Source organism: Phocaeicola sp. RTP21359st1_B8_RTP21360_211022 (assembly GCF_040911965.1).
GTDB classification, from domain to species: domain Bacteria; phylum Bacteroidota; class Bacteroidia; order Bacteroidales; family Bacteroidaceae; genus Phocaeicola; species Phocaeicola vulgatus.
In genome coordinates this window covers 57672-114069 of sequence record NZ_JBDFXP010000015.1, presented here as the reverse complement: position 1 = coordinate 114069, position 56398 = coordinate 57672, and the positions used below count along the sequence as shown (strand labels likewise).

The window sequence follows — 56398 nt, the reverse complement described above, 5'->3', positions numbered from 1 at the left end:
CGGGTATAACGGGATGGAGCCAGGTTACGGGTTTCCGTGGGGAAACGAAGGAACTAAAAGACATGGAGGGCCGTATCTGTGGTGATATCTGGTATTTGGAGCACTGGAGCTTCGGTCTGGACCTTTACATCATGTACAGGACGGTGGCGAATGTCTTCCGTGGCGAGAAGAATGCCTATTAGTAAAACGGGCTGTTCTTAACGATCCTTCTCGATGAGGGTCCTTAGTAATTTAGCAGTTAAAAAACTTTGTTTTTGCAGCCTGTTATTTCCGTCTGCCGGCCGGAAATGGAACATAGCCGGCACTAATGTTAGATCAGAACCCTTGTCCTTTGTGAAAAGTGCAGGGGGAGCTCCGGGAACGAGAGCGCTTGTTCCCGGAGCTTTAATAATAAAGAAGATTATCCGATTAGGATTTATTCAGCTTTAAAAATAAACGCGGATTATACAATAACCCGTAACAGGAAGGATTTTTATCTATATGATAGTCTGTTTCGGTGTGTCGGTACCGGCCGGATGATCTTAGTAAAAAATTCCCTCTGCCAGTAGTATCACTCTCTACTTGAGAGCAGAAACGAACACTGGCAAAGGGAAACCTTGGAAAAAGAAATTACCTTTCCAAATATCCGAACACCCCTTCCGCGTCAAAACAAGGACAAGCCTTCGGGATGCTTCCGCTCATATCCCTATGTCCCCTTATCCGGGCACCGGGAAAAAGCTTTGCCAGACGCATCAGCAACAAGGTAAGCTGTTCTGTCTGCTCTGCGGTCCGGGTGTCTGCCGGATGTCCGTCCGCATCCAGACCGCCCTCGTAGCAGATGCCGATGCTGCAACGGTTCCAGGGACGGCAGTGTGCCCCCACTTCCAGCAGTTTGCGGTGCTGGGTGATGGTGCCGTCGCGACGGATATAGAAGTGGTAACCTACAGTCCGGAAACCACGGGTCTTATGGTCACGAAGTAATTGCTCGGCAGTATAGTCTTTGTCACAACGTGTGGCGCTACAGTGGAGGATGAGGTATCGCACTGATTCGCGTCCTTGCATCAGCGGTCCGTCCTCTACGGTGAGGAGTTGGCGTTCGTTTTTCATTTCTTCCTCACCGATTATCATTGGGAATGTTTCTTGTATCATAATAAATTGAGAATTGGAAAATGTTGTGTTTGTTCTTTAGATGAGGGATGCGCAACTGGTAATGCCCAAAGCGGTGAGTGCCGCGATGGCTGCCTGGATAACTGCCCGGAGGATTTGTGTCCAGGTGATTTTCTTGGATTCGTGGTTGGATTCATTCATGGAAATATCTGTTTTTTGTCAGTTTAAAATGCGAATGGAACAAAAGGAGGTTACGGAACTGGCGGACGGACACGGGGGAGTGAAAGAAGAGTCCGTGTCGCCCGTGTTCCATAATCACATCATGCTATCTCTGTGGAGCGGAACAAGCCGGTCAGCTATTTTCGTCTGCCGGTTCGCCGGAGGCGGCTGGAATGCGGGAGGCGTCAGCGTCGTCAGCGGCAATGCCGGCGGCAGAAGAATTGCCCGTCAGGTCTACCGTAGTCTTTCCGGCCTTCAATGCCTTCACTACTTCGGCGGCTGCCTTGCGCGTGGGAACCAGTTGGAATTCGGCATCTTGGCGCAGGTTGTTGAAACGGACGCCCGGAGCCCACAGTACGTTCACCTCGGTGATGTTCTCCACAGTGAACTCTGCCATCGAATGGGCGCCGAGGCTTCGGATACTGTTCGAAAATACGCCCAGATCGCCCATCTGTATCTGCTGTCCGTTCAACAACTGCTCGCGCAGGCAGTCCACGGCAAGAATAAGGATGGCTTGGATATCGGCGCGCGAGTATACACATCCGTGGCTGGCAATGTGGTAACAGAACTTGTCCAGTGTCATTACTTGTGAGTACTGGGCGTTGGCATACGCCTTCTTGGCCGCGTCTTTGTCGGTGGGGTTACCACGCATGCAGGTGCTGTAGTTGATCATGATAAATAGGGTTTTAAGAGATGAAAAATAAAAAATGAATTTCGTCAGTGAAGAGGGAGAATACTTTACTTTTCTTGCGGATTGCACGTAGGTAACGTGTAAGGCTGAAGGTTAGTAACGTATGGGGTTACATGTTAGTAACATGCTAGGCCGAAGGTTAGTAACGTATCGGCTCCCTCATTGTTGACATTGCAAAGATAGGTACTGTGAAATGCGTGCTGACGCTTTATGACACCTTGTGGCACTTTATGGCTTTCATCCTGTTCCAAAGAGCTTGCAGGGCTATCCGGGGCTGCCCAGATGCCGGTTGATCAGTGTCACTTGGCGGCTCGTGAAGACTTTTTGCGAGGTATGGTAACCCGTTGCGGATAACTCTTCCATCAAAGGGGGACAGCCGTTTATCCACCTCATCAGATGCCGGGTGGCTATCCGGGGATTTGAACCGGGAAAATAGAGCAGAGCCAGGCTACCTTTTGTCATGGATGGGAAATAAAGGAAATCTTTCATATTTATACATTTTAAATTCAGGAATCTTGCAAACTTGCAGAACTTGCACTCTCTCTCACACCCACACACGTACGTGTGTGCATGCGCGCGTTGAATTCGTATTCGCCACGCCCCACTTTGACCAGCTGTCCGCGTTCGGTCATACGTTTCAGCAGCGAGTCCACCGAGCCTGCCGGAACTCCTACCTGTTCTCCTTTGTCGATGGCTTCGTTGCGGGTGAAGCGCAGGGGAAGGCAGTCGAACAGGGTTTCGGGAGTCATGTTCGCCGATGGTGCGGTGGGGGTTCCTGCGGGCAGGAGCGAGAGAATGTGGCATGCATGGCGGTACAGAGGTTCCACCAGGGCCAGCACGGCATAAAAGTCGTCGGTGCGGATGGAGAGGTTGAATTGCGGTACGATTCCGTCTGCTATGTTTTCTTGTGGAATATGGGCCGACGGGGTCAGTCCGGGACAGTTCAGCAGGGTACGCACGATGTTTTCCTGTGGTTCACCGCTCCTTTCGCCTCCCGGCAGCAGGGATTCCAGAGAGCGCAGCAGGGCGATAATGCTTATGATGCGGAAGATATTGATGGCAATACGGGTTACGGCGCTTTTCATCTGGTTACCGTGAATGGCGGAGGCTCGTCCGAATACACGGGCAAAGTGGAAGTTGAATATCTCTTTTTGCTCGTGGGTGAGCTTCATGTTGATGTTGCTCACCGAAGCGGTGATGGCGTCCAGCACTTCTTTCCATTGTGCCCCCCATTCCAGGAAACGGGAGTCATAGTCTGTATCCGCTTCGTTGAACTGGTCTTCCCATTCTTCAATGGCAGGCATATAGTAGAACAGCTGGCGAGAGAACAATCCGTTTTCGGCCGATGGGATAAGGGGCTTGATTTGTGCAGGCGTGCCGCTGAGAAGTACGCAGAGGAACGTGACGTTACATTCGCGGTATTCGTGATTGGTGCGCCGGTTGTAGGCCAGCCGGTCATGGTCGAAACATTTCCGGAGGAGGTCGCTCCAGTGTCCGTGGTCGCCTCCAATGGCGGTGCTCACGGTGTCGGCCTCGGTTTCGCATATCAGTCCTACGCCTCCGGAGTCCATCAGGTTTTCCTGTATGCCTGTACCGGTATTGTCACCGGCTATGAGGAGCATTTTCAGCTGGGGCTGTTCGGGTTCGGGGGTATTTGCCTTTTCCTTCCCCAAAGTGTCCCATTTGGTCTTTTCCATGCGGTAGGTCTTTATTTTTTCCCGGTAGGTGTCCAGCAGCGCGTTGTGTATGGGTTCTGCCAAACGGCGTACCCAGGTCAGTGCACCTTTGCCGGAAGCGGGAGGCGCGGTGACGAATACTTGCAGACAGGGATATTTGTGCTTTCGTCCGTACACAAAACTTACCAGTTTGTTGAGGGTGCTTCCCAGCACGGTTGCCGCACCCAGCAGCAGGATATCCCGTTGGGCGGGAGAGTTACCGCAGTCTATGATTCCTTGCAGGAAGGCGGGCCAGCGGTAGTCGGGGAAAGAGGGAAGTCGGGCAGGGAGGATGGTTTTGGACACGACGTCGGACAGGGGGGAGGCTGGGTCCGTGAAAACGGCATCGGGCGGAGTCCCGTCGGAAGCATCCGGATGGGCATTATAGGATACGCGCGCACGTGTGTGGGTGTGGAGAGACTGCAAGTTCTGCAAGTTTGCAAGTTTCGGGTCCATTTTCACCCCGGCCACCTCTGCCAGATGGAAGACGGTTCCCAGGGAATTTCTGCCTGTTCCTTTGGTCAGGGCATGTCCGTACAGTTTGTCTGCTTCATCGTGGTGGTACTTTTCGGATATGCGGCAGATGCGGTGGAACCGGGTGCGTCCTTCTTCTCCGCAACTGTTGGCTATGGCAAAGGCCAGCGGCATATATTCCTGATAGGTGGGGGCCACATTGACTCCCGCTTGTTCGATGGCTGTTACCAGCTGTTCCAAGATAGAAATAGAATCGTTCATTTTTTAATATTTATGGTTATTGATTTTCGCTTCTCCGTCGTGCGACAGAAAACAGGCTCTGGACAAGTCGGCATTGGCCCTGTCCACTTTCAGCTCGTATTTCCATTCCAGATACTCCCATGCGGTGTGCAGGGCATTGTCGAAGGATTCTTCCACGCTCAGGAAAGGGTTTATGCGGTAAGGGATAAACAGTTTTACTCCCTGGTTTCCGGGGCTGACAAAGGAAAGTACGGGGTGCAGCACTTCATCGGCAAAGAGGCGGTCGCGCCACATTGCCGCTTCTTCGGTGGAAGCCAGTTCGTCAATATCTATGACAAAGAGGCCCGAAGGAACTTGCATGCATTGCTCTTTGCAGTAAGAGAAGATACCTGCCGGAGTGACATACGGTAAAAGGGTCTGTTTATTCTTTCGGAACACTTGCTTGTCTCCGAGTCCGGCTCTGACTTTACGCGTCAGTTCTTCCAGTTGCGGATTGGTACTGATGTAGGTATGAAGCCCTGCCACACTGCATATACATGTGGGTATTTTATTGGTGACGGGTGCATTGAAAAATGACATGATGTATTCTTTCATAAAAGAAATTGATTTTGATTTATCTGCACAAATATACGGGTAGGGAATGACGTATGGAAATCGGTTCATAACCGTTTACTATCTGTTTACTATTGGTGCATGCTATTGATTATATATTGATAAAATATGGATTTTGATTAACGATCTGTTGATAATAATTAAAGAATAGAGAAAAGAAATAGTATATGAATGAAAAACCTGATATGATGATAAATATTTATGGCGGAAACAATCTGATTGCCCCTGTGGCGTCTTCCGCCATTCAGAACTTTTATGGCGACCGGGGTGATGAGGCCGCCGACCAACCGGAAGGTTCTGAGAAAACGGAGAGTACAGAAAGTGTGATGGATGAGAAGCCGGCACAGGAGCCGGCGGAACTGTCGGATGATGAATTTTACGTATCGGTCTATATACCCGATATAAAGGTGATGAGGGCTTACAAGATACTTTTGGGAGAGTGTACCACGGCACGCGAACTGGCGGTGGTGGTAGGAAAGATGCTGGCCGATGAGAACTGTAGGAATGTAGACAAACACACGGTGGTGAAAGCGGCTTTCATCAAGTCGTTGCTACCTTTTGCCAAACGGCTTGTGTCGGGCGGTACGATAGCCAATATACGGGCGCAGATTAATAATATGCTGGCTAGTAAATAATTTTTTCAGTTATCCTCTTACTCCATTGGCACGTTAGCAAATCGGCAAATTATTTATGTTGCGGGATTATCAGATAGAGATGAAAACACGTCTGATGGAAGCGTGGAAAGCTCACCGGAGTGTGATGGTGCAGATGCCTACCGGTACGGGCAAGACACATTTGCTGGCATCTGTGGTCAGTGAGTTCGTGTCTTCTGCCGGCAGCGGGGTATGGCTTATTGCCCATCGTAGGGAACTGGTGGCGCAAATGGAGGAAACGCTGGCTAAATATGGTATCCGGAGGGAGGATACTCCGGTCAGGGTGATGTCTGTCCAATGGCTGTCCCGGCACTGGAATGAGGCGGGTGATGCTCCGGGACTGATTGTGATAGACGAGGCTCATCATGCCTTGGCCGCTTCTTACACGGAGATGTGGAAGCGTTATCCTGCCGCAAAGAAACTGGGTGTGACTGCCACACCTTGCCGCCTGAACCGTAGGGGGTTCACGGAACTGTTCGAGGTACTGGTTACTTCGTGGAGTATTGCCGAGTTTATTGAAAAAGGCGTGTTGTCTGTGTTCGATTATGTATCCATCCGTCCCGGCAGCGAGGAGCAGCGGCTCATTGACGGTCTGGAGAAACGGGGGGCCGATGGGGATTATCAGGTGAAAGAGATGGATGCGGTACTGAACAGGCGTCCCGGTATCGAGCGCCTGTACCGCAGTGTCAGGCAGTTTGCTTCCGGCAAGAAGGGGATGGTGTATGCCATCAGCATTGAACATGCCCGGCGGATAGCGGAGTATTACAGCAGGCGGGGAGTGAATGCGGTGGCTGTGGACAGCAAGACTCCTGCTATGGAGCGTAAGCGGATGGTGGAGGAGTTCAGACATGGAAAAATCGAGGTGCTGGTGAATGTGGATGTATTCAGCGAGGGGTTCGACTGTCCCGATGTGGAGTTTGTACAACTGGCCCGTCCTACTTTGTCACTGGCTAAATATTTGCAGCAGGTAGGGCGCGGATTGCGGAGATCGGAGGGCAAGGAGGCGTGTATGCTGATAGACAATGTGGGGCTGTACCGCATTTTCGGGCTTCCTACACAGCGATGGAACTGGGATGCTATGTTCCGGGGACGGATGGCGGGAAAGGGGAGTTTGCCCGGACGGATGAACTGTGATGCTTCCGTTACCGCTTTTCCGGTGGTGGAAAGGCCGGCTGAAGCCGGTGGGGACTTGGTGGTGGTTATGGAGCACGGGCGTTTGCTTTCTTCCATCAGAGAGCAGGCTTTGCCGGATGAGAAGGAGCAGTCACCGTCATGCAGTCTGAGGGCATTTGTAGATAAGGAAACAGGTCTTTGGGGATTGGAAAAGGGAGATGGGATGCTGCCGGACGCTTCGTTTAAAGAGATTTTGAGTATCAAAGGACGTTTTGCCGTGGGGAGGCTTCGGAACGGGTGTGTCCGGGTACTGGATGATACGGGGGCTTTGGTGGCCGAACCGGGGCATTGCCGTGAGGTGAGGTTTCTGAAAGATGACTTGTTGCAAGTCCGTCATGCCGGGAATTCGGTGTCTTATGTGGATTTACGGAACGGCCGGTGTTATTCTGTCCGCCCGCGTGTCCTCAGATACGGGAGCATAGAATTGTTACAGGTGAACCGTACTTATTACAGCAGGACGAGGCAGGTGTATGCCAATACATGCGGGTTGCCTTCTTCGTCCATCGTGTGGATGGGGTTTTATGTGAAGATGTACGATGGCAGAGTGCCTTCCCGATGCCGCCGCATGGAAGATGGAGGCTTTTGTTGTGAACCGCAGGTTTGTCTGTTGGAGGGGGATGAGGAGCGTGCTTATTACCTGAGCGGATGGTTGCCGGATCAAAGTATTGTGGTGATGGATGAGGAGGGACGGTATTATCATGTGGAGAAAGGGCATGGAAAGCGTTATGTGGCCTGTAACCGTCCGTCGGACCGGAGTGAGGATTTTGATGAGGCGGTGGCATTGCTCCGAAGACAGGCGGACGAGCGTGTGGAGAAACGCTTGCGTGAGGAGAAGTGCGAGTATGAACGGAAACGGCAGCGTATAATCAGCAGGAGTGTGGAGGCCGTACCTTTTCAAATAGGAGTGAAATGGGGGCTGAGGACAGCGGAGCGGATTTTGATTCCACCTGTCTATCGGAGGATATTGCATCCGGTGGGTGGTTATTGCGCCTATCAGGACAGTTCCTGCCAGTGGGGGGTACTGGCTGTAGATGGAAGGATCATTATCCGGGCCCGGTATATGGAAGTGGAGATAGACAGGGATGGAACGGCGCGTCTTACTTTGGTTCCGGGGAAGATGGAAACGGTGAAGCTGACGGACTGATAGGATAAAAAGCAGGGGATAACTTTTTGTCAAACCGATATTTGGCGATGGAATACGTATCATTATGAAAAGTTTTGTAACTTTGCATCCGATTTTTAAAAAGGAGATATTGATATGGAATTACCTGATGACCCGATGATGCTTTTCAGCATGGTGAATATGAAACTTCGTGACTGCTATCATTCGCTGGACGAGCTTTGTGATGATATGAATGTAGACAAGGAGCTGTTGGTGAAAAAACTGAAGGCGGCCGGATTTGAGTATAGTAAGGAAAACAACAAGTTTTGGTAGATAGAGGGATCAGCCCGTTCCGGAAGAATGTGTGGAACGGGCTGATTTTTTTATTGAGGTACCTATTGATTATTTTTGTATAAGTCCTGTTTCCGGTATTGCAACAGGGATGTTCCGGTATGTCGCTTGAAGAAACGTCTTAAGGTGGCAAGATTGGCAAACCGGGTTCTTTGAACGATTTCCTGTATGCTGATGGATGGATTCTCCAATAGTGCGTAAATCTCTTGCAGGGTATAATGTATAATCCATTCTTTGGGGGATTTTCCGCTTACCAGGGTCAAGGCTTCAGTCAGGTATTTGGAGGAAACATGCAACTTTTCGGCATAGAACGCCACTTCTTTGTTTTCTTTGTAATGCTTTAACAGCAAATCCAGAAAGAAGTATCCGATTTCTTCTTTATGCAAGGTGGTGACTTTATGTTCTTTTACCGTGCTGTAATAGTCTGCATAAAGTTCCAGAAAAGGTAATTTCAGCAGATTGGTAATAGATTCTTTTGTAAATAAATAAGTTGGCGAAGTGGCTCTGTTGTATAATAACCGGAAATAGATGGAGAACTGTTCCGCTTTCTCTTGGGATAGCGAATAGACGCAGTGGGTCTGGGTGTAGGTATGAAAACCGGTCGGAAAACGTTTGATACTTCCATTGATCACGTCATAAAAAAGGACATTTGAAAAAGTACAATAGTCGATGGTGAAAGTCGGGCTGGATTTTATAAATGAAACCAGGAATCCCGGCATGAAAATAAGAATGTCGTTTGCGCAAATAACATATTTCCGGAGGCCAACCTGGATCTCGGCATTTCCTTCGGTACATATACCCAAAACTCCTGCCGGCATATAAGAGGGGTATTTGCTGAAAGGCACTGTGTGCGCATCCATATAAATACTGAAATCTTGGTCGGACAGTCCTTCTTTGGTATCCTGTGGTTTTGGGTTATTATATAACATACTTTGTATCAAATCTAGCTTCACAAAATTAGAATTTAATGATACATTCCACCGGGAGTAGTGGACATAAGGGAAAATAAAACGGAAAAAAACTACGTGTATTTGATTTTTTTAATATACTGATAGGAAAACAATTTGAGCTTTCCGTAAGTTGTAGGAGAACACGGAAAATTATTCTTTTTTACAGAAAGAAGGGTGAATTCAAAAAGACCGTTTGATTGGTTTTTGAATTCACCCTTTATGAATGGATCGGAGTTATTTTTGCGCCAGTAATTTGGCTATGGCACGGTCGGGTTTCCCGGTTTCTGTCAGGGGAAGTTTGAATACCGGAACAAAACGTTTGGGACGCCAGTAGGGAGGTAATTGATGTGTGCAGGTCTGTTCTATGTCGTCGGGCAGTTGTCCTTCGGCAAGCAGTACAATGATTTCTCCGAATTTTTCGTCGGGGGCGGAGGTGATCAGGAAAGGAACGGACAGGTGTTCTTTCAATGCGGCCTCTACTTGTTCTATCTGCACTTTTACTCCTCCTGTATTGATCGTGTTGTCTTTTCTGCCTAGAATGCGGAATTGGTTCTGTCCGTTTATCTCGGCTATGTCATTGGTCACCAGTTCTTTTTCGCAAATTTCGGGAGCGTATATCACCAAGGTGTTTTCTTTACTCAGACGGATCTGTATGCTCTCGAAAGGGGTGTACCAGTCTGAAGCTTCAGGACCGTTCAGTCTGCGTAGGGCAATGTGTGACAAGGTTTCGGTCATGCCGTAGGTAGACCATACGGCATGGGGGAAATCTTTTAACGCAGCGTTCAGTTGGGAGTCGATAGGACCGCCTCCGATAATGAGGTGTCTGATTTGTTGCAATATCGCTTTCTCTTCGGGAACTTGCAGTGAGTTATAGACTTGCATGGGGATCATGGCGGCAAAGACGGGTGCTTTTGTCAGGTCTTTTAAAGGATGTCCGGAGGGGGTGACAGGCAGCAAGTCCAGTCCCGCTACCAAGGCACGTATTACCACCATTTTTCCGGCAATGTATTGCAAGGGCATACAAAGCAGGGCGGAATCTTCTTTTTGCAGTCCGAGGAAGGAACAGGTGAGGCAGGCGCTTTCCATCATGCGTTCTTTTTCTACATACAGTTCCTTGGGTTTGCCGGTGGAGCCTGAAGTATGTACCGGCAGGGTGTCTGCCGGGTCAAACCATTCGGAAAGAAAGGAGAAAAGTTCCTGCCGGAAACTTCGGTTGTCGGCAGGGATATTCATTCTTACCATTTCAATTTCCCAGTTGGAGTAGGGGATGCTTTCTATCAGAATGGTCTGTTTGTTTCTATTGGTGCAGAATTTTGTCATTGTTTCAGCCAGTTTAGTAAGTCGGGTTCTTGTTCTTCGGGGTGGAACCAAAGGCAGTCCCCTTCGATGTGAAGCGGATAGTCTATATTGTCGGTAAACAGCAAGCCGGTACCTAGTCCTTGGGGGAGGGCGGGCTGCAAGGTGGCACACCATTGTGCGATGGCATTCAGTCCGATATTGGACTCCAGAGCGGAAGTGACCCATGAGCCGATGCCTCTTTCAGCCGCCAGTTCCATCCATTCTTCGGAGCCGCTGATTCCTCCGTGCAGAGAAGGTTTCAGGATAATGTACTGAGGACGGATGGTTTCCAGCAATTCTATTTTCCGGTCGCGCCGGTTGATGCCTATCAGCTCTTCATCCAGTGCAATGGGAAAGGGGGTGGCGGCACAGAGCCGGGCCATTTCATTCCATTGCCCCGCACGGATGGGCTGTTCGATGGAATGGAGCTGGAATTCGGAAAGACGATGTAACTTTTCGAGGGCATCGGCAGGAGAGAAAGCACCGTTGGCATCTACACGCAGTTCGATTTGGGCTGGGGTGAAATGCCGGCGGATGTGCGCCAGCAGCTCCAGTTCCTTTTCAAAGTCGATGGCGCCTATTTTGAGTTTGATGCAGCGGAAGCCTTGCTGCATCTTTTCCCCGATGCGCCGGTACATCTCGTCAAAGTTTCCCATCCAGATGAGTCCGTTGATGGGGATGCCCTCTTTGCCTTTGCTGAACGGGGTGTGCCAGAATTGCAGGCTGCGTGCCCGGAAATGCAGCAGGGCGGTTTCCATACCGAACAGGATGGACGGATAGGGAAGCAAGGCTTCCCGGTCTATTTCCCCGTTCTTTTCCAAGTTCTTGCAGGCAGTGGCCAACACCTCGTCGTATGAGGGGATATCGTCACAACTCAGGGCAGGGAGAGGGGCACATTCACCCACGCCATAGTGGCGGCTGCCGGTGTCGGTGAGGAGGATGTACCATACATCCCGGGTGGTATATACTCCTCTGGAAGTACCTGCCGGTTGCTTGAAGTGTAATTGTTTTTTTATAATTCGGGTTTGGAACATTCTTATTAGTGATTAGTGGTTAATGGGAAGCAAGGAGGACTATTGGGTTGTCCTCCACCGGAAAAATGAACCACTGATTATGGGAACTTCGGATAATCCTGGAACCGTGGCTTGCGTTTTTCCAAAAATGCCTTTCCTCCTTCCTGTGCTTCCTCTGTCATGTAATACAGCATGGTGGCATCTCCGGCAAGTTCTTGTATGCCGGCTTGTCCGTCCAGTTCGGCATTTAGTCCGGCTTTGATCATACGAAGAGCGAGCGGGCTGTGCTCCATCATCTTTTCTGCCCATGCCACGGTTTCGTCTTCCAGGCGGTCGAAAGGAACGACTGTATTGACCAATCCCATTTCCAGTGCTTCCTGTGCGGAGTATTGACGGCAAAGGAACCATATTTCACGGGCTTTCTTCTGCCCTACGATGCGTGCCAGATAGGAAGAGCCGAATCCGGCGTCGAAGCTGCCTACCTTGGGACCTGTCTGTCCGAAAATGGCATTCTCTGAGGCAATGGTCAGATCGCATACCACATGCAGCACATGACCGCCGCCGATGGCGTAACCGTTTACCATGGCGATGACCGGTTTAGGCAGTGACCGGATTTGCTTTTGTACGTCCAGCACATTCAGACGGGGAACTCCATCCGTGCCGATATAGCCGCCATGACCTTTTACGTGCATATCTCCCCCGCTGCAGAAGGCTTTGTCGCCTGCTCCGGTCAGAACCACTACATTGATATCCTGGCACTCGCGGCAGTAATACAGGGCGTCGCTGATTTCCGAAGTGGTGGTGGGGGTGAACGCGTTGCGGTAACGCGGACGGTTGATGGTGATTTTCGCTATTCCGTTGTAAAAGTCAAACAGAATATCCTGATATTCTTTGATGGTTTTCCATTCTCTTGTTTCCATTATTCATTTTTATTTTTAAGTCCGTGATAATATTCTCTTAACAGGGTGGTGTCTTTTTCCTTGTCGGTAAACACCTCCAGCAGCATGGGTTGCATCCGTGTCTCGGGTGAGGTGAATGGCTGCATCGCTTCTTCCAGCTCTTCTTCTCCGGTCACTTTCATGTAAATAAAGCCGCGTTCTTCCGCCCAGCCTTTGGCGGTGGTGTAATGCTCGGCTGTGATAAACTCCCTGGAACGGCTTGATTTGTCCATTCCAGGCAGGGTGTGGAATATTTCTCCTCCTTCGTTATTCAGTAACAGGATGCGGATGTTGGCACCGTAATTTTGATTCCACAGTGCGTTCATGTCATAGAAGAAGCTCAAGTCGCCTATGATGATGAAATTCAGCTTGCTGGAAGCGGCGGCATAACCGATGGCGGTGGACAGGGAGCCTTCTATGCCGTTCACTCCCCGGTTGCAACAGATTTCCACCTGGGGAGGAACTGTAAATAACTGTGCATAGCGCACGGTGGAGCTGTTTGCCAGATGCAGGGCACAGGGTTCGGGCAATGCCCGGATGAGTTTTCCGATAACGGAGATTTCGGAATAAGCAAGGTCCGGCATCGGAATGGTTTTGCAATAGTTTTCCCACATCAGCGGATAATGGGTAGGTTTGTTGTCCAGCAGGAAAGCTATTTTTTCCAAGAACTCAAACGGATCCATCTCGATGACGGTGGTCAGGCAACCGTATAAATCGGCTATCTTCCCGTCGGCGGCAACATGCCAGTGTTCGCGCGGGGGATGATTGCGCAGGTATTTCTTCAATTGTTTGGATACGATGTGTCCGCCGTAGGTAATCAGTATTTCGGGGGCCATGTCTTCCTGGCGTTCCGGTGTCATGGAATAAACGGCGGCGTCGAAATTCTTGATAGGAATGCCGGGGATGGTCTGGTTGCCCAGATGTTCCGTCAGCCAGGCGAAATGTTTATAAAGCGGTTTCACATATTTTTTCTCGAACAGGTAAATCAGATTCATCTGGCCTACCACAACCATGCGCTTGTTGTACTTGTTCAGCCGTTCGATCAGTTCCTTATAGTCACGGTCGTACACGCTCAGTCCCTGATAACGGGTGATGACACGTACTTCGGGAAGTGTTTTGGCGGTGAAGCGGTAAATGGGTTCGGAAATGGGTACATTGATATGTACAGGCCCTTTGCCGTGGTGGGTGGTTTCCAGTATGGCTTCGTTGATAAGGCGGTTGCAAAACCATTCGTCTTCCTCAGTATGTACTTCGGGCAGGTTGACAGACATCTTGACTAACGTTCCGAACACATGGGGCTGGGGCAGGGTTTGTCCGTCCATTTGTCCTATCCAGGCAGCGGGGCGGTCGGCGGAAATGACAATCAGAGGTACTTGTTGGTAAAAGGCTTCGGCTACGGCAGGGTGCAGGTTCAGCAGGGCCGAACCGGAAGTGCAGCATACTGCGGCAGGGCCTCCCCCTTGTAAAGATAGGCCGATGGCAAAAAAACCGGCACTGCGTTCATCGGTTACAGAATAACAAGTGAAGTCCTCTATATTGGCCAGAGTATGTACGATGGCAGCATTACGGCTGCCGGGACAAAGCACTATTTTCCGCACACCGTGCGCTTTGAGAAGTGCCACCAACTGAAGTATGTTCTTTTTGTCTGAATACATTATTCTTCTACTTTAATTGTTTCCATTTATTTACTTATAAAGTCAGGATGAAGGATGCTCCGCATCGTATTCATCTTGTCTCCCGTTTCCATCCATTCCGATTCTACTTCCGAGGAAGCCAGTATTCCTCCTCCTGCATACAGGATGGCTTCACCCGGCTTTATTTCCATGCAGCGCAGATTGACGTAGATATCGGTATGCCCCTCTGTGTCCAGCCAGCCGGTGAATCCGGAATAATAACTGCGGTCGTACCCTTCATTGTCCGGAATAAACCGGAAAGCCTCCTCTTTGGGCAGGCCGCAGACGGCGGGAGTGGGATGGAGTTCTTGCAATAAATCGCCTATATGGTCTGTATTTTTCAACAAGAAATAAAAATCGGTCTTGAGGTGTACCAATTGTCCGGCACGGGCGGTATAAGGACCTTTTTCCGTCATCTTGTTGCCGAATCTTTTGGCGATCCGGCGGATGTAATCAGCCACATAGCCCTGCTCTTCCCGGTTCTTCTTGTCCCAGTCTGTCGGCATCACTTCGTTCTGCATCGGCATGGTACCGGCCAGGGCCACGGTGTGCCATTCTTTGCCGTGTCCGCTTAATAAGATTTCCGGTGTGCTGCCCAGCCAGGTTCCGGAAGCAGGGGTGTGGCATAGGTAAATCATCATGCGCGGATAGTTGTTGCAGGCCCGGACAAAAGCGCCGAGTGGTGAAAAATCATCTCCGATATGTCTGGCGGAAGAACGTGACAGAACCAGTTTCTGGAACCGCTTCTCTTGTAAGGGAGTGATGAAACGCCCGAATGCGCGGGTATATTGTTCTTTATCCGTTTCTTCGGAAACAAAAGGGGAGAGTTCACTCTGCCGGCTTTTGCAGGTGAGCAGGGCATCCGCACATTCCAGTGAAGACAGTGCTTCGCTGATTTCGCTCCAGTCGTATGCGGTGACATCCGGACGGATAAGTACCAAGGGATGTTCCTCCGATATCCGGAAAGGAGCCATGACAAATCCTTTCTTTCCATTCAGTTCCTGAATGTCCGCTAATTGTTCCACATCGCCTGAGGTTTGCAATACCAGGTAGCATTCGTCTGTCCAAGGTAACCGGTAGAGGGCGAAACCGAGGCGGCTGTGTGTCAGGCAATCCAATAATTTTTGCGTATGTATATCTGGTAGATTCATTTCTTTTTCAGTATGAAATTAACGACACGAACAGTAGAAACCAGTTGTCCTTGTGGAGTGGTGATATCTATATTCCATATATGCGAGGATCTGCCGCGGTGAATCAGTTTGCCGGTGGCGAATACTTTGCCTCCGACGGGCACGGCCGACAGATGATTTCCACTTACTTGTACTCCGCAGGCATATTCGCCTTCCCGGCATAGCGACATGGAGCCATGCCCTGCCACAATCTCGGCCAGAGCCAGTGACGCGCCGCCGTTCAACATACCAAAGGGTTGTGAAGTACGATGGTCTACAGGCATTTCGGCATGTACCGCATCCTCGGTGGAGGGTAGAAACCGGATACCCAGATGTTCCGCCATCGAATTCGAATAATCAGGTTTGCAGGTTGTTTCTTCCATCATTTGTATGTCTGTTCTTTTCTATAAGGCTACAAAAATACATAAATTTTAGATGAAAAGGTGTTGTATGTATGTCTTTTACTAACAAAAACATTTATTTAAATTCAATTGTTTGGGAGCTTTTTCGATACTTATAATATATGATGCCGATGACGTCCGCTATAAACCATCCGATAGGAATAGACCACCAGATTCCGATGACCCCGATGGCAGGAATGCCGGCAAGCCAATAGGAAAGGGCTACACGGGTTCCCAACGATACCACTGTGAGCACTACGGACATTCCCGGCATACGGATGGCACGATAATATCCGTATAACAGGAACAAAATCCCGATTCCGCAATAAAACGCTCCCTCGATGCGTAAATAACTGATACCGATGTTCAGAATTTCCGTTTCGTGGGGACGGACAAAAATCAGCATCAATGGTTTGGCGAATAAAAAGACCAGAATGGAAATGACCAGAGAGAAGAGAACGGTGGTAATCAAGGCACTTTTCACTCCTTTGCGGATCCGTTCCTCTTTTCTCGCTCCGAAGTTCTGGGCAATAAAGGTGGAAAAGGCATTTCCGAATTCCTGTACCGGCATATAGGCAAACGAGTCTATTTTTATTGCTGCCGCAAAGGCGGCCATGACTACAGTGCCAAAACTGTTGACCAATCCTTGTACCATGAGAATGCCCAGATTCATTACCGATTGTTGTACACAGGTCAGTGCGGAGAACGAAGTGATCTCTTTCAGGCAGTGACGGTCGAAATGCAGGTCGTTGCGGTGTAATCTCAGTTCGGGGTATTTCACGTAGGCATATCCCATAATTCCCAAAGCGGATACTCCCTGTGCGGCTACCGTGGCGATGGCTGCTCCCTTGATTCCCCAATCCAACTGCAAGATAAAGAACAAATCCAGCCCGATGTTCAGTACAACGGAAACCGCCAGAAACCAAAGAGGAGTGACGGCATCTCCTATGGCACGCAGCAATGCCGCATAGAAATTATAGATAAAGGTAAAGCCGATTCCCCAAAAGATAATCCACAAGTAATCATACATCATGCCATAAATATCTTTGGGAATCTGCAATATCCTGAGGATGGGATGAATCCAGACGAAAACCGCTATATTTAGAATCAATGTTACTGTGCCGATCAGCAGGACGGATACATAGATGCTACGGCGTAGGGAATCCGTCCGTCCGGCTCCATATTGCAAGGAAAAAACGGTTCCGCTTCCCATGGACAATCCCAGCAGGATGGAAATAAGGAAAACCATCAGCGTGTAGGCGGAACCGACGGCGGCCAATGCGCCGGAACCTATACATTGTCCTACAATCAGCGTGTCGGCTATGTTGTAACACTGTTGTAGCAGTGAGCCTATAATCATAGGTAAGGTAAAACGTAGCAGAGTGCCGGTGATGCCTCCCTGCGTCAAGTCTATTTTAGATAACATGATGTGCGTCTGTTCGATTCAATTTCTTATTTATTTTGAAATTTATTGCGAAGGTAGGGAATAAAATATCAAACAACAATAGAGATTGTCTATTTAATACTCGGAATGTTCTTTCTCCTTAAAAAGAGTTAACTTGATAATATTTTCCATAGGAAACTTTTTATTATAAGAAATATCATGTATGTTTGCATAAAGTTTCCATTGGAAAATATTAAATCAAATAAAATAGTTCGATTATGAAGTATATAGTAATAGGAGGCGTAGCAGGAGGTGCAACTGCTGCCGCACGTATCAGAAGAAACACGGAACAGGCGGAAATCATTTTGTTCGAGAAGGGAGAATACATTTCGTATGCCAATTGTGGTCTGCCTTATTATATAGGAGGTGTGATTGCGGAGCGGGAAAAATTGTTTGTACAGACTCCGGAGGCTTTCGGGAAACGTTTTAACATAGATGTGCGTACCCGGTCCGAGGTAATAGCCATCCATTCTGCCGATAAGACAGTGGATATTCGTACTTCCGACGGGAAAACTTATACGGAGAGTTATGACAAATTATTGCTTTCTCCGGGTGCGTCGCCTGTTCGTCCTCCCTTGCCGGGCATTGACAATGAAGGAATTTTTACCCTACGTAATGTGAATGATACCGATGCTATCAAGAGTTACTTGCAGCAGCATAAGGTGAAACGGGCGGTAATCATCGGGGCCGGATTCATCGGGTTGGAGATGGCGGAGAATCTGCAGGAAGCCGGTGCGGAAGTGGCGGTTGTAGAGATGGCAAATCAAGTCATGGCTCCTATTGATTTCTCTATGGCTTCTTTGGTGCACGAGCATTTGTTGCAGAAAGGAGTGCATCTCTACCTGGAAAAGGCGGTGGCTTCTTTCGAGCGCACGGTCAACGGACTGGAGGTTATTTTTAAATCGGGCGAAAGGCTGCCTGCCGATATGGTGTTGTTATCCATCGGGGTACGTCCCAATACCTCATTGGTGACAGAGGCCGGACTGGAGATAGGGGAGATGCGCGGCATTAAGGTGAACGATTACTTGCAGACTTCCGACGAGTATATTTATGCGGTGGGCGACGCTATCGAGTTCCGTCATCCGCTGACTGATAGACCGTGGTTGAATTATCTGGCTGGTCCGGCCAACCGTCAGGCGCGTATTGTGGCAGATAACATGGTTTTTGGAAATAAGGTTACATACGAAGGGGCTGTCGGTACTTCCATTGCCAAAATTTTTGATATGACTGTCGCTGCTTCAGGCCTTCCGGCAAAGCGGTTGAAACAGGCAGGCATTGATTATTTGTCGGCAACCATCCATTCCGGTTCCCATGCGGGATATTATCCCGATGCTTTACAGATGTCCATTAAAATAACCTTCTCTCCTGTGAACGGGAAATTACTTGGAGCGCAGATTGTGGGGTATAATGGAGTGGACAAACGTATTGACGAATTCTCGCAAGTGATTAAGCATAACGGAACTGTATATGACTTGATGGCTTTGGAGCAGGCATACGCTCCTCCTTTCTCTTCGGCTAAAGATCCTGTAGCAGTAGCCGGATATGTAGCCGGAAATATACTGAGCGGAAAGATGAAGCCTCTTTATTGGCGCGAGTTGCAGGCTGCCGATTTGAGTAAAGTTACGTTGGTTGATGTCCGTACTCCCGATGAATTTGCACTCGGTGCTTTGAAGGGGGCTGTCAATATTCCTTTGGATGATATGCGCGAAAGGATGAAAGAGATTCCTCAGGATAAGCCGGTCTATTTGTATTGTGGAGTGGGGTTGAGAGGGTATCTGGCTTCTAATATATTGTTACAGAATGGCTTTGGGGAAGTAAGGAATTTAATAGGAGGTTTGAAACTGTATAAAGCGGCAACGGCTCCTCTGCCCAAGCCGAAGGAGTTCTCAAATTCCGGATCTTCAAGTTCTGATTCTTCAAAAGTTGATCATTCTGAACACAGTAAAGATTCTGCTGAAGCTTATACTATTGCCTCTTCCGTCATTCCTTCTATGAAAGCAATAAAAGTGGATGCTTGTGGCATATCTTGTCCCGGTCCTATCATGAAGCTGAAGAAGAGTATGGAAGAACTGGCGGACGGCGAACGTCTGGAGATTGTCGCTACGGATGCCGGTTTCCCCCGCGATGCCGAAGCATGGTGCCAGACTACCGGGAACCGTTTTGTCTCAGTAAAGTCAGGAGCAGGAAAGTATGAGGTAATTGTTGAGAAAAGTACTCCGCAATCTTCTTCCTCGGAGGTTTGCCGGGAGGATAAAGGGAAAACTTTTATTCTGTTCAGTGACGACCTGGACAAAGTTTTAGCTACTTTTGTACTCGCAAACGGTGCGGCGGCTACGGGAAAGAAGGTAACCATCTTCTTTACTTTCTGGGGGCTGAATGCTATCAAAAGATTGGACAAGCCTGCGGTGAAGAAAGATATCTGGGGGAAGATGTTCGGCATGATGCTGCCTTCCAGTTCTTTAAAGCTGAGATTGTCTAAAATGAATATGGGTGGAATGGGAGCCAGGATGATGCGATATATCATGAATAAGAAAAACATCGACTCACTGGAATCTCTGCGTACTCAAGCCATTCAGAACGGAGTGGAATTTATTGCTTGCCAGATGTCAATGGATGTAATGGGTGTGAAACGTGAGGAATTGCTGGATCATGTGACTATTGGCGGAGTGGCAACCTATATGAACCGTGCCGAACAGGCGAATGTAAACTTGTTTATTTAAATTTGCATGGAGAAAATAAAATCAATATGTGTCATGAGAGAGCTGTTCAAGGCTCTCTCTGAACTTGAAACCCGCTTGATGGAACAATATGGAGTGTCATTGAATGAGGCAATGGCACTTTGTTGCATTGGCGGAGATACGCTGACAGCCAGTGTAATATCGGAAAACACAGGTCTGTCTGCTTCGCATACTTCTAAAGTCATCCGTTCCATTGAAGAGAAAGAATTAATCGTCCGTAATTTGGGGGATAAGGATAAACGGCAGATGCATTTTACTTTATCCGATAAAGGGCGTGAATGTTTGGAAGCGCTGAAAGCAAATGAAATAGAAATACCGGAACTATTAAAGCCATTGTTTAAATAAACCCTTCTCTTTTCCATTTGTTTATTCCGGATATGAAACTGGAGAAATGGAAAAACAAGTGGAAGGAGTGGAGCAATCTGCGCAAATGGCAAATATGGAAACTGAAGCTGATTGATGCCCGTCTGTATTTCGTGAGCATATTCGTGGGGCTGCTTACGGGACTGGTTGCTGTGCCTTATCACTATCTTCTCTGGTATTTCTTTGATGTGCGGAAAACTTTTTTCACGGCGCATTATCCGTGGTATTGGCATGTATTGTTGTTTTTTATCTTATGGGGGATTCTGATCTTTGTCGCTTCTTTGGTAAAACGTATGCCATTGATAGCCGGAGGCGGTATTCCTCAGACACGTGCGGCCAATAACGGTCGTATCCGTTATGAGCATCCTTTTAAGGAACTGGTGGCCAAATTCTGCGGAGGTGTGTTGGCTCTCAGTGCGGGGCTGTCCTTGGGACGCGAGGGGCCGTCTGTTCAGATAGGGTCTTATATAGGAACACTTATCTCCCGTTGGGGACATATCCTGAAAGGGGAACGGAAACAATTGCTGGCTGCCGGAGCCGGTGCGGGCTTGTCTGCCGCTTTTGCCGCTCCGTTGTCTTCTTCTTTGCTGGTAATAGAATCCATCGAGCGTTTTGATGCACCTAAAACCGCCATTACTACCTTGTTGGCCGGCGTGGTAGCCGGAGGAGTGGCTAGTTGGATGTTCCCCACGACTCCTTATCATCTGATTAGTGCGGTCGTTCCCGGTTTATCTTTTATCCGTCAGGCAGAGCTTTATATTATCTTTGCCGCCCTTATGGCTGTCATTGCAAAGTTTTATTCGCTCATCGTTCCTTTCTTTCAAGAAAGGATACCTGCCATGAAACTCTCCATTCCTGTCAAGATGTTGTATTTATTGATCATAGCTTATGCCATATCGTTAACAGAGACGAATCTGACAGGTGGCGGAGAGCAGTTTTTGATGATGCAGGGAATGAATGGAACTCATGATATCCGGTGGCTTACTATCATGATGCTTATTCATTTTGTTTTTACGCTGTTTTCTCTTTCTTCGGGTTTGCCGGGAGGAAGTTTCATTCCTACCTTGGTTACGGGAGGATTATTGGGACAAATCTTCGGGTTGGTATTGGTACAGCGCGGATGGATAGGGTATGAGAATGTGAGTTATATGATGCTGATCGGGATGGTGGCTTTTTTGGTGGCTGTGGTGCGTACCCCTTTGACTGCCATTGTCCTGATAACGGAGATTACCGGTCATTTCGAGGTGTTCTATCCTTCCATCGTGGTAGGTGGGTTGACTTATTATTTCACCGAATTGTTACAGATAAAACCTTACAATGTATTGCTGTATGACAGGATGTTCCGTAGCCATAATCCGGAGTCTTCCGAAGAGGCTGGTGCCCGCTATCATCTTTTTGTCGAGATAATGGATGGGTCTTATTTTGACGGAAAGGAAGTGGATACATTGGCTTTACCTAATCATTGTATCATTCGTAGTATACATCGGAATCGTAAAAACTTACTTCCTCAGGGGCAAACCCTGGTTCCCGGTGATCAAGTGGAGATAGAAATGGATGCGCAGGATATAGAAAAATTATACGAACCGTTGGTCAGTATGGCAAATATCTATTAAAAGATGAGTCTAAAAAAGCCCCCGTTAAAGGACGAGGGCAACCTAAATGTTTTCACAACGGAATAATCCTTATTGTGACTTGCTTCAAATTAGTATTGCAAAACTATGAAATAAATATGTAAAGGACAAGTGATTATTAGAATAATTTGATAACTTTGAAAAGTTTTGATAAAATAGTTGTCTTATGAAAAATATAGTGGGTCTTGATTTGGGTACCAATAGCATAGGTTGGGCAGTAGTAAATGGAAGTGTCAATGACGATGGAAGTGAACAATTGGTTAAGATACAAGCTTCAGGAAGTCGCATCATACCTATGGATGCAGCTATGATAGGAGATTTTAATAAAGGTAATTCCATATCTCAAACTGCTGAAAGAACCAGATTGCGTGGAGTTCGTCGTTTAAGCGAACGATATCTGCTTCGCAGAGAACGGTTGCATAGAATTCTTGATATTTTAGGATTTTTGCCATTTCATTTTGCTCAAGATTTAGATAGGCATGGTAAGATAGTTAAGGGCAAGGAACCTAAATTGGCTTGGCGTAAGAATGAAGCTGGTCAGTTTGAATTTATATTCCAAGATTCATTTAAGGAAATGCTGGAGGATTTTAAGCTAAATCATCCGAATCTGATAACAGATGATAAAAAAGTACCTTATGATTGGACTATCTACTATCTCCGTAAAAAGGGATTGACTTCTAAAATTTCAAAAGAAGAATTGGCGTGGATATTATTGAATTTTAATCAAAAGCGTGGATATTATCAATTACGTGGTGAGGAAGAGAAAAAAAATGATAATGTTATGATTATTAATTCAAAAGTGATTGATGTTGTTAAGGCAGAGAAAGATAAGAAATATGAAAAATATTGGTATAATGTACTATTGGAGAATGGTTTATTGTATCGAGCTGCATTTTATAATGATATTTCTTTTTGGAAAGGACATACTAAGGAATTTGTTTTAAAAACTATTAAATTAAAGAGTGGGGGTACAAAACAGGAATTATCTTTTTTACCATCTTTTGATGAAATAGAAAAGATGGAGAAAAAGCAAAAAGATAAAATGTACTTCAAAATAAAATTGAAAACAGAAGCGGATATTGATCAGGCTCATAAGACTGTAGGTACCTATATTTATGATACGCTTTTAGGAAATCCTAGTCAGAAAATTCGTGGAAGATTGGTGAGAACCATTGAGCGTAAATATTATAAGGAAGAGTTGAAACTGATTTTGGATAAACAGAAGGAATTCCATCCGGAATTGCAAGATAGAGCATTGTATGCTGCTTGTATTGAAGAACTATATCCAATAAATGAAGCACATCGGAATAATGTTGGTAATCGGGATTTTACTTATTTGTTTTTAGAGGATATACTCTTTTATCAGCGTCCTCTTAAAAGCAAAAAATCATTAATAGACAATTGTCCTTATGAGGAGAATCAGGGTCTTGATAAGGAAACGGGAGAGATAAAATCTTTTCCGGTAAAATGTATTGCTAAATCACATCCGTTATTTCAAGAATTTCGTTTGTGGCAATTTATAGTAAATCTGCGTATTTATAGGAAAGACCTGGCACAAGATGTGGATGTTACAAATGAGTTATTGAAGACAGAAGAAGATTATGTTGCTTTATTTGACTGGTTGAATGGTAAAAAAGAAATTGATCAAAAGGCTTTTTTGAAATATCCGGTTTTTGGACTGAAAAAAGAGATAGAGAATTATCGTTGGAATTATGTGCAAGACAAACCTTATCCATGTAATGAAACCCGTTTATTGATGTTGGCGAGGCTGGAGAAATGTGATATTTCTATTGAATTCCTGACAAAAGAGAATGAGGAAGCTTTATGGCATATATTATATTCGGTTGAAGATAAGAATGAAATAGTAAAAGCTTTGCAGAAATTTGCGGATAAACACGACCTGAATGCTTCTTTTGTTGATGTATTCCGGAAATTCCCGCCTTTTAAGAAAGAATATGGTTCCTATTCGGCAAAAGCGATTAAAAAGTTATTGCCTTTAATGCGTATGGGAAAATATTGGAGCGAGGATTCCATAGATAAAGGAACGCGTAAACGGATGGATAAGATAATAACAGGAGAATATGATGAGAAAATAGAAAATAGAGTAAGGGAGAAAGTAATTCATCTTGCTGATGTTTCTGATTTCAGAGGTTTGCCTCTTTGGTTAGTGTGTTACATTGTTTATGGTCGTCACTCTGAAGCAAAAGAAATAACCCAGTGGAAATCTCCTGCTGATATTGATTCGTATTTAAAATCTTTTAAGCAACATTCATTGCGTAATCCAATTGTTGAGCAGATTATTATTGAAACACTACGTGTTGTTCGTGATATTTGGAAACAAGTGGGAAATATTGATGAGATACATGTGGAGTTGGGGCGTGAGATGAAGAATCCGGCTGACAAGCGGAAGAAAATGACACAGCAAATGTCTGAAAATGAGAATACCAACTTGCGTATCAAATATTTGCTCACGGAATTTTTGAATCCTGAATATGAGGTTGAAAATGTTCGTCCTTATTCGCCAAGTCAGCAGGATATTTTGCGTATTTATGAAGAGGGTGTTTTAAATAGTGTTTCCGATTTACCGGAGGAAATATCGGATATATTGAAAAAGTTTACAGAAACAGACTTGAAGAAGCGTCCTTCAAGGTCAGAAATTTTGCGTTACAAGCTTTGGCTGGAACAGAAGTATCGTTCTCCTTATACCGGTGAAGTGATTCCATTAGGTAAGTTGTTTACGCCTGCATACGAAATAGAGCATGTTATTCCCCAATCATGTTATTTTGATGATTCTTTTAGTAACAAGGTGATTTGTGAAGCGGAAGTCAATAAGCTTAAAAGCAATTTATTGGGACATGAGTTTATAGTGAAACATCATGGGGAGATAGTAGAACTTCCTTTTGGAAAAAAAGTAAGGATCTTCACTGTGGATGAATATGAGCAATTTGTGAAAGATAACTATTCGCGTACTCGTGGTAAAATGAAAAAACTTTTGATGGATGATATTCCGGAGGAGTTTGTTGCTCGTCAGCTGAATGATAGTAGGTACATCAGCAAAGTTGTAAAGTCCCTTCTTTCCAACATCGTTAGAGAAAAAGGAGAGGAAGAAGCAATTTCAAAGAATGTAATTCCTTGTACCGGAGGAGTTACGGATCGTTTGAAGAAAGATTGGGGAATAAATGAGGTTTGGAATAAGATTATACTTCCTCGTTTTCAACGACTCAATGAGTTGACCGGCACAAATAAATTTACAACTAAAAATGTTGGGATTCAAGAAATTCCGACAATGCCTTTGGAATTGCAAAAAGGTTTTAATAAGAAAAGAATAGATCATCGTCACCATGCAATGGATGCCATAATAATAGCGTGTGCAAATAGGAATATTATTAATTATTTAAATAATGAGTCGGCAACAGCTAAGGCTGAATTATCCCGATATGATTTGCAGAAACTGCTGTGTGATAAAGCTAAGACTGATAATAACGGTAACTATAAATGGGTGATCAGAAAACCGTGGGCATCGTTTACACAGGATACATATTTGGCTTTGGAAAATATAATAGTCAGTTTTAAGCAAAATTTGCGTGTTATAAATAAAGCTACCAATCGCTTCTTGCATTATAATGAAGAAGGCAAAAAGATCTTTGTGAAACAGGGAAAAGGGGACAACTGGGCTATACGTAAATCCATGCATAAAGATACGGTATTTGGAGAAGTTAATTTGCGTAGGATAAAGACTGTAGCTTTAAATGAAGCGATGAAAAATCCTCAAAGCATCGTTGTGAAAGACTTCAAGAGAAAATTATTGGAACTTTGGAATTTAGGATTTGACGCGAAGAGAATAAAGAAGTACTTTGAAGATAATAGAGAAACTTGGAGTGATATAAATCTGTCTAAAATAGAGGTTTACTATTTTAGTAAAGATACTAAAGATCGATTCTTTGCTACTAGAAAACCGCTGGATACTAGTTTTGATAGAAAGAAAATAGAAAATAATATTACTGATACGGGTATCCAAAAAATATTGTTACGTCATTTGGAACTGAAAGATAATAATCCGGATATTGCTTTTTCGCCGGATGGTATTGATGAAATGAATCGTAATATTATTCAGCTGAATAATGGAAAGTATCATCAGCCTATCATTAAAATTCGTTGGTATGAACAGGCTGATAAGTTTGCAGTAGGTCAAACAGGTAATAAATTTTCTAAATTTGTAGAGGCTGCGAAAGGAACAAATTTATTTTTTGCTGTATACGAGTCGAATATTCTAGATAAAAAGACGAATACTATAATAAAGAAAAGAAATTATGCTACCATTCCACTGAATGTTGCAATTGAACGGCAAAAACAAGGTTTACCTGTTGCACCGGAAGATGAGAATGGTAATGACCCTATTTTTGTATTGTCACCTAATGATTTGGTTTATCTTCCTACTGATGATGAATTAGCTAATGGTATTATTGCCCAGCCTTTGGATAGGGGAAGGATTTATAAGATGGTAAGTTGTACGGGAAATGAAGGACATTTTATACCTGCGAGAATAGCGAATCCTATTTTACAAACAATAGAATTAGGTAGTAATAATAAGGCGCAAAAGGCATGGACAGATGAAATGATAAAAGAAATATGTATGCCTATAAAAGTTGATCGTTTAGGAAATGTCTTAGAATCAAGTAGTTCATATAAAAAATAATATATTCTTATTTTATGGAAGAAAACAAAGGACAAATTCTTTTATATCAAACGGTAGATGGTGAGTCAAGAATTGAAGTAACACTATGCAATGATACAGTTTGGCTGACATTAGATCAAATGGCAGAATTATTTCAACGGGACAAATCAACGATTTCACGCCATATAAAGAATGTTTTTGAGAGTGGGGAATTACAGGAAAATTCAGTTGTTGCATTTTTTGCAACAACTGCTTCTGATGGTAAAATATATCAAGTGGCTTATTATAATTTGGATATGATTATAAGCATAGGCTATCGGGTTAAATCTTACCGTGGTGTGCAGTTTCGAATATGGGCAATACAAATACTAAAAGAGTATTTAGTAAAGGGATTTGTAATGAACGATGAACTGTTGAAGCGTGCAGGTGGTGGAAATTATTTTGATGAGTTATTATCACGCATACGTGATATTCGTTCCTCAGAAAAGATATTCTATCGTAAAATTCTTGAAATTTATGCTTTGAGCATAGATTATGACCCAAGTACTGAGTCTACTCGATTGTTTTTTGCCACGGTTCAAAATAAAATGCATTTTTCGGTACATGGACATACGGCTGCTGAGGTTATTTACGGTCGTGCAGATGCAGGGAAAGATTTTATGGGATTAACTAATTGGACAGGAGCAGTGCCAAAGCGGAATGATATAGAATATGCTAAGAATTATTTGACAGATGATGAGTTGGATACATTAAATCGTATTGTAAGTTTGTATCTTGACTTTGCAGAATTGCAGGCTAAAAGTCATACCCCTATGTATATGAAAGACTGGATTCAAAAATTGGATGATTTTCTTAGACTGTCAGGAAAAGAATTGTTACAACATGCTGGTACTATTTCGGCTGAATTAGCAAAGAAAAAAGCAAATCTTGAATATGATGAATTTAAGAAACGCATTAGTAATCAGTTATCTCCTGTAGAAATAGATTTCATTGAAAATTTCGAAAAAGAGCAGAAGAAATTGCGAGGTAAGTAATATATTAACCTTTAAAATATGATACTATGATAAAGAAAACACTTTATTTTGGTAATCCGGCTTATTTGTCATTACGAAATAACCAATTAGTCATAAAACTTCCGGAAGTTGAGAAAAGTGATTCATTGCCGGATATCTTTAAAGAACAATCGGAAATAACGAAGCCGATTGAAGATATAGGTGTCGTAGTACTAGATCATAAGCAAATTACTATTACTTCCGGTGTATTAGAATCTCTATTAGAGAATAATTGTGCCGTTATCACTTGTGATAGTAAAAGTATGCCAGTGGGTTTAATGCTCCCTTTGTATGGAAATACAACTCAGAATGAGCGTTTCCGTCAACAGTTGGATGCATCATTGCCATTGAAAAAGCAACTTTGGCAGCAAACAATTAAGGCAAAAATAGATAATCAAGCATCTGTATTGAGAGTTTGTGTAGGTGAAGAAATGAAATGTATGCGAATTTGGGCGAATGAAGTGAAGAGTGGTGATCCAGAGAATTTGGAAGCACGTGCGGCTGCTTTTTTTTGGAAAAATTTATTTGCAGATATTATTGGCTTTACTCGTGACAGAGAAGGGATTTCTCCTAATAATTTATTGAATTATGGTTATGCTATACTTCGTGCTATCGTTGCTCGTGCTTTAGTGGCAAGTGGGTTGCTTCCTACCTTAGGGATCCATCATCATAATCGTTATAATGCATATTGTTTAGCTGACGATGTGATGGAGCCATATCGACCTTATGTTGATGAATTAGTATTTGGTTTAGTGAAATTGTATGGTGCAAATTTGGAATTAACAAAAGAAATAAAATCACGTTTGCTTGTTATTCCCACATTGGATGTACGTATTAATGGTAAACGTAGTCCGTTGATGGTGGCTGTCGCTCAGACTACAGCTTCTCTATATAAATGTTTTTGTGGAGAAATTCGTCGTATTAGTTATCCCGAACGATAATGGACCGTTTTAGTGAATATCGGATTATGTGGGTACTAGTATTATTTGATTTGCCAACGGAGACTAAGAAGGACAAGAAAGCTTATACTGATTTTAGAAAAAATCTACAAAAGGATGGCTTTACAATGTTTCAGTTTTCAATTTACGTCCGTCATTGTGCTAGTAGCGAGAATGCGACTGTTCATATAAATAGAGTTAAATCTTTTTTGCCTGAATATGGACAAGTGGGAATAATGTGTATCACTGATAAACAATTTGCTGCTATTGAACTTTTTTATGGAAAGAAACTACAAGGTGTAACTACTCTAGGACAGCAATTGGAATTATTTGAAAAATAAGAAATCCCGTCTGAAACGGGATTTCTTATTAGATAACAACTTTGTTTTTAATTCCTGAATATGCGTGTAACTAATTGGTAATTAGTTTGTAACATATATTCTGTTGTTTCCAATGGTTCAAAGATACTAATTTGAAAGCAAATCACAACACTCTTCTCTGGCTACTAATTTAGTGATTGTTGTTTCCAATGGTTCAAAGATACTAATTTGAAAGCAAATCACAACATATAATTCTGAACATCAACATAGTTTAAGGTTGTTTCCAATGGTTCAAAGATACTAATTTGAAAGCAAATCACAACACCTTCATTTTACGATAACAAGTGCCAAGCGTTGTTTCCAATGGTTCAAAGATACTAATTTGAAAGCAAATCACAACCGCTGTGGGCGAATATGGTCCAGTTCACTTGTTGTTTCCAATGGTTCAAAGATACTAATTTGAAAGCAAATCACAACCCGTCGTTAGAAGTTACAACTATTATTAAGTTGTTTCCAATGGTTCAAAGATACTAATTTGAAAGCAAATCACAACTGTCTGTACGCTATTCATTATTCACCTCCTGTTGTTTCCAATGGTTCAAAGATACTAATTTGAAAGCAAATCACAACTAATTGCCAAAACAGAAGAAACAGAAGGCGGTTGTTTCCAATGGTTCAAAGATACTAATTTGAAAGCAAATCACAACTTATATGAGTTTTTCTATTATATGCCACAGTTGTTTCCAATGGTTCAAAGATACTAATTTGAAAGCAAATCACAACGTTGATCAATAGAGTATCTTAATTTTGTTTGTTGTTTCCAATGGTTCAAAGATACTAATTTGAAAGCAAATCACAACCTTGCGTCAAACTTTCAGACAAAGAAAGAAGTTGTTTCCAATGGTTCAAAGATACTAATTTGAAAGCAAATCACAACACGGGAGTATCATTCATTCTCAAACGGACTGTTGTTTCCAATGGTTCAAAGATACTAATTTGAAAGCAAATCACAACATAAAAGTACTGAAGGACTTTTAAAAACTTGTTGTTTCCAATGGTTCAAAGATACTAATTTGAAAGCAAATCATAACATATTAGCTGAAAATCCCTAGTCGAGTAAGAAATCAAAAATTTCATCTGGGTTCTCATCTAGGTTTTCTGGGTCATCATAATAAGAATCTAGGTTATCAAGATAGAAATCATATTCTGATGATTGATTACCAAATCTCTGATCATACTGTTGTTGTGATAGCTTAGTAACTTTATCAGGATTCCTATCGGCATAAGCAGATGCCTCTTCTATTGACATTTGTTTGGTAGAAGTAAATACCAAGTAATATAATTGTGGCTTGGTATAATGAGTATCTAAAGTTACTTGTTGATAACCAGATTTCCTTGCAGTAACTATTACGTTTTCTGGTGTGATAGTAGTTTTCAAGATATAGGTATAGATTCTTTGATTTCTAAGTGAATCCCTTAGTAATTTAATTGAATCTACTTTAGCAAAGAATATAGAATCTCTTCTAAGTTCTTCTTTATATCGTTTTACCCTTTTGATAGAATCCTCTCTGCTCTCCTTTATATAAGGAGGAGTTACCCTCCTAGGTTCATTGTTTAATAGAACAAGACCCAGAAGAGAAACTCCAAATATAGAAAATGGAAGTAAAAGATGATTCGTTTTTGAGTTCATACCCACTAGTTTTGTATTGATCTTTAATATGAGAATTTAAGTACCTACCTCTTAGATTCACTTTTTAATAATCTTTTGAGTTGCTCTTTAGAACTTTATCATATCGGTATACTTTGTTATTTTTAAAAGATACCCATAGATGATGTTTCTTTACGTTGTAACCAATACCTTCTATATTAGAAGATTCTACTGATGTTATTTCTATTCCAGTATTCATTTTAACTAATTCAAGATATTCTTCTCTGTCCATTCTATTAAAATTTTAGAAGTCTTAACTCCGGATGTAATGCGTTGGTATATTTTTGAATAATTGCCCATGCTCTCAGATGTTATCCATTCTTCTTTCATTTTTCATAGGATATGAGAGCAAACATATAACTGATACTTTGTAAGAGTTTTATTATGTTATCTAATACCCCTCTTATTTCTCCCTCTTCAATCTGAAGAAGTTTTTTAAAAAGATAGTGATCTGTATCCTCTCAATTATGTTGTTTTCATTGATTCAAATATACTAATTTAGATATGAATTATCCTTAATTATTAATTCTTATTATATTAAAGAGTTTAAAGTGGGTTGGAGGTAAAACTTTGCAGCATATAATGTGTATATAGAAAAATTATACGAACCGTTGGTCAGTATGGCAAATATCTATTAAATTTGCCGTATGAAAAAGAAATTCCAGCTTGAAGTTCCGGGAGGAGCCGACAAAGTGTTGCTTCATACTTGTTGTGCTCCTTGTTCATCAGCCATCATAGAGTGCTTGATGCAGCATGGTGTCACTCCGGTTATCTATTATTGTAATCCCAATATTTATCCGTTGGAGGAATACATTATCCGCAAGGACGAATGTACGCGGTATGCCCAGTCCTTGGGATTGGAAATTATAGATGCCGATTATGATCATGATGCCTGGCGTTGTCGAATGGCAGGAATGGAGCAAGAGCCTGAAAGAGGAGGCCGTTGCTTGCGTTGTTTCAAGATGCGACTGCAGGAAACCGCACGTTATGCCCACGAACATGGATTCCCGGTTATCACTACTACGCTTGCTTCCAGCCGTTGGAAAAGTTTGGAACAGATAGAGGAAGCGGGCCGATATGCTACGGCTCCTTATCCGGATGTCACTTATTGGGAACAGAACTGGCGTAAAGGTGGATTGAGTGAGCGTCGCATTGCTATCATTAAGGAATATAATTTTTATAATCAGCAATATTGTGGCTGTGAGTTCAGTATGCGGAAAGAAGAAAAGGGAGGATGACGGGAATGAAGATGTTCAAACTGTGGATGGTTGTGATGTTATTGGGACTCTTGCCCGTTGTCTCAGAGGCGCAAGAAGACATAAATAATGCCATTAATGTACAGTTGGAGTATCTGAAAAAGTATCCTAAAGACAAAGACGCGCTTCGGAAAGTTAGTTTTCTCTATCTGAATAAAGCAGATTATGATCAGGCTATCTTTTATGGTCGACAATTGTTTGAGATGGGTTATAATGAACGGGATTACAATGGCGCTGTAATTTATTCTCATATTTGTCTGGGGCAGGCCCATATGATGAAGGGAAATGTAAAGGAGGCTTATAGTCATTTAGGGCAGGCCAGGCTGATAGGTGAAAGAAATAAAAATGATTCCGCCTTATGTTCCGTATATAATGGGCTGGGACTTTATGCATCGAATGTCCAAAAAGACTATTATCGTTCACTTACTTATTTCTTCAAAGGAGTTGAAGCTGCAAGACGTTGTCATTATGACAGACTCTATTCCATTTTGCTTTCTAATATTGCCGGTATTTATTATTTGAAAAATGATAGCACAGGATTGAAATATGCCCTTGAATGTTATGAACTGGGACATGAACGGAAAGATCCTTATCTGATTTATAGTGGTTCAACCAATACCGCTTATATGTATTATTTGAAGAGTGACTATAATACAGCATTGAAATATATTCAGGAGGCGGAGTTCACCATGGTGCAGAATGACTTTTATGATCAATCAAACGTTTACAATCTTTATGGATATATTCTGCATAAATTGAATAAAGATGATGAAGCGCTGGGTTTTTTCCGGAAGGCTTTGGATTTGAAAGAACAGGGAAATATTTCTTCAGTGATGAATTCTTATTTGGGCTATGCCGAAATTTTAATGGAGCATCACCAGTATGACCGGGCTGTCCGGATGCTGAAAGCCGGAATAGAACTGTCTTACCAACAGGCTAATGCCATCTATCGAAGTGACCTGTTGAAGGCTTTATCCCGATGTTATGAAGAAGATGGTATGCTGGTAGAGGCGTTGAAGTATCATAAGCTCTATCAGCTGGAAACAGATAGCTTATATAATGCGGAAAAGGAACGTGCCGTGGGGGAGATACGTGCAAAATACGATATGGAACGGCAGGAAAACGAGATAAAACAAAACCGTCTGGAATTATTGGAAAAGGAAAATAAGATGCAATTGCTTATAGCCGGATTTATCTGTATCTTCATAGCTGCCTCTTTACTATATTACTTATATTACAGAAAAAATAAGCTGTACCTTACCATTGTGAAGCAAAATCAGGACGCTATCCGGCGTGAACAGCAATTGCAGAACAAGATAGACGAGCAGTTTGCAGAGATAGGCCGCCAGTCCGCTCTTTTACAAGAATATCTTACGGACTCGACGAAAACTTCTTTGCCGCAACCTGAGAAATATGCTTCATCCTCGTTGACAGATGAAAAGAAGCAGGATTTATTTCTGCGTTTGGAAACGCTGTTGCGGGAGGAGAAGGTATTTACAGACAATTTGCTGACCAAAGAGAAAGTAGCGGAAATGTTGGGAACTAATCGTACTTATCTCTCTCAAATTATTAATGAGCAGACCAAGCAGACTTTTACTCAATTTGTAAATGGTTTCCGCACAAAAGAGGCAGTCCGTTCACTTTCCGATCCTGATAACCAAACTCCGCTAAAGGCGATTTCAGCTGAATTGGGCTTTAATTCCATGACTACTTTTTATAGCCAGTTTCAGGCGGCTACTGGTATGACTCCCGCCCAGTATAGAAACAAAGTGCAGGAATTGCATAAAAATAGATAATCTATTAATTTGCTATCATAAATTTATCCAAATGCGGCAATTGCTGTATTTGGACAACCTGTTTTTGCTATAATTTAAAACTTTATGCATTAATTTGCTATCGACGCAATATAAGCTGCAAAACTGTTTTAACAATAAAACGGGACTTAAAAGTGATTATAAACAGTATTAATATTAAATCTATAAAAAGTATGAAACATTCAGATTACCACGGAAAGCTACTTCGACTGGCGATGTTTTTCGTTGCATTGTTTTTGTGTGGAACAATGGCATATGCACAAACAGACCGGATGATCAGCGGTATAGTTGTAGATGAGAATGGAGATCCCCTGCCTGCCGCTCACATCCGTCAGGTGAGCCAGACGAAAGGGGAGGAACTGGCTGCTGTCATAACCGATATGAACGGGCACTTCCGGCTGACCCTGCTCCGCACAGCGAAAGAGATAGAAATCTCTTACTTGGGCTATGAATCAAAGAAAGTAAGATTGACAAGTGCGAACAGTTACAGAATTGTCTTGGAGCCGGCCTCCGAACTGCTGGACGAGGTGGTGGTAACCGGATATCAGACTATCTCCAGGGAACGGGCTACCGGTTCATTTGCGAAAGTAGATTCGAAAAAGTTGGAAACCCAACGGTTAAGTAGTGTCAGCTCATTGATGGAGGGAAGAATAGCAGGTTATAGTGACGGTAAGATACGTGGTGTGACTTCGATGAACGGACTTACTACTCCTCTGTATGTGATTGATGGGTTTCCGGTAGAGAAAACTATTTCTGACGGACTGGGCAACTGGGTCGAAAATGTGCCTGATTTGAATATAGAGGATATAGAGAATATTACGGTATTAAAAGATGCCGCGGCTACGTCTATCTATGGTGCTCGTGCTGCTAATGGTGTAGTAGTCATCACTACTAAAAAAGCCGGAAAGAATCAGCTGAATGTATCATTTTCAGCGACATTGACAGTACGCCCTTATAATTTTTATACCGGTCACTTAGCCGGTACGGCTGACATGATAGAGATGGAAAAGGAGTGGGCAGCCATGAATCCTAATCTTCAAGGAGAGGGAGCATCCCAATATGCACAGAATTTGTTGGACAATGCATCCATGTATTCCTGTTTGGGGGTACAGGCTATTTTAAAACATCATACAGGTGCGATCAGCGAAGCACAAATGGAGCAGACGCTACATGAACTGGCTTCACAGGGATTCCGTTATTATGATGATGTGAAGAAATATGGTAAACGAAATCCGTTTTCGCAACAATATAACTTGAATATCGGGCGTGGAACGGAAAAAAATACATTTAATGCTTCGCTGTCTTACAGGAATAACCGGGAAGAAGATAAATATACTGACAGCGAGAGTTTCGGATTGAATTTGCAGAATACTACCCGGCTTACTTCATGGCTGAGTCTGGATTTGGGAACGTATCTGAATTATGGAGATGGTACAACGCAGAGTTATAATCTGACCTCACCCGGATATAATTATGTTCCTTATAGTTCGTTGTTGAATGGCGATGGAAGCTACTATACTAACACGGCTGCGGACCGGTACAGTAAGTCACAACAGGAAATTATTTCTTCTTACGGATTGTATAGTATGGATATTACCCCTTTGGACGAATTGGGAAGAAACTTGTCGAAGAGTAAGAATTTTAGTAATCGTACTTTTGCGAGACTTAATTTTAAATTCACAGACTGGTTGAGATACACTGCTTCGTTCCAATATGAAGTAGGGGAATATAAGACAAGCCAATTGCAAGATAAGGAAAGCTATGCTGTACGTAATAAAGTAAATACATTTGCTACTGATGCAAGTGGGAGTGGCCAGGCTACTTATAATCTTCCTTATGGCAATATTTATACAACGGGGACTAATAGTATCCGTGCTTATAATTTCCGTCAGCAATTGGATTTTAACAAGACATTTGCAGAAAAACATGATGTGACCGCTTTGTTTGGTATGGAAGTACGTGAAAATAAGACGGAATACAATAATCGGAAATATTATAATTATGATCCGGCTTTACTAACTTATGATCTTATTGATGAACGGGTGCTGAGTAATACTTATACCGGAGTTTTGGGAAACTATGTATCATTCAATAAAAATGATATCTCCAATATCTATGAACTGGTAAATCGTTTTGTTTCTTTTTATGGGAATGCAGCTTACACGTATGATGGTAAATATATGGTGACAGGAAGCATTCGTTGGGATCGTACCAATTTGTTTGCTACTGGTTCCAAGTATCAGAAGAAACCTATCTGGTCGGTAGGTGCTGGTTGGAATCTGGACAAAGAATCTTTTTTTAAAGTTTCATTTATAAATATGATGAAACTGCGTTTCAGTTATGGTATCGGTGGTAACATCGCCAAGAATTCTGCTCCTTATATGACGGCTTATTATAATAATAATACCCATGTGGGCGGCATACAAGGGACTATCAGCAACCGTCCTAATCCTGATTTGCGGTGGGAAAAGACAACTACAGCTAATATTGGTGTAGATTTCTCTATGTTTAGAAATCGATTGAACGGTTCTATTGAATATTATAATAAATCGGGCGTGGATTTGTTAGCCAATACCAATGGAGTACCTACTGAAGGTTTTGGTTTTTCTACTTATACCATGAATAATGGTAAAATGAGAAACCGTGGATTCGAGTTGACTCTTTCCAGTGATGTCATTATGGGAAAAGATTGGAATTGGAACGTAGGTGGTGTGCTGGGATACAATAAGAATAAAGTGACTTATGTCAATGTAAAAGCACCTGCTATTTTTCTTCAGTTCGATTATCCTGCCGCCTATCCCCGTGTTGGAGTGCCTTATAATGCCATTTATGGATATCTGTGGGCAGGGCTGGATAGTAAAGGGCAGCCTCAGGTGTATGACTCGGAAGGAAATATCCATGTAAGCAGTTCACCGCAAAAAGTGGAGGATGCTGTGTATTTAGGAACTTCTGTTCCGGTTTATAGTGGGGCTATTAATACCAATCTCCGTTATAAGAATTGGGAACTGGCTGCTCAACTGCTTTTTGAAGGGGGGCACAAAATGCGGAATACCAATATAGCCTATCCGGGATTAGGAGTGACAAGTAAGGATGTGAGTAAACGTTGGCGTCAGCCTGGTGATGAGGCATATACCGATGTACCACGCTATGTTCCGTCAGAAAGCAAGGATTATAATTCTTACTCATCCGATCTTTATAGCAAGGCTTCCATTCATGTACTTGATGCCGATAACTGGCGCTTGAAGAATCTCTCTGTTACTTATCATGTTCCTGCAAGTGTATGTCAGAAGTTTTATGTAAAAAATGCACGTATCATGCTAGGTATGGAAAATGTGTTCACTTTGGCTAAAAGTCGTGATGTGAAATGGATGCTTGGGGGATATAGTAAACCAAATTATTTGTGTAATGTCAATTTGAACTTTTAAATGAGAGCAATATGAAAAAGATACTATTTATGATAATGACAGTGTTAGGGTGGATAAATCTGACTTCTTGTAATGATTATTTGGATATTGTTCCCAAAGGGAACAAAATTCCTACTACCTTGGCTGATTTTGAAGCATTGCTGCGAGATGAATATACCATTGGCTATATTCCTGTAACGAATAGTCTTTATCTGTTGAATGATAAATTTGTAGGACAAAGCAGTCTGACTAGCGTTACCCTTACGAGTGCCAATTATCTGTGGAATGAAACAGCGGACAGAATTGTACTGAACAATCAGGACGAAGGGACTTATTACCGTAGTTATATGGCTATTTCCACTTGTAATCTCTTGCTGGAGCATGTTCCCGTTGCAACCGAAGCGACTGATTCCGAACGCAATGAGGTAATGGCTTATGCCAAAGTGATTCGCGCTATGAGCTATTACATACTGGCCAATTATTATGCTGATACCTATGTGTCTGCAACTGCCGGTACTAAACTGAGTGTACCTTTGATAACCAGTGCCGATATTAATGCTCCTCACAAGCAGGTCACTATTCAAGAAATCTATGATTTCATGATTAAAGATGTAAAAGAAGCCATACAACAAGGATTACCCCAACAGTCAAGGACTGTTATCCATCCCAATTTGGGAGCAGCCTATGCCTTCTTGGCACGGGTCTATTTGCAAATGGCGAATTATGAAGAAGCGCTGAAATACGCGGATATGGCTTTGGAACAGAATGATACTCTGTATGATTGGATATCTTATTACAACAGTCATAAGGAAGCTATTACAAAAGAAGACAGTTATCCGTCGTTACCGTCAGCGACAGGGTATGATTATGTGGAGAATTACTATTTCCGTTGTGGAGAGGGTAACCCTAACTATGCTACCAGCGAACTTAATATTCCGGTGGAACGTGCGGAGAGTTTCGAGGGAGGGGATGCGCGTTTTCTTTCCCGCTGGAAACTGCGTACGGTAAATCAGGATACTTACTATCAAGGTTTGGCCAAAGGATATTTCAACGGGGCTGGTCTGACCACTTGCGAGGTATATCTCATCAAGGCCGAATGTTTGGCACGTCAGGTCACAGGTAATGATTTCTCTGCTGCTATGGATGTGTTGAACAAGGTACGTAAGACCCGTATTCTGCCGGAGATATATCAACCCTTGCAAGCTTCAACTTTGACAGAAGCCATTGACTTGATCCGACGTACGAAAGACAATGAATTGATTTTCACTATTGTGCCATTCGCTGATGCCCGGAGGTTTAATGCCGAAGGTACTTTTGCACGTGCACTATCCAAAACATGGGAAGGGCAGACTTATACATTAACCCCGGCTTCACATCTTTGGATTATGCCTTTCCCGGCAGGTGCCGTTCAGAATCCGGGTAATGGAACTATCACTCAAAATGTATCTAAATAACCTATAAAAACAGACTTTATGAAATTGATGTATTTATTAGCAACATTCGCCGTTGTTTTGGTGATGATGGCATCTTGTACCCGGCAGTCGGTAACGGGGTACACACTGACAGCTGCAATTGATGGAATTCCTGACGGATCCCATGTACAGCTATTTCCTGTAAGTCATGGTCATGAAAAACCGGTGGCGGACACTACTGTTGTAGATGGAAAATTTATATTTAAAGGGGTGGCGGATGAACCTCTGGCTGTACGGTTGATGGTGAAAGATGCATACGGTTCCATGCCTCTGATGTTGGAGAATGGCAGTATAAGCGTGGAGGGTAAGGTGACTTCTGAAAACCTTAATGGAACCGTGAATTATAATTTTTCACAGGTTTCAGTGACGGGATCTCCTTTGACGGACAAATATGTAAAATTATTGAGCACACGTGATGCCTTGGATTCTATTTATGTAACGAATAACGAGAAGTTTAAGGATATCCGTGTTGCCTATGGTAAAGCGAGAGTTGCCAAAGATAAGATCTTGATGGATTCTGTCGTTGCTACGGAAGCTTACAAAGCATCTGCCGTGGCCGATAGTTTGTTCTTTGCTACGGTAGATGCCACTTACTATAAATTAGTTATGGACAATAAAGAGTCTTATTGGGGGCCTCTGATGATGATCAGTTTGTTTTCTTATCTTACCGAAGAGCAGAAACCGTGGTATGATGCCTTGTCAGAAGAGGCTAAACATTCCCGCTATGGAAAAATGGTGAAAGAGAGTGTGGCTCCTGATAGTCAGATCGGTTCTAAAGTGCCTGTCTTTACAGCCAAGTCACAAGATGGGAAATCGGTAACTTTAACCGATTTGTGCCAAGGTAAGAAGTATGTCCTTATTGATTTTTGGGCATCATGGTGTAATCCTTGCCGTAAGGAGATTCCTAATTTGAAAAAACTCTATACGCAATATGCAGACAGGGGTTTCCAGATTGTAAGTATCTCTATTGATAAAAAAGAGGCGGAATGGACAAAAGCGCTGAAAGAAGAACAACTTCAGTGGCCTAATTTTTTGGATACTGAAGGTATTGCTGATATATATAAAGTGAAATTTGTTCCTACTATGTATTTGATAGATGCCCAAGGGGTCATGGTAGGAGAAAATCTTCGTGGTGAGGCTTTGGCAAATAAACTGGCTGAGCTTTTTGGAGAGATTGAATAATCATATTCTTTTTATGGTATTCTGACATAGAACGGGGCGGAGTCGATGAATAAGTTGGATCTGTCCCGTTGTCTTATGTTTCGGACTGACCCTTCTGTTGATTCAGCCCCCCCTGTACAAGACTATCCAGATTTATTTTGATTCAAATCCTTCATAAGTGTCTAATCCGCTTGCTTACAGTTGTTTATTATGAAGAATTTAAAGCACAATCCTTCATGAATCCGTCAGTTTTAGGTCAGTGGTCCAAATTTTAAGACTGACCCGTTTTCAAACTGAGCCGCCGGATACCCTGCACAAAGCAGGGCTACCAAATAAAAAAGCCATCGATTTATCGATGGCTTTTTTATTTGGTAGCCCGTGGGGGAATCGAACCCCCCTTTCAAGAATGAAAATCTTGCGTCCTAACCGATAGACGAACGGGCCATCCTTTTTATCGAGGATTTCTCTCTCGATTGCGGGTGCAAAGGTAGTGACTTTTTTTGAATTTGCAAACATTTCCCAAACTTTTTTCTAAACTTTTTGTTCATAGTCCATTGAATTGACTATTTACCTAAACTTAACTTTTATGAAAAGTATCTTTAAATCAATGAGTTGCCTTGTATTGGGCGCAATGATTGTTACGCCGATGTTTGCGCAACAAAAAAAACTTTATCCGGAGCTGGAAGGACCGGGACCTGTTGTTATTATCTCAAAAGATAAAAATGGCAAGGAAGAATTAATCAATGTATTTGAAGAAACGCAACGTCCGCATTTCCATGATCCCCGTGCTCCTCGTTTTTTACTTACTGACCAACAGGGAAAGTTTGCATTGGGTATCGGTGGTTATTTGAAAACTACAATGGAATATGATTTTAATGGGATAGTGGATGACGTTGACTTTATCCCTGCACTCATTCCGCAACCGGGATCCACGTCTGTCCGTAATCAGTTCCAGATGGATGCAAGCACTTCCACTATCTTTTTAAAGTTGGTGGGGAGAACCAAGCATTTGGGTAACTTCATCGTTTATACAGCCGGAAACTTCCGTGGAAGTGGAAAGACTTTTGAATTGCAGAATGCTTATTTATCCTTCCTGGGCTTTACTATGGGGTATGATACCGGATTGTTTATGGACCTTGCCGCAGCTCCTCCGACTATTGATTTTCAAGGACCTGACGGGATGACTTTCTATCGCGCCACCCAGTTGCGTTATGAAGCCAATGTGATGAAAGGTTTGAAAGTGGGTGTCGGTGTGGAAATGCCGTCAGTAGACGGTACTCCGGCACAAGATGTGAGAATCGGTAAGCAGAGGATGCCGGATATTCCTGCCTATGTACAGTATTCTTGGGCAAAGGCTAGTCATATACGTGTGGGAGGAATCTTGAGAAGTATGACTTATGAGGATCAAGTGAATAATAAGGCAAAGTCATTGACCGGTTGGGGGATACAGGCATCGGGGACAGCAAGACTGGGTGGTTTCCAGCTTTACGGACAATATACTTATGGTAGAGGTATTGCTCAATATTTGAATGATATCAGCAACTTGAATGTAGATATCGTTCCTTTGGCCGATGAGTCCGGACGTATGCAGGTACTGCCCATGAAAGGATGGTATGCCGGATTACAGTATAATTTCTCGAAACGGGTATTCGCATCGGCTACGTATAGCCAGTCACGTCTGTTTACAGAAGATTGCTATGCTCACTTTAATGAAACTCAGTATAAAAAAGGTCAGTACCTGGTTGCAAATGTATTCTGGAATGTAAGTCATAACTTGCAGGTAGGTGCAGAATATCTTCATGGTTGGAGAGAGAATTTTAATGATGTGAACCGTGAAGCAAACCGTATAAACTTGAGTGCGCAATATAATTTCTAACTTATTTTTCCTATCTTTGTGTCTATCAATAATGGAAAGAGAATGAAAAAAATAGGTGCACATGTATCCGTAAGCGGGGGCGTGGAAATGGCCCCCGTTAATGCATTAGGGATAGGAGCGGACGCATTCGCTCTTTTTACAAAGAATCAGAGGCAATGGGTTGCAAAACCTTTGTCTGTCGAGAGTGTTACTTTGTTTAAAGAAAACTGCGAGAAAGAAGGTTTTGATGCCCGGTATGTTCTTCCTCATGACAGTTATCTGATAAATTTGGGACATCCTGACGAGGAAGGGCTGGAGAAGAGTCGTGCAGCATTTTTGGACGAAATGCAGCGTTGCGAGCTTTTAGGATTGAAAATGCTGAATTTTCATCCCGGAAGTCATTTGAATAAGATATCCATAGAGAAGTGTCTGGACAGGATTGCCGAGTCTGTCAATATGACTTTGGATAAGACGACCGGTGTGACTGCTGTGATTGAGAATACGGCCGGACAGGGAAGTAATGTGGGAAATGAATTCTGGCATTTGAGATATATTATAGATAAGGTAGAGGATAAATCTCGTGTGGGAGTTTGCCTGGATACTTGCCATACCTATACCGCCGGTTATGATATTGTGAATGAGTATGACCGGGTCTTTACCGAGTTTGATGAGGTAGTGGGGAGAAACTATTTGTGTGCCATTCACTTGAATGACTCAAAGAAACCATTGGGTAGCCGGGTAGACCGTCATGACAGTATCGGAAAGGGGCTGATTGGTATTGATTTCTTCCGCCGCTTTATGCAGGATTCCCGTTTTGACGATATGCCCGTTATTCTTGAAACTCCCGATGACACCATTTGGCGGGACGAGATTAAAATGCTTCGCAGCTTTGAACCATAGTTTGTGGCTGGGTGAAAACATATTTAAGGAATTCAGCTATCATTTTGCTTGTTAGGGCGAGGTTTGCTCGCCCGAAAATAGGCTGATTTGCATATTCTCCCAAGATCGTGCCCGTTGGTTCGGGCAGGCAAAAAAACTTATATTCGTCAATCTGAGTTGGCAAATAGTATTTTCACCACCGTAGGGGCAGGCCCGTGTATCTGCCTGATAGTACGAAAGCAGTTGCAGGTTCTCTTTCCAAAGTATGACCGACCGTGGTCTTGTAAGCAGCTTCTTGACGATAAAGTCGGGAGAGAAGCGGAACTCTGGAGGAGCCTGCAGACTGTTATCTAAAACTTATAAAATGAAGAAACCGACCCTTTTGGGTCGGTGTTCTACGGTAGATGTTTTTCCTTTGCTTGACGGCTATGAGGCAATCCCTGCCCCTACAGCTGAATACATGACAGCACTATCGGACTTTTGGCATCTCCTCATTTACTTGAAATCCGGGCCATACTCCAACCAAAATACCATTGCCCAATCTTGGTCATTGGCAAACGGGTCATAAAGATGAGCTTTTTGTCCGTTCACTTTGTCCGGATAGATAAAGGCGCAGCTTCCTCTTCCGTCTTCGGTGAAGAGGCATAGATTGTTCCGGAAAATATTCAAGGCCCGTTCTGTATATTCTTGTTTTCCGGTCGCTTTGGCATAAAGACGGAAAGCAATACCCGATAAAGTGCTCCAGTAATGTGGGAAGGTATCTCCCCAAATCCGGTCTTTTCCAAACCAATAACCATCCCAGTGACGAATAGCGATGTCATAAAGGTGGAAACTGGGCTGTTTTCCGCTAAATGATTCTAATAAAGGAAGCTGGCTTTCGGCCCCTTTCAGATATTTTTCATCCCCGGTGAGCATATATACATTCAGCAGATGGATAATGGACGGAGCTACGATGCTCTGTTCGTAATTGACTTCGGAGGTCGGATAATTAGGCCCGTTTTCACAAAATACGTCTGCCATTGATTTGAAATCGTTCAGCAGAGTGTCCGCTTCGGCAGTAAATCCGTTTTCTTTCAATAGAGTATAGCCGTAGGTCGGGATATTGATGCAATAAAAACCATGCTTGAAATAACGGACCAGTGCACGCAGTGTGCCGTACCCGTCTTTCAGATATTGTTTATTGCCTGTGGTGCGGAACATGGTAAACCAGAAATCGGCCACCCACGGATAGTTGTATCCCCGGTTCTTGCTCTTGAAGTCTACGGTGGAATTGGTTGTGTAGTCCGGTTTCTGGATGCGGCGGATGAAAGATACGTAGTTGTTCAGGGCATCCATTAATTTTTTGTCGGAAGTACGTTGGTATTGTAGAGCCAGCAGAATCCCCATAGCTACCCTTTCTCTGGCTTCGTCGCAGTCAGAGCGTTTGCTGCCACTTTCTCCGTTGATGTAAAGGGATTCGGTATCGTTGTCATAAACAATGAAGGCACCGCTTCTAGGGTCACCGGGCTTGATGAACTGTTGGTGTCCGGCAATGAACTGACACCGGTGGTTGACCAGGCTGTCAAAGTTGCTGACGGCAAGACACTCTACCGACGTTTGCTTTCCGTTCCCGTAGGCCAGTGTGAAAATCTTCTCTCCGGGTTCATTTATTATGGTGGTATAATTGATGTTGTCACCGCTTACTTCTGCCACTTCTTTACCGTTCAGCAATAGCTTGCCTTTCAGTGAGGGGCAGTTGCTTTTGAACGAAACATTTATTTTTTCGCCTGCTTCTACTACATAACGGTCTGCTGAGGCTATGATCAGACCGTTGTCTATGGCTTTTGCTTGGAATTCATCCCAGTTGTCCGCCGATAGGAGTAACCATTGTATGGTATAACATTCTCCCGGCTTTAAAGTCTTGTCCTGTGGATTAAGTTGGAAAACACCGCGGAAGTTGGAGCTTCCTTTTTTCTGCGAGCGCTCCCTCACTTCATAGCCTTTAATGGCACCTTCTTCCATAATCAGTCCCAATCCGCCGGGGGCTCCGCTCATCCGGGTGCAATAGACATAGGCTTCATTTCCTCCTGCCCATATATGTGCATTGCAACGGGCTTCGTAGCAAGTCTGGGCATCCGGATAATTGTCATTGAAAGGTGTGTTGATGGCAATGTCCTGTAAGTCGGCGTCTTTTTCTCCGGTGTTTACGAATTCGTAGGATTCTACCAGGTTCCCGTCCCTGTTCCATTTTCGGGCTACGTTTATTTCTATGTCACCTGTCTGGTATTTCACGGTCATGTGATGGCTCGTGTCATGTTTTTTTGTCGGGATATTCCAGGAGTATTCAGTGCCGTTTATCCGAAGATGTCCCAATCCCCATCCATACCGGGAGTCCACCCATTCGTATTGTGTTCCATCCGTACGCAGGATCCAGTTCATGGAAGTGTCGCTTGTCAGATAAAGTCCGCTTAGCGCCCCTGTTTGTGAGTCGGCTTTGAACGTGATGTTTTTAGGGTAGCTACAACTGCCTAGTGCAATTAATGCCAAAGGTAATGCAGCATACAAGAAAAGCTTCATGATGTTTTTCATACTTATTTGGATTATTGATGTAACTGTGCAAAGAAAGGAATAAAAAGGGAAATTAATTTGTACTTTTCATACATAATCCTGTAAAATAGTTCATTTTCTTTATAAACAGGCTTGAAGTGCCTGTTATTTTGTGGTTTTGAATCATTTTTTAGGTGTGGGTTGTGCGGGATAACGCGGATTTTTTCTTATGATAACATGAGTTTATTATAAGACTAGCTTATAACTGACAGGAATATGAGCAAGACTGATATTGAATTTTAATAATCCTTTTGTCATTTAACTCAAAACCATCCTGTAACGAGTTATTTCTTATATCGAACTTATGTTAATGTTATATCCCGCCGGTAGAGTGGTTTGTGTCTTTCATTGTATGGTTAAGCCTTTTCTATCCTATCCCTAAGCTTAAACTAACGTATCCTTTCTATCTCCATAGCCTTTGGAGTTAACTCCCAAGCTTATGGAGATAACTCCAAAGGCTATGGAGTTAACTCCGCAAGTTTGGGAGATAGAAGTTGTCAGTAAAAGAACCCTTAACCTGAAGGATACAACCGCTTAGCTTGCCGTAGTTTATAGGATAATATATCCTTTCCGTATCCTTCGTTTATTTTATGTCCTGATTACATGTCTTTTATTTCATCCAAGTTCTTCTGGATATCTTCGTCTTTTAACTCATAATTCATCAAGTTACCTGCCAGGTATTGGTCGTATGAGGCCATATCAATCAGCCCGTGACCTGAAAGGTTGAACAGGATCACTTTCTCTTCACCGGATTCCTTGCACTTGTTCGCCTCGCGTACAGCGGCGGCGATGGCATGGCACGATTCGGGAGCCGGAATGATTCCTTCTGCTTGTGCGAACAAACAACCAGCCTGGAAGGATTCTAATTGCTGGATATCAACCGCTTCCATCAGATTGTCTTTCAATAATTGTGAAACGATGACACCTGCACCGTGATAACGGAGACCTCCCGCATGGATATTGGCCGGAGAGAAATTATGCCCCAGTGTAAACATGGGCAGCAACGGGGTATATCCGGCTTCGTCGCCAAAGTCATACTGGAATTTACCACGGGTCAGTTTCGGGCACGAAGCCGGTTCGGCAGCAATGTATCGGGTTTGTTTCCCATTCAGGATAGTGTGGCGCATAAAGGGGAAGCAGATTCCTCCAAAATTGGAACCGCCACCAAAGCAACCGATAATCATGTCGGGATATTCGCCTGCCATTTCCATTTGCTTTTCGGCTTCCAGACCGATAACCGTTTGATGCAGTGTGACATGGCTTAATACCGACCCTAGTGTATATTTACAGTTGGGAGTGCTCATTGCCAGTTCGATAGCTTCGGAGATGGCTGTTCCCAGTGAACCTTGATAATTGGGATTACGGGTAATGATATCCTTGCCGGCACGGGTAGACATGGATGGAGAGGCGGTGACCGTTGCTCCGAATGTCTGCATGATGCTGCGGCGATAGGGCTTCTGATTATAGCTGATCTTTACTTGATAAACGGCAGCTTCCAGCCCGAATACCTTTGCGGCATACGATAGAGCGGCGCCCCATTGTCCGGCACCGGTTTCTGTAGTGACATTGGTTACGCCTTCTTCCTTGCAATAATATGCCTGGGCCAGAGCCGAGTTCAGTTTGTGGGAGCCGATGGGGCTGACACTTTCATTTTTGAAATAAATATGTGCGGGAGTCCCTAGTGCTTTTTCCAGTCCGTAGGCACGTACCAATGGTGTGCTGCGATAGTATTTGTACATTTCACGCACTGCTTCGGGAATTTCAATCCATGCGTCTGTCTGGTTTAATTCCTGTTTGCAAAGTTCTTTGGCAAAAATGGGGTAGAGGTCTTCCGGTTTCAGCGCTTCTTTGGTTTTAGGGTTCAACGGCGGCATGGGTTTGGTCTTCATGTCTGCCTGTATGTTGTACCAGTATTTAGGAATTTCATCCTCTGGTAAGATAAAACGTTTCTGTTTTGTGCTCATAATCTTTCAATTTAATAGTTTTGCGGTCAAAATTAGGTAAAAAAAGTATTCCTTACTAATTTTCAACTGCTTTTTTGTCGGGAACAATAAAAAAAGGGATGTCAGAGTAAAAATGCGAAGTTATTTGTTATTATAGGCAGAGATGTGAATATTTTGATTAAGTTTGTTTTCTGTTAATGCAAGATGATATCGACATGGAACCTTTACACAAACTATTTATCTATCGTAAGAAGTTAGTAAAACCGTACATAGAGCGATTGCTGAAATGGATGGACGGGATAACTTATATGATGTCGGCCTTGTTCATCCTTACATTGGTTTATGAGCATGGATTTCTTATTTCTTTTGAAGAAATGGAGATGATAAACACGCTGTATCATTTTGTCTGGATTGTTTTTCTGGTTGATATTTCCCTGCATCTTTTATTAAATTACTCGGATACCAAGCGGAAGTACCGGGGACTGGCATGGATACTGAGTCTGATGCTTTATCTGACTTTGATTCCGGTTATTTTCCATGAACCGGAGGTGCAAGGGGGAATTCATGATTTCTGGTCTTTTTTCCACAGTCGTTTATATCATGTGGTGCTGCTCACTTTGCTTTCGCTGCTGCAATTGTCTAATGGGATAGTCCGGCTGCTGGGCAGGCGCACCAACCCGTCTTTGATCTTTGCATCCAGTTTTCTCATATTTATTCTGATAGGGGCAGCGTTACTGATGCTTCCGCGTGCCACTTATCATGGCATTTCCTTTATCGATGCTCTGTTTACCGCTACCAGTGCCACTTGTGTCACGGGGTTGGTCTCGGTCGATGTTTCTTCTACATTCACGCCCGAGGGGTTGTTCATCATTATCATGTTGATACAAATCGGCGGTTTGGGAGTCATGACTCTGACCAGTTTCTTTGCTATGTTTTTTATGGGGAATACTTCGCTCTACAATCAGCTGGTGGTCCGTGATATGGTAAGCTCGCAGTCACTCAGTTCGCTGCTTTCCACCTTATTATATATATTAGGGTTTACCTTGGTGATAGAGGCTGCTGGGATGGGGGTTATTTTTTTAAGTATACATGGCACTATGGGCATGGATATTGAGGAAGAACTGGCTTTTTCTGCTTTCCATTCCATCTCTGCCTTTTGCAATGCCGGATTCTCTACTTTGTATGGAAACTTAGGTAACGAACTGGTACTTCATAATCATAACTTGCTATATATCACTATCTCTTTCCTGGTTATTTTGGGAGGTATAGGTTTCCCGATTCTGGTAAATCTGTATGAAACGGTTTCTTATGAAAGCAAGCGCTTGTATCACCGTTATGTCAAAAAGAATAAGAGGACAATCCGTAAAATACATTTATATAACCTGAATACCCGTATCGTATTGATTATGACGGCTATCTTGCTAGTGACGGGTACTGTGGCCATTGCTGTTTTCGAATGGAATCATGCTTTTGCGGGAATGACGGCTACAGAGAAATGGGTGCAGGGCTTTTTTAACGCAACTTGTCCCCGTACGGCAGGATTTTCAAGTGTGGGCATGACTACTTTCAGTGTGCAGACGTTGCTGCTGATGGTGGTGCTGATGATGATTGGCGGCGGTACGCAGTCTACGGCCGGTGGTGTGAAGGTGAATGTGTTTGCTGTAGTCATGTTGAACTTGCGTGCTATTCTTATAGGTGCCGATAAAGTCAATATTTTCAACAGGGAGTTATCTCATGATTCCATCCGGCGTTCTAATGCCACATTGATTCTTTATCTGCTGATTGTTTTCGCGGGTATCTTCGGTTTAAGCATTCTAGAGCCGCAGGCTTCAGTGATGGCGTTGGTTTTTGAGTGTACTTCGGCACTCAGTACGGTAGGTTCAAGCCTGGATCTGACACCTACTTTGGGAAGTGACAGCAAACTGATTGTCATTGTTCTGATGTTTATCGGACGAGTAGGGGTGCTTACTTTGATATCCAGCCTTATTAAACAGAAAAAAATAACAAAATATAAATATCCGAGTGATAACATCATAATCAACTAGTTATGAAATACATTATTATTGGTTTAGGAAATTACGGCGGAGTGTTGGCCGAAGAGCTTTCCGTATTGGGACATGAGGTGATAGGAGTGGATACAAACGAGCATCGTGTGGATGTGTTGAAGGACAAAATCGCGACTTCTTTTATTATTGATGCTACGGACGAACAATCGCTCAGTGTGCTGCCACTGAAAGATGTGGATGTGGTTATTGTTGCTATCGGCGAGAATTTTGGTGCTTCTGTGCGTGTGGTGGCACTGCTGAAAAAGAAAGGAGTGAAACATATCTATGCCCGTGCGGTAGATGATGTGCATAAGACCGTGCTTGAGGCTTTTAATTTAGATAGTATTCTGACACCGGAGAAAGAAGCGGCACGGAGCTTGGTTCAGTTGTTGGATTTACACGTCAATGTGGAGTCTTTTCAGATTGACGAGGAACATTATGTGATGAAGTTCAAACTTCCTTCTTGTTTTGTAGGCTATAAGGTGAGTGATCTGTCATTAGAAACGGAATTCAATATAAAAATCATTGCATTGATAAAAGGGGAGAAAGTGCTGAACGGTTTGGGTATTTCGATATTGGAGCATCAGGTGGAGAATCATTTTGAGGAAAATTATGAGTTGGAGGAGGAAGATCAGTTGGTCTGCTATGGGCTTTATAAGAATTTTATGGATTTTTGGAAGGCGTTGTAGCAGGAATGCCTTTCAAAGAAAGAATATTTTTTTCTAAGTGAGATTAAACCTTTTCTTTTGGGTTTAGTCTAACTTAATAAATAATTTAGTTTAGTTTTTAGTTTTCTCTGAAGGCCGGCCAATGTGATATTGCCCGGTTTTCGCTTTTTATGGAGGTTTTCTTGTGAGTGTCCGTTACTTTTTGTTACTTTGTCACCTAGAAATCGAGATTTAGATGAAACAGATATATTTTTTATTTGTCGTTTTGCTGGTTGTAATGACCGCTTGCGGAGGTAAGAAAGAGGCTTCCGTTGATGCAGAACAATTGATGTTCCAAATAGACAGTGTGGATCATGTGACAGGTTTGCAGCGTATGCAGGTTTCACGTATTGACCAGCATATTGTCAGTGGCGGAAAAAAATATAATTTGTTTATAGAGCGTGCTCCCAGTGATTCTCTGCCTTCAGTCAAAAGTGACTTGGGGATTTTTGCCGACAATCGTATCATCGTTAGAATTTCCCGTGAAAATGGGAGCCGGGTCTTTGCCAAAACTTTTACCAAGCAAAGTTTCTCTGGATTCGTAAGTGCTGATCATCTCCGTCATTTTATATTGGAGGGCGTGGTATTTGATGAAGAGAAGACCCGTGAGGGAAAAAATATCATATTGGCTGCCAGTGTGAGTTATCCTCAGACAGATTTGTATATTCCTTTCTCCATCACTATTACTCCTGAAGGAAAAATGAGCATATCTAAAAATGAGGATATGGAGGAGCTTCCTCCCATGTTGGGAGACAGCCTTAATTAAATCTAAAATACAGGAATAATTTTTCGCGTCATAATCTTTTTAGGCGGTTAGTTGTTGGTATGGCATTAACTAACTAAAGAATAAATTAGATTATGAGAAAGATTTTATTTTTAATGGCTATGCTGGTATGCTCTCTTCAGTTCGCCATGGCAGGCGATGTTGTGACCCGCGATGTGAATAAGCTTCCTGTTGCCGCACGTGAAATGATCGGCAAACATTTCTCCCAGACTAAAGTTGCGTATATCAAGATTGAAAAGGACTTGTTTCAGACCACTTCCTATGATGTAAAATTGGCCGATGGCATTGAATTGGAGTTCAATTCAAAGGGAGAGTGGCTTGAGATAGATTGCAAGAACAAGTCGGTTCCTTCTACTTTTATCCCTCAGGCTATTTCCAAGTATATGAAAGCTAATTATAACGGGCATAAAACGGTGAAGATAGAACGTAACCGCAAGGGATATGAACTGACATTGGAAAATGGATTGGAAGTAGACTTCGATCAGTTTGGAGGATTCTTGAAGTTGAGCGATTAAAAAAGATTTTTTCTGTAATAGGGGAACTATCTCTCCTTATAGTAATGATGCCATAAGAGGGTGTATCAGAAATAAATTGAACTATCTTTTTATTATCAGCGTTGAAAAAGATAGTCGCAACCAATTTTGATTCACCCTCTTATGTATTATAAATACAGTTCTCGGTCTTTGCCCTGTTATTAATCCATCGGCTCGTAATCCTTTGCCAGACCGCCTTCGCTGGTTTCCTTATATAAGGAAGGAAGGTCATGACCGGTCTGTTTCATTACTTCCACCACTTTGTCAAAGGATACACGGTGATTACCGTCTGTAAAGGCAGAATAGATATTGGCATCAAGAGCTCGGGCCGCTGCATAGGCATTTCTTTCGATACAAGGGATTTGTACCAATCCGCATACCGGATCGCAAGTCATTCCCAAGTGATGCTCCAAGCCCATTTCGGCTGCATACTCTATCTGGGCCGGGCTACCTCCGAATAATTGGCTGGCAGCGGCGGATGCCATTGAACAGGCCACTCCTACTTCTGCCTGGCAACCGGCTTCGGCTCCGGAAATGGAGGCGTTGTGTTTTACTATATTTCCTATCAATCCGGCAGTAGCCAGTGCTCTTAAAATCCGCATATCGCTGAAGTCACGGCTTTTTTGCAAGTGATAAAGTACAGCCGGAACCACTCCGCATGATCCGCAAGTAGGGGCTGTGACGATTTTGCCACCTGAGGCGTTTTCTTCACTGACTGCCAGAGCGTATGAGAATACTAACCCGCGGGAACGCAGATTGTCCTTATAACCTTTTGCCTTAATATAGTAAGTGGAGGCTTTTCTGCGCAGATTGAGTGGCCCGGGTAATACGCCTTCTTGATCCAAACCACGCTCAATGGCTTCTCTCATGGTTTTCCATACTTCTGCCAGATAGTCCCAAATGTCTTCGTCTTCACATTGCTGGACGTATTCCCAGTAATTGCGTCCGGTACGTTCACACCAGTAGAGGATTTCACTCATACGGTTCATATCATAGATTTCCGGAGTTGAGCCTTTGTCGTGCCCTTCTTCGGCTAGAGCACCTCCGCCTACACTGAAAACAGTCCATTCATCTGTCACCTTTCCTTTTTCATTCAAAGATTTGAAAGTCATTCCATTGGGATGAAACGGATAGAAGACATGGGCTTTCCAGATAATTTCTGTAGGCGCATGCGGTTGCAATGTATCTAAAATGGCTACATCGGTCATGTGTCCTTTACCGGTAGCGGCGAGGCTTCCATAAAGAGTAACTTGAAAAGCTTTGGCTTCGGGATGTTTTCCTAAGAAGATTTCAGCAGCCTTGCGCGGTCCCATAGTATGACTGCTGGACGGACCGGTGCCGATGCGGTATAGTTCTCGGATAGATTTCATTTCGTTTTATAAGGTTAGTTATTATGAGGAACAAAGGTATAAAATAAAAGGGGGAAAGTAGCAAAAAAGGAAAAGAAAAACTCTCTTGACAAATAGGAAAGTTGTCAGGAGAGTTTGGAAAACCACCGGTAGGATTTGGTGTATTGTCTTTATTCTAATTGTCTTTGGATACCTTTGTCACCGACGACAAAATACTGATTATTTTCAATCAGCATGGCACGTCCGCGCTTTTTTTCCCGGTTTTCTTTATTGTCCACATTTACTCCGATAACCTTGCCGTTATAGAAAGTGGAAATATCTTTGAAAATGGTATGTCCCACAATAATATGTTTTGCCTTATAACGGTCCATAATCATTTCTAGGGAGTCTTTTGCCAGCGGATTGTATTTGCCATCAGTGCGTACCAGTCCGCGATACCAGATGGGACCGCTGTTTCCATACAGGAAGGCTGTGAGTGGAGAAAGCGCTTTGCGTTCTTTTTTCGTCATAAATAGCCCTTTACTCATTTCTTCATTGACAGTGGGAATGTTCAAGTTCTTGTCATAGAAGTCTTTGCCCAGTCCGGCATGTACATATAGGTCGTTACCTATCATTTGCATGGTGTTACGGGTTCCCAACCATCTGCCCAGTTCGGTATCGGGACCGAATAGCCGGGGGTACTCCATCTTTAGTTTTTCTGCTAATATTTTATATTTTTCTTTGGTGTATCGGAGGTCATTGGCCAGTACCATCGGTTCATGATTTCCCAGCATGAACGATACGTGTCCTCCGGTTTTGGCTGCTTCCTCTTCCAGTTTGTAAAATAGCCAGAAGATTTGCGGTACATCTTTTCCTCTGTCAAAAATATCACCGATAATCATCAGATGGTTTTTCCCGAAGCTCCATTTGTAGTCTTTATCAATGATATGATTGCCTTGTAACAGGCTGATTACACAGTCCAGCCTTCCATGAGGGTCGGACATGACAAAAACTTTGTCTGCCTGGGGATAATTCCATCCGGGACGTTTTACCGGGTGTAGTTTTACATCAAATGGAAACCTGCCTTTGTGGTCTGTCACATGCAGGGTAAAGTTTTGAGGTAATGTGGTATAAGTGGTATCAATGATATTCCCTTTCTTATCTACATTGATTACTCTGATTTGGCCGTCAGGCTGATACAATACGTATGGACCGTCGGCTGTTAATTCTTCTTTTTTCTCTTTGTCTTTCTTCTTGTCTTTGAAATCAAGAGTTCCGGCACTAAGGCCGGAACTGATGAATGCGAGGGTAAATGCAAGAAGAAAGTAGTTGATAAAATTAGTCTTGCTTGTCATCGATTTGATTTATAATTCAGTTAGATTTTATCAATTTGTGTTGACTATTATTTCAGATATTCTGGTGTTTGTACAATATTAGAATTAGCATTAATTTCTTTTTGAGGAATAGGTAATATTGTACGATAATAGTTTCTGTCGAAATCCATAGATGTTTTTTCGTCAGCGAAATGCACTACCTCTTTCATCATATCGTCTGTTTCGTTAATACGAGTTACTCGTAAGTTATTACGTAATAAGTCAAACATGCGGTGCCCTTCACCAATGAGTTCTTTCCTGCGTTCTTCTAGAACATCATCAAGGGTAACCTTTGCGGGCATCGTATAGTCCGGATTTCCTCGGAGTGCAATGGCTTTCAGGTATTTTGCAGCTTTTGTTGCATCTCCGTTTTTCACGGCTGCTTCGGCTGCATTTAAGTAAGTTTCGGAAAGACGTACTATAGGAATATTGGCATCCATAATATTTTCTCCAGGTTGTGGTTGATACTTATTCAAATACATTACTTTTTTGTCTTGATTAACTAATAACTTAATGCGTACATCATTAGGCGTTTCTAACAGATGGTGATAAAAACTGACTGTAATGCACATATCTTGATATCCTTTTGGAGAAGTTAGATATCCCATACTTTCATTGCCGGGGCTTTCGGTAGTAGTATTGACTATTTCGAAGAGAATTTCTCCCGGATTTGCTTCGGAGGCTTCCGTACCCCATACAGTGGGATATTCTTCGGTATTCCATAATTGGTATTTATTGGCTTCCGATCCTTTTATTGCTTCTTCTGCAGCTTGTAAAGCTTCACTGTTCTTCCCCATATACAGATATGCCCGACTTAACAAAGTTAATGTGGCCCATTTACTGATTTTACCTTTCTTATTTAAGGATAAATCTTTTTGATTCAAACTAGTACCTGACCATGAATATGTGGGTATCATTAAACTAGCCGCATTCTTTAAGTCTTTGATTATTTGATCATAACATTCAGCTACAGTGTTACGTGAAGGCTTACTGTCGGCAGTGGCTGATGCTGAAGTGATGATAGGTACTCCTAAAGAGGCTCCGTTATCTTTTAAATAAGTATATCCGAAGAAGCGCGTAAGGTCAAAAAGGGCCAGACCACGTATTGCTAATGCTTGTCCTTCCAAATCATTGCGGAAGATATGCTCATCTTCATCGTTTGGAAGAATTTCGATATTGTCAATGCCGTCTAAAATTACATTACAGTTTTGAATGATGGAATAAAGATATGACCAGTGTGTACTTGGTCCATTTGCAGGTAACCAATCCATTTGGTAATAGTGAGCTGTTCTACAAGTTGATTGTACAGCTTGCATGTCATCTCCTGTTACATCTCCGTAGTAGATTAAACGCCCGGAATACGCATAGGCATTACGCATTGTCGCATAAATGGCGTTTAGTGAATAATCAATGTCGGAGAGAGATTTGATACTCGTTTCTGTTGGAATTTGTGTGGACGGTTCTAAATCCAACCAATCGTTTCCACATGAAGTAAACAATCCGATGGATAAGACTATTGATAAAAAATTATGTAATGTTCTCATATTGTTGTTTTTTAGTGGTTAAAAATTGATGTTGAGACCAAAAGTAACGGTTTTTAAAGGCGGTGTGGTTTGAGTTGCACTACCGGCACTAACAGCTTCAGGATCATAATTGTCATAGGCCGCCCATGTCCATAAATTGCTTGCTGATGCATAAAAACGAACATTTCCTATATTGATTTTATTTGTCCATTCTTTAGGTAACGTAATGCCGAATGTGATATTTTTTAAGCGGAAATAATCAGTACTGTGGATACGGCGGCTACTTGTTATTTTATGCATTGATACAGAAGATGATTTACCCGGCATATATACTTCTATATTGGTTTGATCACCTGGCTTTTTCCAGCTATCACGATAATAAGTCGGAATGTTTGCATAGGAATCGTAACCGCCATGTTCTGTCTTTTGTGCCCAAGTATCATAAGAATATCCTCCGAATTGATAGGAGAATAAGAAATTTAAATCAAGCCATTTATAACGCAATGAATTAGAGATACCTCCGTTAACAGTTGGTTCTGCATGTTTATAAGGAATGAATTGTGCATTTTTAGAGTTCTCGGTAATTTCTTTTATATAATTTCCGTTCTCATCCAATTCATTGGTATAGAATAGAGGATTTCCTGTTTCAGGATTGATGCCCGCAAATTCTTGTACATAGAATGTACGATAAGAACTTCCTACTTTGTGTATTTGGGTTCCACTGACAATTTGTGTCTGTTCGCCATCTAATTTTACAACTTTATTGGAGTTATGACCTAAATTGAAAGTTGTATTCCAGTTAAAGTCTTTTATTTTAATATTAGTGGAATTAATAGTTAATTCAATACCTTTATTTTTCACTTCACCTATATTCATTAAATAACTACTAAATCCTGTTGTCATGGATACAGGACAGTCCATTAATAAGTTTTTAGTTGTACGGGTATAATATTCAATCGTGAAGTTCAGACGATCCCAAAAACCAAAATCCAAGCCAATATTCATATTATAATTGGTTTCCCATTTCAGATTAGGATTTGCAATTTGGGACATTTGAATACCGGGTTG

The 56398-nt window shown here is 43.0% G+C and carries 44 protein-coding genes, 1 tRNA gene and 1 CRISPR repeat array (1 of these 46 running past the window's edge); of the genes, 22 read left to right on the top strand and 23 right to left on the bottom strand.

Annotated features, from left to right (window positions below; genetic code table 11):
• Positions 1–182 (top strand): sugar transferase (locus tag AB5062_RS10035; RefSeq protein ID WP_368326873.1); only part of this gene is annotated, 182 nt, incomplete at its 5' end.
• Between the two features lie 427 nt (positions 183–609).
• Here the strand turns inward: AB5062_RS10035 and AB5062_RS10030 are convergent.
• The 6 genes from AB5062_RS10030 to AB5062_RS10005 all read right to left on the bottom strand — a co-directional run bounded on the left by AB5062_RS10030 (position 610) and on the right by AB5062_RS10005 (position 5019).
• Positions 610–1128 (bottom strand): N-acetylmuramoyl-L-alanine amidase, encoded by a 519-nt coding sequence (locus AB5062_RS10030; protein ID WP_008781964.1) that lies wholly within the window; start codon positions 1126–1128, stop codon positions 610–612.
• 36 nt (positions 1129–1164) lie between these two features.
• Positions 1165–1287 (bottom strand): smalltalk protein, encoded by a 123-nt coding sequence (locus tag AB5062_RS10025; RefSeq protein WP_151061839.1) that lies wholly within the window; start codon positions 1285–1287, stop codon positions 1165–1167.
• Between the two features lie 151 nt (positions 1288–1438).
• Entirely contained in the window at positions 1439–1978 is a 540-nt protein-coding gene (locus AB5062_RS10020) for a DNA-binding protein (protein WP_005840512.1), read from the bottom strand.
• A 282-nt stretch (positions 1979–2260) separates the two neighbouring features.
• Positions 2261–2485 (bottom strand): DUF4248 domain-containing protein, encoded by a 225-nt coding sequence (locus AB5062_RS10015; protein ID WP_005840510.1) that lies wholly within the window; start codon positions 2483–2485, stop codon positions 2261–2263.
• A 17-nt stretch (positions 2486–2502) separates the two neighbouring features.
• Positions 2503–4446, bottom strand: coding sequence for a DUF3987 domain-containing protein (locus AB5062_RS10010; protein WP_117616314.1), 1944 nt, complete (start codon positions 4444–4446; stop codon positions 2503–2505).
• A 3-nt stretch (positions 4447–4449) separates the two neighbouring features.
• Positions 4450–5019: a BT4734/BF3469 family protein gene (locus tag AB5062_RS10005; RefSeq protein ID WP_005848379.1), complete on the bottom strand. Its 570-nt coding sequence runs from the start codon at positions 5017–5019 to the stop codon at positions 4450–4452.
• A gap of 185 nt (positions 5020–5204) precedes the next feature.
• On the opposite strand from AB5062_RS10005, the gene AB5062_RS10000 reads away from it, so the two are divergent.
• The 3 genes from AB5062_RS10000 (at position 5205) to AB5062_RS09990 (ending at position 8298) form a co-directional block, all read left to right on the top strand.
• Complete coding sequence (locus AB5062_RS10000; protein WP_117616315.1) at positions 5205–5672, top strand: hypothetical protein; 468 nt, start codon at positions 5205–5207, stop codon at positions 5670–5672.
• 55 nt (positions 5673–5727) lie between these two features.
• Positions 5728–8007, top strand: coding sequence for a DEAD/DEAH box helicase (locus AB5062_RS09995; RefSeq protein WP_368326874.1), 2280 nt, complete (start codon positions 5728–5730; stop codon positions 8005–8007).
• 114 nt (positions 8008–8121) lie between these two features.
• The gene (locus tag AB5062_RS09990; protein ID WP_005840500.1) at positions 8122–8298 is read left to right on the top strand and encodes a DUF4250 domain-containing protein; all 177 of its coding nucleotides are present in this window, start codon (positions 8122–8124) and stop codon (positions 8296–8298) included.
• 62 nt (positions 8299–8360) lie between these two features.
• Here AB5062_RS09990 and AB5062_RS09985 read toward each other — a convergent pair whose 3' ends face one another.
• From AB5062_RS09985 to AB5062_RS09950, 8 genes are all read right to left on the bottom strand, one after another.
• Positions 8361–9245, bottom strand: a complete 885-nt coding sequence (locus tag AB5062_RS09985) for a helix-turn-helix domain-containing protein (RefSeq protein WP_008781967.1) — start codon at positions 9243–9245, stop codon at positions 8361–8363.
• Between the two features lie 255 nt (positions 9246–9500).
• A complete protein-coding gene (locus AB5062_RS09980) occupies positions 9501–10586 on the bottom strand; it encodes an AMP-binding protein (RefSeq protein WP_005840495.1) in 1086 nt (361 codons plus the stop codon).
• The gene (locus AB5062_RS09975; RefSeq protein ID WP_117616317.1) at positions 10583–11638 is read right to left on the bottom strand and encodes an o-succinylbenzoate synthase; all 1056 of its coding nucleotides are present in this window, start codon (positions 11636–11638) and stop codon (positions 10583–10585) included. Before AB5062_RS09975 ends, AB5062_RS09980 begins: the two co-directional genes overlap by 4 nt.
• Before the next feature lie 77 nt (positions 11639–11715).
• Positions 11716–12537: a 1,4-dihydroxy-2-naphthoyl-CoA synthase gene (gene menB, locus AB5062_RS09970; RefSeq protein WP_005840491.1), complete on the bottom strand. Its 822-nt coding sequence runs from the start codon at positions 12535–12537 to the stop codon at positions 11716–11718.
• On the bottom strand, positions 12537–14210 hold the full coding sequence (gene menD / locus AB5062_RS09965) for a 2-succinyl-5-enolpyruvyl-6-hydroxy-3-cyclohexene-1-carboxylic-acid synthase (RefSeq protein WP_005840489.1): 1674 nt from the start codon (positions 14208–14210) through the stop codon (positions 12537–12539). The genes menB and menD overlap by 1 nt, the downstream gene beginning before the upstream one ends.
• Before the next feature lie 26 nt (positions 14211–14236).
• Entirely contained in the window at positions 14237–15379 is a 1143-nt protein-coding gene (locus AB5062_RS09960; RefSeq protein ID WP_005840487.1) for an isochorismate synthase, read from the bottom strand.
• A complete protein-coding gene (locus tag AB5062_RS09955; protein WP_005840485.1) occupies positions 15376–15783 on the bottom strand; it encodes a PaaI family thioesterase in 408 nt (135 codons plus the stop codon). Before AB5062_RS09955 ends, AB5062_RS09960 begins: the two co-directional genes overlap by 4 nt.
• A gap of 91 nt (positions 15784–15874) precedes the next feature.
• Complete coding sequence (locus AB5062_RS09950; protein WP_011965597.1) at positions 15875–17224, bottom strand: MATE family efflux transporter; 1350 nt, start codon at positions 17222–17224, stop codon at positions 15875–15877.
• Positions 17225–17460: 236 nt separating this feature from the next.
• Between AB5062_RS09950 and AB5062_RS09945 the strand changes: the two genes are divergently transcribed.
• The 7 genes from AB5062_RS09945 to cas2 all read left to right on the top strand — a co-directional run bounded on the left by AB5062_RS09945 (position 17461) and on the right by cas2 (position 28980).
• The gene (locus tag AB5062_RS09945; protein ID WP_117697329.1) at positions 17461–19962 is read left to right on the top strand and encodes an FAD-dependent oxidoreductase; all 2502 of its coding nucleotides are present in this window, start codon (positions 17461–17463) and stop codon (positions 19960–19962) included.
• A gap of 33 nt (positions 19963–19995) precedes the next feature.
• Entirely contained in the window at positions 19996–20325 is a 330-nt protein-coding gene (locus AB5062_RS09940; RefSeq protein WP_005840477.1) for a MarR family winged helix-turn-helix transcriptional regulator, read from the top strand.
• Between the two features lie 32 nt (positions 20326–20357).
• The gene (locus AB5062_RS09935) at positions 20358–21956 is read left to right on the top strand and encodes a ClC family H(+)/Cl(-) exchange transporter (RefSeq protein ID WP_008670961.1); all 1599 of its coding nucleotides are present in this window, start codon (positions 20358–20360) and stop codon (positions 21954–21956) included.
• A 184-nt stretch (positions 21957–22140) separates the two neighbouring features.
• Positions 22141–26670 carry a type II CRISPR RNA-guided endonuclease Cas9 gene (gene cas9 / locus AB5062_RS09930; protein WP_032952495.1) on the top strand — a complete coding sequence of 1510 codons (4530 nt, stop codon included), beginning with the start codon at positions 22141–22143 and terminating at the stop codon, positions 26668–26670.
• A 14-nt stretch (positions 26671–26684) separates the two neighbouring features.
• Positions 26685–27683, top strand: coding sequence for a virulence RhuM family protein (locus tag AB5062_RS09925; protein ID WP_032952494.1), 999 nt, complete (start codon positions 26685–26687; stop codon positions 27681–27683).
• 26 nt (positions 27684–27709) lie between these two features.
• Positions 27710–28642, top strand: coding sequence for a type II CRISPR-associated endonuclease Cas1 (cas1, locus tag AB5062_RS09920; RefSeq protein WP_005848352.1), 933 nt, complete (start codon positions 27710–27712; stop codon positions 28640–28642).
• On the top strand, positions 28642–28980 hold the full coding sequence (cas2, locus tag AB5062_RS09915; protein ID WP_032952492.1) for a CRISPR-associated endonuclease Cas2: 339 nt from the start codon (positions 28642–28644) through the stop codon (positions 28978–28980). The genes cas1 and cas2 overlap by 1 nt, the downstream gene beginning before the upstream one ends.
• Positions 28981–29082: 102 nt before the next feature.
• A CRISPR array of direct repeats spans positions 29083–30050; the repeat unit is 47 nt; unit sequence GTTGTTTCCAATGGTTCAAAGATACTAATTTGAAAGCAAATCACAAC.
• A gap of 17 nt (positions 30051–30067) precedes the next feature.
• Here cas2 and AB5062_RS09910 read toward each other — a convergent pair.
• Both AB5062_RS09910 and AB5062_RS09905 read right to left on the bottom strand, forming a co-directional pair.
• Positions 30068–30649 (bottom strand): hypothetical protein, encoded by a 582-nt coding sequence (locus AB5062_RS09910; RefSeq protein WP_005848347.1) that lies wholly within the window; start codon positions 30647–30649, stop codon positions 30068–30070.
• Positions 30650–30713: 64 nt separating this feature from the next.
• Positions 30714–30899, bottom strand: a complete 186-nt coding sequence (locus AB5062_RS09905; protein WP_005848345.1) for a KTSC domain-containing protein — start codon at positions 30897–30899, stop codon at positions 30714–30716.
• 415 nt (positions 30900–31314) lie between these two features.
• On the opposite strand from AB5062_RS09905, the gene AB5062_RS09900 reads away from it, so the two are divergent.
• The 5 genes from AB5062_RS09900 to AB5062_RS09880 all read left to right on the top strand — a co-directional run bounded on the left by AB5062_RS09900 (position 31315) and on the right by AB5062_RS09880 (position 39795).
• Complete coding sequence (locus tag AB5062_RS09900; protein ID WP_005840472.1) at positions 31315–31905, top strand: epoxyqueuosine reductase QueH; 591 nt, start codon at positions 31315–31317, stop codon at positions 31903–31905.
• Entirely contained in the window at positions 31902–33719 is a 1818-nt protein-coding gene (locus AB5062_RS09895; RefSeq protein WP_368326875.1) for a helix-turn-helix domain-containing protein, read from the top strand. The genes AB5062_RS09900 and AB5062_RS09895 overlap by 4 nt, the downstream gene beginning before the upstream one ends.
• Positions 33720–33910: 191 nt before the next feature.
• Positions 33911–37162: a SusC/RagA family TonB-linked outer membrane protein gene (locus AB5062_RS09890; RefSeq protein ID WP_011965601.1), complete on the top strand. Its 3252-nt coding sequence runs from the start codon at positions 33911–33913 to the stop codon at positions 37160–37162.
• Positions 37163–37173: 11 nt separating this feature from the next.
• Positions 37174–38595 (top strand): RagB/SusD family nutrient uptake outer membrane protein, encoded by a 1422-nt coding sequence (locus AB5062_RS09885; RefSeq protein ID WP_011965602.1) that lies wholly within the window; start codon positions 37174–37176, stop codon positions 38593–38595.
• Positions 38596–38613: 18 nt separating this feature from the next.
• Positions 38614–39795, top strand: a complete 1182-nt coding sequence (locus AB5062_RS09880; RefSeq protein ID WP_005840463.1) for a TlpA disulfide reductase family protein — start codon at positions 38614–38616, stop codon at positions 39793–39795.
• A gap of 348 nt (positions 39796–40143) precedes the next feature.
• Here the strand turns inward: AB5062_RS09880 and AB5062_RS09875 are convergent.
• Positions 40144–40218: transfer RNA gene (locus AB5062_RS09875), tRNA-Glu, on the bottom strand.
• Between the two features lie 142 nt (positions 40219–40360).
• Here AB5062_RS09875 and AB5062_RS09870 point away from each other — a divergent pair.
• Complete coding sequence (locus AB5062_RS09870; RefSeq protein WP_005841764.1) at positions 40361–41650, top strand: DcaP family trimeric outer membrane transporter; 1290 nt, start codon at positions 40361–40363, stop codon at positions 41648–41650.
• Between the two features lie 42 nt (positions 41651–41692).
• Positions 41693–42529 carry a deoxyribonuclease IV gene (gene nfo, locus AB5062_RS09865; RefSeq protein WP_016270129.1) on the top strand — a complete coding sequence of 279 codons (837 nt, stop codon included), beginning with the start codon at positions 41693–41695 and terminating at the stop codon, positions 42527–42529.
• 474 nt (positions 42530–43003) lie between these two features.
• On the opposite strand, the gene AB5062_RS09860 is transcribed toward nfo, so the two are convergent.
• Both AB5062_RS09860 and AB5062_RS09855 read right to left on the bottom strand, forming a co-directional pair.
• On the bottom strand, positions 43004–45076 hold the full coding sequence (locus AB5062_RS09860) for a hypothetical protein (protein ID WP_032952485.1): 2073 nt from the start codon (positions 45074–45076) through the stop codon (positions 43004–43006).
• 617 nt (positions 45077–45693) lie between these two features.
• Positions 45694–47058 (bottom strand): TrpB-like pyridoxal phosphate-dependent enzyme, encoded by a 1365-nt coding sequence (locus AB5062_RS09855; RefSeq protein WP_005841771.1) that lies wholly within the window; start codon positions 47056–47058, stop codon positions 45694–45696.
• Positions 47059–47252: 194 nt separating this feature from the next.
• On the opposite strand from AB5062_RS09855, the gene AB5062_RS09850 reads away from it, so the two are divergent.
• The 4 genes from AB5062_RS09850 (at position 47253) to AB5062_RS09835 (ending at position 51088) form a co-directional block, all read left to right on the top strand.
• The gene (locus AB5062_RS09850; RefSeq protein ID WP_032952586.1) at positions 47253–49082 is read left to right on the top strand and encodes a TrkH family potassium uptake protein; all 1830 of its coding nucleotides are present in this window, start codon (positions 47253–47255) and stop codon (positions 49080–49082) included.
• Positions 49083–49084: 2 nt separating this feature from the next.
• Complete coding sequence (locus tag AB5062_RS09845; protein WP_005841775.1) at positions 49085–49771, top strand: TrkA family potassium uptake protein; 687 nt, start codon at positions 49085–49087, stop codon at positions 49769–49771.
• Between the two features lie 214 nt (positions 49772–49985).
• Positions 49986–50555 (top strand): DUF4738 domain-containing protein, encoded by a 570-nt coding sequence (locus AB5062_RS09840; protein WP_005841778.1) that lies wholly within the window; start codon positions 49986–49988, stop codon positions 50553–50555.
• Between the two features lie 92 nt (positions 50556–50647).
• Positions 50648–51088, top strand: coding sequence for a PepSY-like domain-containing protein (locus AB5062_RS09835; protein WP_005848318.1), 441 nt, complete (start codon positions 50648–50650; stop codon positions 51086–51088).
• A gap of 179 nt (positions 51089–51267) precedes the next feature.
• Here AB5062_RS09835 and AB5062_RS09830 read toward each other — a convergent pair whose 3' ends face one another.
• From AB5062_RS09830 to AB5062_RS09815, 4 genes are all read right to left on the bottom strand, one after another.
• Positions 51268–52476, bottom strand: coding sequence for an L-serine ammonia-lyase (locus AB5062_RS09830; RefSeq protein WP_005841782.1), 1209 nt, complete (start codon positions 52474–52476; stop codon positions 51268–51270).
• 149 nt (positions 52477–52625) lie between these two features.
• Positions 52626–53789 (bottom strand): metallophosphoesterase, encoded by a 1164-nt coding sequence (locus AB5062_RS09825; RefSeq protein WP_032952484.1) that lies wholly within the window; start codon positions 53787–53789, stop codon positions 52626–52628.
• Between the two features lie 47 nt (positions 53790–53836).
• Positions 53837–55351: a RagB/SusD family nutrient uptake outer membrane protein gene (locus AB5062_RS09820; protein ID WP_032936501.1), complete on the bottom strand. Its 1515-nt coding sequence runs from the start codon at positions 55349–55351 to the stop codon at positions 53837–53839.
• 18 nt (positions 55352–55369) lie between these two features.
• Positions 55370–56398: the final stretch of a TonB-dependent receptor gene (locus AB5062_RS09815; RefSeq protein WP_032952483.1), read on the bottom strand. It continues 2361 nt past the right edge of the window; only the last 1029 of its 3390 coding nucleotides appear in the window; the start codon falls outside the window, past its right edge; it ends in the stop codon at positions 55370–55372.

Coding starts and splice junctions, on each gene's coding strand:
- AB5062_RS09990 (WP_005840500.1), top strand. CDS start 8,122: ATGGAATTACCTGATGACCCGATGATGCTTTTCAGCATGGTGAATATG.
- AB5062_RS09840 (WP_005841778.1), top strand. CDS start 49,986: ATGAAACAGATATATTTTTTATTTGTCGTTTTGCTGGTTGTAATGACC.
- AB5062_RS09835 (WP_005848318.1), top strand. CDS start 50,648: ATGAGAAAGATTTTATTTTTAATGGCTATGCTGGTATGCTCTCTTCAG.
- AB5062_RS09910 (WP_005848347.1), bottom strand. CDS start 30,649: ATGAACTCAAAAACGAATCATCTTTTACTTCCATTTTCTATATTTGGA.
- AB5062_RS09940 (WP_005840477.1), top strand. CDS start 19,996: ATGAGAGAGCTGTTCAAGGCTCTCTCTGAACTTGAAACCCGCTTGATG.
- AB5062_RS09845 (WP_005841775.1), top strand. CDS start 49,085: ATGAAATACATTATTATTGGTTTAGGAAATTACGGCGGAGTGTTGGCC.
- AB5062_RS09860 (WP_032952485.1), bottom strand. CDS start 45,076: ATGAAAAACATCATGAAGCTTTTCTTGTATGCTGCATTACCTTTGGCA.
- AB5062_RS09980 (WP_005840495.1), bottom strand. CDS start 10,586: ATGACAAAATTCTGCACCAATAGAAACAAACAGACCATTCTGATAGAA.
- AB5062_RS10005 (WP_005848379.1), bottom strand. CDS start 5,019: ATGAAAGAATACATCATGTCATTTTTCAATGCACCCGTCACCAATAAA.
- AB5062_RS09880 (WP_005840463.1), top strand. CDS start 38,614: ATGAAATTGATGTATTTATTAGCAACATTCGCCGTTGTTTTGGTGATG.
- AB5062_RS10030 (WP_008781964.1), bottom strand. CDS start 1,128: ATGATACAAGAAACATTCCCAATGATAATCGGTGAGGAAGAAATGAAA.
- AB5062_RS10025 (WP_151061839.1), bottom strand. CDS start 1,287: ATGAATGAATCCAACCACGAATCCAAGAAAATCACCTGGACACAAATC.
- AB5062_RS09855 (WP_005841771.1), bottom strand. CDS start 47,058: ATGAGCACAAAACAGAAACGTTTTATCTTACCAGAGGATGAAATTCCT.
- AB5062_RS10000 (WP_117616315.1), top strand. CDS start 5,205: ATGAATGAAAAACCTGATATGATGATAAATATTTATGGCGGAAACAAT.
- AB5062_RS09825 (WP_032952484.1), bottom strand. CDS start 53,789: ATGACAAGCAAGACTAATTTTATCAACTACTTTCTTCTTGCATTTACC.
- AB5062_RS09955 (WP_005840485.1), bottom strand. CDS start 15,783: ATGATGGAAGAAACAACCTGCAAACCTGATTATTCGAATTCGATGGCG.
- AB5062_RS10015 (WP_005840510.1), bottom strand. CDS start 2,485: ATGAAAGATTTCCTTTATTTCCCATCCATGACAAAAGGTAGCCTGGCT.
- AB5062_RS10010 (WP_117616314.1), bottom strand. CDS start 4,446: ATGAACGATTCTATTTCTATCTTGGAACAGCTGGTAACAGCCATCGAA.
- AB5062_RS09830 (WP_005841782.1), bottom strand. CDS start 52,476: ATGAAATCTATCCGAGAACTATACCGCATCGGCACCGGTCCGTCCAGC.
- AB5062_RS09850 (WP_032952586.1), top strand. CDS start 47,253: ATGGAACCTTTACACAAACTATTTATCTATCGTAAGAAGTTAGTAAAA.
- AB5062_RS09870 (WP_005841764.1), top strand. CDS start 40,361: ATGAAAAGTATCTTTAAATCAATGAGTTGCCTTGTATTGGGCGCAATG.
- AB5062_RS10020 (WP_005840512.1), bottom strand. CDS start 1,978: ATGATCAACTACAGCACCTGCATGCGTGGTAACCCCACCGACAAAGAC.
- AB5062_RS09995 (WP_368326874.1), top strand. CDS start 5,728: ATGTTGCGGGATTATCAGATAGAGATGAAAACACGTCTGATGGAAGCG.
- AB5062_RS09900 (WP_005840472.1), top strand. CDS start 31,315: ATGAAAAAGAAATTCCAGCTTGAAGTTCCGGGAGGAGCCGACAAAGTG.
- AB5062_RS09925 (WP_032952494.1), top strand. CDS start 26,685: ATGGAAGAAAACAAAGGACAAATTCTTTTATATCAAACGGTAGATGGT.
- cas2 (WP_032952492.1), top strand. CDS start 28,642: ATGGACCGTTTTAGTGAATATCGGATTATGTGGGTACTAGTATTATTT.
- AB5062_RS09975 (WP_117616317.1), bottom strand. CDS start 11,638: ATGTTCCAAACCCGAATTATAAAAAAACAATTACACTTCAAGCAACCG.
- menD (WP_005840489.1), bottom strand. CDS start 14,210: ATGTATTCAGACAAAAAGAACATACTTCAGTTGGTGGCACTTCTCAAA.
- AB5062_RS09945 (WP_117697329.1), top strand. CDS start 17,461: ATGAAGTATATAGTAATAGGAGGCGTAGCAGGAGGTGCAACTGCTGCC.
- AB5062_RS09895 (WP_368326875.1), top strand. CDS start 31,902: ATGACGGGAATGAAGATGTTCAAACTGTGGATGGTTGTGATGTTATTG.
- AB5062_RS09960 (WP_005840487.1), bottom strand. CDS start 15,379: ATGAATCTACCAGATATACATACGCAAAAATTATTGGATTGCCTGACA.
- AB5062_RS09890 (WP_011965601.1), top strand. CDS start 33,911: ATGAAACATTCAGATTACCACGGAAAGCTACTTCGACTGGCGATGTTT.
- AB5062_RS09905 (WP_005848345.1), bottom strand. CDS start 30,899: ATGGACAGAGAAGAATATCTTGAATTAGTTAAAATGAATACTGGAATA.
- AB5062_RS09985 (WP_008781967.1), bottom strand. CDS start 9,245: ATGTTATATAATAACCCAAAACCACAGGATACCAAAGAAGGACTGTCC.
- AB5062_RS09950 (WP_011965597.1), bottom strand. CDS start 17,224: ATGTTATCTAAAATAGACTTGACGCAGGGAGGCATCACCGGCACTCTG.
- cas1 (WP_005848352.1), top strand. CDS start 27,710: ATGATAAAGAAAACACTTTATTTTGGTAATCCGGCTTATTTGTCATTA.
- AB5062_RS09885 (WP_011965602.1), top strand. CDS start 37,174: ATGAAAAAGATACTATTTATGATAATGACAGTGTTAGGGTGGATAAAT.
- nfo (WP_016270129.1), top strand. CDS start 41,693: ATGAAAAAAATAGGTGCACATGTATCCGTAAGCGGGGGCGTGGAAATG.
- AB5062_RS09935 (WP_008670961.1), top strand. CDS start 20,358: ATGAAACTGGAGAAATGGAAAAACAAGTGGAAGGAGTGGAGCAATCTG.
- menB (WP_005840491.1), bottom strand. CDS start 12,537: ATGGAAACAAGAGAATGGAAAACCATCAAAGAATATCAGGATATTCTG.
- AB5062_RS09820 (WP_032936501.1), bottom strand. CDS start 55,351: ATGAGAACATTACATAATTTTTTATCAATAGTCTTATCCATCGGATTG.
- cas9 (WP_032952495.1), top strand. CDS start 22,141: ATGAAAAATATAGTGGGTCTTGATTTGGGTACCAATAGCATAGGTTGG.